Origin of the sequence: Rhodoplanes roseus (assembly GCF_003258865.1) — a bacterium.
In the GTDB taxonomy this organism is placed as follows: domain Bacteria; phylum Pseudomonadota; class Alphaproteobacteria; order Rhizobiales; family Xanthobacteraceae; genus Rhodoplanes; species Rhodoplanes roseus.
Genome location: NZ_NPEX01000010.1, coordinates 1 through 53,029, shown reverse-complemented (window position 1 = coordinate 53,029; position 53,029 = coordinate 1). Strand labels below are relative to the sequence as shown.

Genomic DNA, 53,029 nt, shown 5'->3' with positions numbered 1-53,029 from the left:
GTGCAGCCGCCGAGGCGGGGCCGGCATAGCGCGGAATCACCAGCCGGCGGCCGGGCTGCAGCACGGCAGGGCCGGCGAGGCCGTTCGCCTCGGCGATCACGTTGACGGGCACGCCGTAGCGCTTCGACAGCGAGCTCAGCGTATCGCCGGGTGCGACGGTTACGGGCGTGCCGCCTTCCCACTGCCAGCCGGGCGCCGTGGCGCTGGCGGCCGGCCGCGGCGGCGTCTGCAGGCGCGGCACCGCGCCGGTCACGTCGGCGGAGGCGACCTGGGTTCCGAGCGAGGCGGGCTGGTACGAGCCCATGCCGCGCCCGCCCCCGGCGACGCCGCCGCCGGCGACCGAGCCGTGATGGGAGGGCGGCGTGTAGGACGCATAGGACGGCGTGGGCTGGGGCGGCGGCAGCGGCTGCGCCGCGACGGGCTGCCCGAGCGGCCGCGAATCGACACGCCCGACCGGAGCGCCCTGCCCCGGCACCGAGCCGGTCGTCTCGTAGGACGGACGTCCGCCGCCCGAATAGGGATTCTGGAGAGGGCTCTCGGCCAACCGCGTGGAGTCGGTGCTGCAGTTCGCGACGCCGAAGCCGACCATGAGCAACACAAGCACCCGGGACACGCAGTACGGGCTCGACGACTCGACGATCGTACGCATCGGCTCACTCACTCTACGCGACGGACACCACACGGAGACGGGAGCGAGTTAAGCACCGGGCGAGTAAAGATTGATTTAACCCTCGGGGTTCCGCAAAGACGTTTCCTTTACGATTACAATGGAACTTTGCCCTGTCATGTCCGCATGTTGTCGACTGCAGAACCACAGCGGCCGATATCTGGCATGCCCCCATGTTCTTCTTTTGTTCTATTTAGGATTAACTGTCTCCGCAGCTTTCGCGTGCGTCCGCGTGACCCCTGCCGGGGTCACGCCTTGAGGCGGTAGCCGGTCCGGAAAATCCACGCGATGCCGACCACGCACAGGCCGAGGACGACCAGCGTCATCGCCAGGCTGACCCCGATATTCACGTCGGACGTTCCGAAGAAGCTCCAGCGGAAGCCGGAGATCAGGTACACGACCGGGTTGAGCAGCGCGAGCTTCTGCCACAGCGGCGGGAGGACCGAGACGGAATAGAAGGTGCCGCCCAGGAAGGTGAGCGGCGTGATCACAAGGAGCGGCACGAGCTGCAGCTTCTCGAATCCATCCGCCCAGATGCCGATGATGAAGCCGAGCAGGCTGAAGGTGACGGCGGTCAGCACCAGGAAGACGAGCATCCACACGGGATGCTCGATCTGCAACGGCACGAACAGCGCCGCGGTGGCGAGCACGATCAGCCCCAGGATGACCGACTTGGTGGCGGCGGCGCCGACATAACCGAGGACGATCTCGCCATAAGACACGGGCGCGGAGAGGAGCTCGTAGATGGTCCCGGTGAAGCGCGGGAAATAGATCCCGAAGGACGCATTGGCGACGCTCTGGGTCAGCAGCAGCAGCATGATCAGCCCGGGCACGATGAAGGCGCCGTACGGGACCCCGTCGATCTCGGTGATGCGCGAGCCGATCGCCGCCCCGAAGACGACGAAGTAGAGCGAGGTGGAGAGGACCGGCGAGACGATGCTCTGAAGCAGAGTCCGCCCGGCGCGGGCCATCTCGAAGACGTAGATGGCGCGCACGGCCCGCAGGTTCGAGATCATCGGCGCTGCCTCACCAGATCGACGAAAATGTCCTCCAGCGACCTCTGGGTCGTCTGCAGGTCGTGAAACTCGATTCCGGCCCGCGACAGATCCTGGAGGAAGCCGGTGATGCCGGTGCGATCGCCCTGGGTGTCGTAGGTGTAGACGAGCGTCGCGCCCTCCTCGGCCAGTGTCAGGTCGTAGGGCTGCAGGGCCTCGGGCACGGCGTGCAGCCGGCCGTTGAGCTGGAGGGCGAGCTGCTTGCGGCCGAGCTCGCGCATCAGCGTCGCCTTTTCCTCCACCAGCACGATCTCGCCCTTGTTGATGACGCCGATGCGATCGGCCATCTGCTCGGCTTCCTCGATGTAGTGGGTCGTCAGGATGATGGTGACGCCGGAGGCGCGCAGCGCCCGCACCACCTCCCACATGTCCTTGCGCAGCTCGACGTCGACGCCGGCGGTCGGCTCGTCGAGGAACAGGATCCGCGGCTCGTGCGACAGCGCCTTGGCGATCAGGACACGGCGCTTCATGCCGCCCGAGAGCGTCATGATCTTGCTGTCCTTCTTGCTCCACAGCGAGAGATCGCGCAGCACCTTCTCGATGTGCTCCGGGTTGCGCGGCTTGCCGAACAGGCCGCGGCTGAAGCTCACCGTGTCCCACACGGTCTCGAAGGCGTCGGTGGTCAGCTCCTGCGGCACCAGGCCGATCAGCCCGCGCGCGGCGCGGAAGTCGCTGACGATGTCGTGCCCGTCGACCGTGACGCTGCCGCTCGAGGCGCGCACGATCCCGCACACGATGCTGATCAGCGTCGTCTTGCCGGCACCGTTCGGTCCGAGCAGCGCGAAGATCTCGCCGCGCCTGATGTCGAGATCGATGGACTTCAGCGCCTGGAATCCGGACGCGTAGGTCTTGGACAGGCCCTGGATCGCAATGACGGGCGGCATGAAGGCGGGGGCTCCGGACGGTCGACGCGGGGGACACGGGCGGCAGCGCCGCCGGCGACATATCGGGCGCCGCGGCCCGGACGGCAACCCCGGACCTACCGCCGCCGGCCGCACCGTGGCCGGACGGCAACGCCGTCGCCCGGTTGCGGACGGGCCGCTACAGCTCGCGCGCCCGGCCCGGGAGCAGCGGCACGAAGCGCACCGCGATGAAGTTCTCCCGCACCAGACCGTGGGGCGCCTTGGTCAGGCGCACGATGATCTGGGCGCCGTCCTGCGGCCCGAGCGGAAGCACCATGATGCCGCCCTCGGCGAGCTGCTCGAGCAGGCCGCGCGGAATCGATTCGGCCGCCGCTGTGACGATGATGCGATCGTAGGGCGCCTGCTCGGGCACTCCCAGGAGCCCGTCGCCCACCACGACCTCGATGTTGTCGTAGCCGAGCGTCGCGAACCTCTGGCGCGCCGACTCGGCCAGCGTGCGGTAGCGCTCGACCGTCACCACCTTGGCGGCGATCCGCGACAGGACCGCGGCCTGGTAGCCGGAGCCGGTGCCGACCTCGAGCACCCGGTGCCCGGGCTCCAGCGCGAGCCTCTCGGTCATGTAGGCGACGATGAAGGGCTGACTGATGGTCTGTCCGCAGTCGATCGGCATCGCGTGGTCGACATAGGCCTGCTCGACGTCCTCGGGCCGCACGAAGGCCTCGCGCGGCACCTCGTCGATGGCGCGCAGGACGGCGGCGTCGGCGATGCCGCGGCGACGGAGATTGAGGAGGAACTCCATCCGGCCGACCCTCTGATCGGCAATCGTCGTCATGAGGTCGCGTTCCTCCGGTAAGGCCCGGTCCTCTCGGTTTCGTGTTCCCGACGAGAGGTGTCTCGCGGCGTCCATCCCCAATTTGCCCCATTCGGACCGTACCAACCAGAGGGTCGGCGCATAGCCCAGGCCGGCTACGATTTTTCGGCGTTCGCGAGGAACCAATCTCGCGCCAGCGGATTGGTTCAGGGGTTTGTTCGTTCGAGCCGCCGCCCGGTGCGTGAGGACGCGTCGACTGCAGCGTCGGGACTGTTGCGGCGGACGTTCGAACCAGATGTCTCCCGTGAGGGGCTGTCACGGTCCGGGTCGCTCCCGGATCAGCACGCTACCGGACGAGACGGGCAAAACAGGACGGAGCAGTAATGGACCAGGCTAACGGGGCCGCCGAGTCGAAGAACATCCTCGTCGTCGAGGACGAGATCATGATCCGGATGCTTCTCGAGGACATGCTCGGGGATCTCGGATACACCATCGCCGGGGCGGTGGGCCGGATCGATGACGCGGTCAAGCTAGCCAAGACCGGCGAGTTCGACATGGCGATCCTCGACGTGAATCTGAACGGCCAGACCGTGAGCCCGGTCGCCGAGATTCTCGAGGAGCGCGGCCTGCCCTTCGTGTTCGCCACCGGCTACGGCGAGCGCGGGCTGCCCGAGCGGTTCATGAACCGCCCCACCCTGCAGAAGCCGTTCCAGCAGGAGAATCTCAGCAAGATTCTGTCCCAGGCCTTCGATCGCGCCACGGCCTGACGACCCCTGCTCCGTCAACGCATCTGATCCGGGTCGGCCCATGGTCGACCCGGATTTTTTATGGGCGAGCGGTGAGTAGCGAATTGCGTGTGGGAGGTGGGAAGGAACGAAGGGTAGCGGACGGAGCCGCTACGCGCCCTTCCCGGAAAACACCTGCGCCAGCGTCGTCATGAACGGCTCGTCGGTCATGTCGAGCCGCAGCGGCGTGACGGTGATGCGCTTGTCGGCGAGGCCGGCCAGGTCGGTGCCGCGGGACGGCTCGGGCCGCGGGCCGCGGGCGAAGGCGATCCAGAAATACGGGTTGCCGCGGCCGTCCTGGCGCGGATCGATGCGCACCCATTCGAGGTCGCGCTTGCCCTGCGTCGCCACCGCGATGCCCTTGACGCCCTCCGGCGGACAGTCCGGGAAGTTCACGTTGACCAGGACGTTGCGTGGGATGCCGGTGGCCAGCACCTTGCGGATCAGATCCGGTCCGTGGCGCAGACCCGTGGCCCAGTGCGGTGCCTGCCGGCTCTCGGCGCCGTAAGACTGCGACAGCGCGATCGACGGGATGCCCAGGATCGTGCCCTCGATGGCGCCGGCGATCGTACCCGAATAGGTGACGTCCTCGGCGACATTCGAACCGCGGTTGACGCCGGACAGCACCAGGTCGGGTCGCTTGCCGTCGAGGATGTGGCGCACGCCCATGATGACGCAGTCGGTCGGCGTGCCCTTCACGGCGAAGCGCCGCTCCTCGATGGCGCGCAGGCGCAGCGGGTCGTTGAGCGACAGCGAATGCGAGACGCCGGACTGGTCGAACTCGGGGGCGACGATCCAGACGTCGTCCGAAAGGGCGCGGGCGATCTCGACGCAGACGTCGAGCCCCGGCGCGTGGATGCCGTCGTCGTTGGTGACCAGGATGCGCAAGGCTCTTTGTCTCTTTGTTGGTGAACAGCGAGTGGCGAATAGTCATCCGCCCTCACCCTGGGGTGCGAGCGAAGCGAGCCTCGAAGGGCGAGGGCGGCCCTTCGGTGGCCGCATGGTTCGAGGCTCGCCTTCGGCGAGCACCTCACCATGAGGGAAGACGCATGCGAGCCCGGCTTCTGTCCCTACTCGCTGTTCGCTACTCCCTACTCGCTCTCGATGACTTTCAGTCCGCCCATGTAGGGCTGCAGCACCTCGGGCACGGCGATCGAGCCGTCGGCCTGCTGATAGTTCTCCATCACGGCGATCATGGCGCGGCCGACGGCGACGCCCGAGCCGTTGAGCGTGTGGACGGGGCGCACGGCGCGTCCCTCGGTGGTGCGATAGCGCGCGCTCATGCGCCGCGCCTGGAAATCGCCGCACACCGAGCAGGACGAGATTTCCCTGAACATCCCCTGCCCCGGCAGCCACACCTCGATGTCGTAGGTCTTTTGAGACGCGAACCCCATGTCGCCGGTGCACAGGGTGACGACGCGGTAGTGCAGGCCGAGCCGGCGCAGCACCTCTTCCGCGCAGGCCAGCATGCGCTCGTGCTCCTCCAGACTCTTCTCCGGCGTGGTGATCGAGACCAGCTCGACCTTGTAGAACTGGTGCTGGCGGATCATGCCGCGGGTGTCGCGCCCCGCCGCTCCCGCTTCCGCCCGGAAACAGTACGTGCCAGCGGTGAGCCGCAGCGGCAGCTCGGCCTCGTCGAGAATCTGCTCGCGCACCAAGTTCGTGAGCGGCACTTCGGCTGTGGGAATCAGCCACATGCGCTGCTGGCGCGCCTCGGCCTCGCCGGACGCGTTGCGCAGGCTGGCGAGCCGTTCGCCGATCCAGTCGTGGGCGATATCACGCTCGACCAGCTCGGTCAGCGTGCGCTCGACCGCCCGGTTCTCCCGATCCTCCACGGTCGCCTCGCGATAAACCGCGAACTGGTCGTCCAGAAACTTCGGAAGCTGCGCCGTGCCGAACATGGCGTCGTCGCGCACCAGTAGCGGCGGCGACACCTCGGTGTAGCCGTGCTCGGTCGTATGCAGGTCGAGCATGAACTGGGCGAGCGCGCGCTCCAGCCGCGCGAGCTTGTTTTTCAAGACGACGAAGCGGGCGCCCGACAGGCGGGCGGCCGCCTCGAAGTCCATCTGCTTGAGCCCTTCGCCTAATTCAAAATGCTGGCGCGGCGTGAAGCCGAGCTTGGGCGGTGCGCCGAACCGGTGGTGCTCGACATTGCCGTGCTCGTCGGCGCCGTCCGGCACCTCGTCGAGCGGCGTGTTGGGGATCTTGGCGAGCGCCTGGTCGAGGGCCGCGGACGCCGCCTTCTCTTCGGCCTCCATGGCCGGGATCGCGCTCTTCAGGCCGGCGACCTCGTCCATCAGGGCCTTGGCGGCGGCCTCGTCCTTGCGCTTCTTGGCGTCGCCGATCTCCTTCGACGCGGTGTTGCGGCGCGCCTGCGCGGCCTCCAGCACCCCGATGGCGGCGCGGCGGCGCTCGTCCAGCACCAGGATCTCGTCGGTGAAGGGCTCGATGCCCCGGCGGGCCAGGCCGCGATCGAAGGCGGCGCGGTTCTCGCGGATCCATTTGATGTCGTACATGGAACTCGGCTCTGGGGATCGGTCGCAGAAAGAATCGATGGGCCCTTATAGCACCGTCGCGACGACCCGGACGCGACGCTGCGGAGGACGCCCGGCCGTGCCGGTGCGCGGCCGTGCGACGAGCCCCCGGGTCAGCCGGTCGGCGTCCCGGCCGGATCGGGCGGATCACCCGCCGCCTTGGCGTCCTTCTCGGCTTGCACCTTCTTCTCGACGATGCCGACCGCGATGATGGCGCCCTCGTAGAGGACCATCAGCGGAATCGCCAGGGAGAGCTGCGAGAGCACGTCGGGCGGGGTCAGCACGGCGGCGATCACGAAGGCGCCGACGATGAAGTAGCGCCGCTTGGACTTGAGCATCTCGGCCGTGACGATGCCGATCCGGCCGAGCAGCGTCAGGATCACCGGAAGCTGGAACGCCACCCCGAACGCGAGAATCAGGCTCATCAGCAGCGACAGATACTCGCCGACCTTGGGCAGCAGCGCGATCGATGCCGTTTCCGGGCCGCCGAGCTGCTGCATGCCGAGCGAGAAGCGCACGATCATCGGCATCACGACGAAATAGACGACCGCCGAGCCGAGCACGAAGAACACCGGGGTCGCCACCAGGTAAGGCAGGAAGGCCTGCCGCTCGTGGCGATACAGGCCGGGCGCCACGAACATGTAGATCTGGCTGGCGATCACCGGAAACGCCAGGAACACGGCGCCGAACATCGCGAGCTTGAGCTGGGTGACGAAGTACTCCAGCAGCGCCGTGTAGATGAACTTGGAGTTCTCCGGCCCGGCGATCCACACGAACGGCCACACCAGGACGTTGTAGATCTGCTTGGCGAAGGCGAAGCAGAGAATGAACATGATCGCGAAGGCGACGAGGGACTTGATCAGCCGCGAGCGCAGCTCGATCAGGTGGTCCATCAGCGGCGCCTTGGTCGCCTCGATGTCCTCGTGGGTCATGCCGGGCGGTCCTGAGACGGCGTGGCTTCGCCGGCGTTGCGTATCGGCGCCTCGGACACAGCGGCGGGCGCAGGCTCGGGCAGAGGATGGGGCTTGGGATCGGGCACAGGCACCGACGGCATCTCGGCCGGTACAGCGGCGGCCCCGGCGACCGGCTCCGGGCTGGCGGCCGCGACGGGGGCCTGCTCGGCGGCGGCCGGAGGCTCGACCGACGGGGTGGGCTCAGGAGACGTCACGGGCTCGGGCCCCGGCAGCGCCGCCACGGGCTCCGAAGCGCTCGCCTCGGTGGTCGTCGGCGCCGGGCTCGCGGGCTTCGGCGTCTCGGCCAGCGGATCGAAATTGGTGAAGCTGCGCGCGGTGTCGTTGAGCTCGTCGACCTGCTTCTTGAGGTCGGCCATCTCGGCCTCGCGCAGGGCCTCCTGGAACTGGCCCTGGAACTCGGCCGCCATGCGGCGAATCTTGGTCGTCCACTGCCCGACGGCGCGCAGAACGCCCGGCAGCTCCTTCGGCCCGATCGCGATCAGCGCGACCACACCGATGAGCAGGAGCTCACTCCACCCGATATCGAACATCATGGCTCCGACGGTCACGTGCCCGACGGACGTCCTCGCGGAGGAGATCCGTCGACGCGTGCCCCGCAATGGGCCGGCCGTGCGCCGGCGCGACGCCCAGCGGTTTGCCGCAGAACGACGGTGGGTTCAAGCGGCTCGGCAGGCGAGCCGCGAGATCGCCGGGATCGGCCCGGGACGACGACGCCGTTCAGCCGACCTTACGGCTCTCGGGCTGCGTCTGGGTCGCCTGTGCGGCCGGCGGCGCCTGGTGGTCGATGGTCCGCACCGGCTCGGCCGGCTTGGCGGGCTCCACCTTGGCGGTGTCCTCGTCGCTCATGCCCTTCTTGAAGGCTTTGATGCCCTGGGCGACGTCGCCCATCATCTCGGAGATCTTGCCGCGGCCGAACAGCAGCAAGACCACGCCGATGACGATGATCCAATGCCAGATGCTCATGGAACCCATCGGAATACCCTCCAACCGACGGGCCGCGCGTTTCGGGGGGCTCGCCTTCGGTTTTGTCGAGAAACTAGGCGGACGGTCCGCCAAAAACAAGGACCGCCCACGCGTCGATTGCGCACGCCCCGACATATGGTTGCCGGCCGGCGCGCCGCCGTGACGGAACGTCGGGCGGTGCCGCTCGGCTCAATCGCCCTCTTCGCGGGCCGGAGCCTCCGACGCGGGCTCGCCGGCCTCGCCCGGCTCGGCACTTTCCCCGGCCGGCGCGTCCTCGACTCGCGGCGCGAGCCCGAGGTCGAGCTCGACGGCATCGATCGGATCCTCGTCGTCGCGCAGCGCCGGATCGTCGGACGGGTTGGGCACGCCGAAGCCGGACGGGAGCTGGCCGTCGAACAGGCCGGCGCCCTTGAGCTCGTCGAGCCCCGGCAGGTCGCCGAGCGCCTCCAGGCCGAAATGCGAGAGGAACTGGTCGGTCGTCCCGTAGGTGAGCGGCCGGCCCGGTGCCTTGCGGCGGCCGCGCGGACGAATCCAGCCGGTCTCCAGCAGCACGTCGATGGTGCCCTTGGCGACCGCGACGCCGCGGATCTCCTCGATCTCGGCCCGGGTGACGGGCTGGTGATAGGCGATGATGGCCAGCGTCTCGACCGCGGCCCGCGACAGCTTCTTGGGCTCGGAGGCCTCGTGGGTGAGCAGCCAGGCGAGGTCGTTGGCGGTGCGGAACGTCCATTTGGTGCCGATGCGCACGAGGTTCACGCCGCGCGGCGCATATTCGAGCTGCAGCCGCTTGAGACCGGCATGGACGTCGGTGCCGGCCGGCAGGCGCTTGCCCAGCGCCTTCTCCTCGATGGGCTCGGAGGCGGCGAACAGCAGCGCCTCGATCAGCCGCAGCTCGTCGGGCCGGGTCTCGGGACCCTCGTCGTCCTCCACGAAGTCCGCCTCGACCACCGCCGCGGCGGGCTCGTCCGACTCGCTTTCGACTGTCACGACTTCGGCCGTCGCGACTTCGGCCGTCGTGGGGTCGGCCGTCTCGGCGTCCTCCGCCGCGTCCTCCTCGGAGGCGGCGAGACCGACGGCGGCGACATCGACCTCGTCGCTCTCCTCACGCTCGGCCGCGACCTCGGCCTCGTCGACCTCGTCCGGTTCGACGACCTCGGACTCGATCTCGTCCGACTCGATCTCACCCGACTCGGCGTCCGCCCGGAATTCGTCGTCCACCCGGGATATGTCCACCGGCTCGGCCTCCGGGGACACGTGGTCCGTCGTCACGGCAGCCACCGCCGAATCCTCGGGCTCGCCCCCCGGCGCCGCAGGGGCCGCATCGACCTTTCCGCCCTTCCTGGACTTCCGGGCCGTGGTCTTCCGCTCGGCCGGGGCACGCGCCTCGTCCGCGGCCGGGATCGGCTCGCGGGTGTTCCCCTCGCCCGCTTCGTTGTCGGGGACCATGGTCGCCTCTTCGGCCAGTTTCGCAATCCGCCATCCGTCGCGGCTCATATCGGACATCCCCTGCTCATTGGACGGCCTCGCTCGCCGCGGACGGCGGCGGCGGCGGGTCGTCGTCGGGTACCGCCATGTGCTTGCGCACATAGATGGGCGCGAATGCGGTGGGCTGATGGACATCCATCACGCCCTCGCGCACCAGCTCCAGCAGGGCGGCAAGGCTGGAGGCATAGACGGTCGGCCGCATCGACGGCTCGACCGCGTAGGTGACCAGGAAGCCGTCGAGCACGCTCCAGTCCTCGGCGGCGGACGCGCCGAGCAGGCGCTGCAGCACCGTGCGGGCATCCGAGAGCGACCAGACGTTGCGCTTGCGCATGCGCACGTGGGAGAGCGCCTGGCGCTGCCGCTGCGTCGCATAGGCGGAGAGGAGGTCGTAGAGCGTCGCCGACCACTCGGGACGCTTGATCTCCTCGATCGGCTCGGGATCGCCCCGGCCGAACACCTCGCGGCCGAGCTGCGGCCGGCTCATCAGCTTGGCGGCGGCGTCGCGGATCGCCTCGAGGCGCTTCAGGCGCAGCGCCAGGGCGGCCGCCATGTCGGTGGCGCTGATGCCCTCCGGCTCGCTGCCCTCGGGCAGCAGCAGGCGCGACTTCAGGTAGGCGAGCCAGGCCGCCATCACGAGATAGTCGGCGGCGAGCTCGAGCCGCAGCCGCCGGGCCTCCTCGATGAAGACCAGATACTGCTCGGCCAGCGCCAGGATGGAGATCTTGTGGAGATCGACCTTCTGCTGGCGGGCGAGCGCGAGCAGGAGGTCGAGCGGACCTTCGAAGCCTTCGACGTCGACGATCAGGGCCGGCTCGCCGGCCGCCCGGTCGGGATCGACCACCTCGGCCGGATACTGGCCGGACGGATCGAGGCCGGCCGCCGCCGCGCCGGCCGGAGCCGCCGCGCCCTCCGCTGTAGCCGGCTCGGCCGCTGCAGCCGTCTCGGCCACTGCCGTTTCGGCCACTGCCGTCTCGTCGCCGGCTTCGGCCGCGCTCACGTCGGCCGCGACCGTCTCCTCGACGGCCGACGGCGAAGCATCCGCCTGCTGCGCGGAGCCGGAGGCGTCGGGGTCGGGCACCTCGGTGCCGGATTGCTCGGGGCCGGAGTCGTCGGTCATGGGGCCTGTGTTCACCCTGCGGCTGCAGACGCGGCAATCATACGGGAAAACGACGCCCTCGCCTCGGCGAGGTCCCGGGCGTCGGGTCTCGGGCGGCCGGCGAGCGCCGCCGCGCAGCGCGCCGCGGCCGCTCCGGACAGCGCCGGAGCCTCAGCGGCAACCTCTTCCATTTCCACGAGAATGCCGTTGCAATGCAAGGCCAGATCGCAGCCCGCCGCGAGCGCCCCGCGGGTCCGCTCGGCGATCGTTCCGGACAGCGCGCCCATCGAGAGGTCGTCGCTCATCAGGGCGCCCGCGAAGCCGATCGCACCGCGAATCACGTCGGCGATGACGGTCGGCGACAGCGTCGCCGGGCGCTCCGGATCGACGGCCGTGTACACCACATGCGCCGTCATCCCGAGCGGCAGGCCGGCCAGCCGCCGGAACGTCTCGAAGTCGGTGCGATCGAGCGTCTCGCGGCCGGCCTGGACCACCGGCAGGGCCTTGTGGCTGTCGCACGCCGCGCGCCCGTGCCCGGGCAGATGCTTGACCACCGGCAGCACGCCGCCGGCCAGGAGCCCCTCGGCGATCGCCCCGGCGACGGCCGCGACGGCCGCAGCCGTGACGCCGTAGGCGCGGTCGCCGATCACCGAGTCGCCCTCGGGCGCCGGCACGTCGGCGACCGGCAGGCAGTCGACCGTGATGCCGAGCGCGGCGAGGTCGGCGGCGATCAGCCGTGCGCCCAGTCGCGCGGCGGCCAAGCCCGTCTGCGGATCGCGGGCGAACTGCGCGCCGTACCAGGCACCGGCCGGATAGGCCGGCCAGTGCGGCGGCCCGAGGCGCTGCACCCGGCCGCCCTCCTGGTCGACCAGGACGGCCGCCTCGGCCCCCGCGGCATCCCGAAACTCGTCAACCAGCGCCGAGACTTGCGCCGGATCCGAAACATTCCGCTTGAACAGGATGAGGCCCCACGGCCGCGCCCCGCGCACGAACTGGCGCTCGGCGTCGGTCAGGCGAGTTCCGGCCACCCCGGTGATGAACGCACGAGCCGTCATGGCGCCGTTTATCCCGGTCCGCGGCGCCGAGGTCAAAGCACGCGCACCGCCGGGAGGCACTTATCCCCCGTCCGGCTCACCCGGGGGACGCGCGCGAGCCGTCCGGCGCGCGCAAGCCGCGCAGCCGGGCCGTTCGAGCGCTCAGTGTCTCGGGCGCTCAGTTGCGCTGGACGAGGCAGTTGCCGCCGGCGGACTTGAGGCTCTCGCACAGGGAGACCGCATCCTGGCGGCTGGCGAAGGGGCCGACCTGGCTGCCGTAATAGACGCCCTTGCTGCCCAGGTCCTTCTTCTTCACCAGGACCTGGCGGTCCGACAGGACCGACGGATACTTCGCCTGCATGGCGCGGAACGAGGCGCGGGCCTCCTCCGGCGTCTTCTGGGCGGAGAGCTGGACGACGTAGTTGCCGGTCTCGGCGGCGCTCGGCGTCGGGGTCGCCATGGCGGACCGGGCCGGCGCGGCGGCAGCCGGCGCAGGCGCGGCCTGCGGCGTGATCGCCATCGGGGCGGCCGCCGCCGGGGTCGCGGGACGCGCCGCGGCCGGACGGGCCGCTGCGGCCGGAGCGACCGGCGTCGCGGCGGGCGGCTTCGTGTTGCCTTCGCCGTCGGGCCGGATGGTGACGGTGCGGATCTTCTTCGGCTCGCCTGGTGTCGCGGACGGCACCGTGGCGGGCGCGCTCACGACCGGCGGCAGGTTCGAGGTGGCGTCGCCGCCGGCGGCCGTCGCGTCACGGATCGCGACCGGCTGCTCCTCGCGCGGGACCATCCGCTCGTTCTGACCACCACCGATGCGCTCGTAAATCTGCTTGTCGCCGCCCTGGACCGCCGAGGCGATCTTCTTGGGCGAGGTGTCGGCCCGGATCACCGGCGGGGCCGTGTCGCGCACGCCGCCGCCCTTGAGGGCACGGTAGCCGTAGGCGCCGGCCGTGCCGACCACGGCGAGCGCCATGATGGCCGCCGCGATGGCGACGCCGCTGCGGCGCGATCGCGGCCGCTCCCGAGAGCCGGCAGCGGCGGCATAGGGATCACCCGTGCCGGCCGCCGGATAGGGCTCGCGGGCGCGCTCGGGATCGTAATACTCGCCGGTCTCGAAGGCGCCGTCGGCGGCGGGCGCGTAACGCGGGTCGTACTCGCCCTCGCCCCGACCGAGCGCGAGCGGCTCGGTGCCGGTCGGGAACATCGGCTCGGTCGCCGTGTTGCGGACGTCCAACGGCCGGCCGCCGTGCGGGTCCACCGCATACGGCTCCGAGGCGTAAGGGTCCGCAGCGTAAGGATCGGCCGCGTAAGGATCGGGCTGGCTGCGTTGGCCGGCGTAAAGATCGAAGCCCGCTTCGGGGGCGGGGGCGGCCTGGGGCGGCGCGGCATCGCGCGCCCGCGGTGTTCGCCAGCCGCCGCTGGTCGCCCGTGGCTCCGGCGGCACGTCGGGAGCACGGCCGGCGGACAGCCAGGCCGGCGGATCGTTGCGGCGCTGGTCGGCGCCGGAGGGACGCGGCGGATCCGTGTAGCCGTCGTAGCGCTGGTCGGCATAGCGCTGATCGGGATCGGCCTGCGGTTCGGCGTAGCGCGGATCGTAGCGGGGATCGCTCGCGGCCGAATCGTAGCCGGACTGCCCGTAGCCGGATTGATCGAGACGAGGATCGGAATAGCCGGCTTCCGGCTCCGAATAGCGCGGCTCGGGCGCACGCGGCTCGGACACGCGCGGCTCGGGCGCACGCGGAGCCGCGACGGGCTCGCTGCGACGCGGCGTGATTGCGGCCGAGCGCTCGATCCGGCTCTCCACCCCGTCGCGCGTCACGCCTTCGCGCGCCCGCAGGGCGCGGCTGCTCGGCTCGTAGGAGACCGGATCGTTCTGGCCGATCAGGCGCGCGAGCTCGACCAACGGATCGGAAGCGGGATCCGGACGGGCCGCTCCCCGTGCCGCCGCCGCACCTGCCCCGTCGGTTCGACGATATCGGTCATCCGCCATGCCAGCCAGCCACCGGTCGCGGTGCCACTCAATACTGCGGACAGCGGCAGGATCACCGCTTGTCCGACGCGCTGGCGAGGGTCACCGCATCTCGTCAGGCGCTTCGACCCCGAGCAGACCAAGCCCCACGGAGAGCACCGAGCTCACACCCTGAACCAGCGCAAGACGGGCCAACGTCAGTTGTGGATCATCCTGGATAATGAAACGTAAATGTGGCGAGTCCTTGCCGCCGCGCGTGTACTGGGCGTGGAAGTCGCTCGCCAGTTCGTAAAGATAGAAGGCGACGCGGTGCGGCTCGTGGGCCGCGGCCGCAGCCTCGATCAGCCGCGGGAACTGGGCGACGGCGCGCATCAGCGCGATCTCGCCCGGATCGTCCAGCCGGTCGAGCGGGACCGCGGCGAGGAGCGCGGCACGCGCCGCCGCATCCGTCGGCAGCTCCGGCACCACGGCCTTGGCGTTGCGGAACACCGACTGTGCGCGGGCATGCCCGTACTGGACGTAGAAGACCGGGTTGTCGCGCGACTGCTCGATCACCTTGGCGAGGTCGAAGTCGAGCACAGCGTCGTTCTTGCGGTACAGCATCATGAACCGCACGGCGTCCTTGCCGACTTCATCCACCACTTCACGAAGCGTGACGAAGTCGCCGGCCCGCTTGGACATTTTGACAGGCTGTCCGGCCCGCAGCAACTTGACCAGCTGGACGATCTTGACGTCGAGCGCCGCCTTGCCGTCGCTCACCGCCTTCACGGCCGCCTGCATGCGCTTGATGTAGCCGCCGTGATCGGCGCCCCACACGTCGATCAGGTCGAGGAAGCCGCGGGCGACCTTGTTCTTGTGATAGGCGATGTCGGAGGCGAAATACGTGTAGGAGCCGTCCGACTTCTCCAGCGGCCGGTCGATGTCGTCGCCGAAACCGGTCGACCGGAACAGGGTCTGCTCGCGGTCCTCCCAGTCCTCCGGCGGGGCGCCCTTCGGTGGCGGCAGCCGGCCCTGGTAGACCTTCCCCTCGGCCCGCAGCGTGGCGATGGTGGCGCCGACCTGGTCCCCGTCGCCTTCGATCAGCGAGCGCTCGGAGAAGAACTCGTCGTGGCGCACGTTGAGCGCGGCGAGGTCGTCCCGGATCATCGCCATCATCATGTCGATGGCGATTCGCCTGACCTCGGGCAGCCACTCGGCCTCGGCCTTGTCGAGGAGGCTCGGGCCGCAGGCCTCGGCGAGGGCGCGGCCGACCGGCACCAGATAGTCGCCCGGATAGAGCCCTTCGGGGATCGGCCCGATGTCCTGGCCGAGCGCCTCGCGGTAGCGAAGGAAGGCCGAGCGGGCCAGCACGTCGACCTGGGCGCCGGCATCGTTGATGTAGTACTCGCGCGTCACCGGCCGGCCCGCGAAGGCCAGCAGGTTCGCCAGCGCGTCGCCGAACACGGCGCCGCGGCAGTGGCCGACATGCATGGGCCCGGTCGGGTTGGCCGAGACGTACTCCACGTTGACGGGCGAACCGGCGGCGGTACCCCGGGCATAGTCCGATCCCGCCGCGATGGCCGCCTGCAGCGCCTCGCGCCAGACCGCGGGCCGCAGCGTGAGATTGATGAAGCCGGGACCGGCGATATCGACCCGCAGAACCCACGCGTCGGCGCGCAGCTTTTCGGCGATCGCCTCGGCCAGGTCGCGCGGCTTCTGGCCGGCCTCCTTGGCCAGCACCATGGCGGCGTTGGTGGCGAGGTCGCCGTGGCTCGCATCGCGCGGCGGCTCGACCAGCACGCGGCTGCGGTCGATGCCGGCGGGCAACGATTCATCGGCCACGAGAGCCTCGAGGGCGGCCTGCACCCGGGCCAGGACGGCCGCGAAGACGTGGCTGGTTTCGCTCGTATTTTCAAGCATTTTGGTTCGATCCTGGGGGGCGGCGTCGCCGGCCGCGCACTAACGCAATTGCGGCGTCGAGTCAAAGAGCCTGCGGTGCTCGATCAGGGCATAGCGGTCGGTCATGCCGGCGATGAAGTCGGCGATGCGGCGCGCCCGGACGCCCGGCTGCTCGGGATGCTCGTGGCGCCACTCGGGTGGCAAGGCGTCGGGGTCGGCGACGTAACGCTCGAACAGGTCGGCGAGCACGCCCTCGGCGTCACCCATGACCGTCATGACCCGGGGATGCCGGTACATGCGGGTCCACAGGAACGCCTTGATGGCCTTGTCGGCGGTCGCCATGCTGGCCGAGAAGCCGACCAAGGGTGATTCGGCGGCCCGCACGTCCGCAACCGTCGCGGGTGCGTTGTCTTTTATCCGGCGCGTGGTCTCGGCGACCACGTCGACGATCATCAGTGTGATGAGGCGGCGGATCAGCTCGTGCGCCAGCCGCGCTTGATCGATATTCTTGTGCGCTGCAACAATGTCCCCCACAATGTGCGCAGCAATTTCGACCTCCGCGAGGTCGTCGAGGCCGAACAGTCCGGCCCGGAGCCCGTCATCGATGTCGTGGGCATCGTAAGCGATATCGTCCGCGATCGCCCCGACCTGGGCTTCGAGACTGGGAAAGCTCCACAAATCGAGATTGTGCAGCGCATCATAATCGCGAATCACCGGCGCAAGAGCTTGTGCTGCATCGCACAATTCGCCCTGCCCTCGCCGGCCGACCAGGGGACCATTGTGCTTCACCAGCCCCTCGAGCGTTTCCCACGAGAGGTTGAGTCCGTCGAAGTCGGGATAGCGCCGCTCCAGCCGGGTGACGACGGCGAGCGTCTGGGCGTTGTGGTCGAAGCCGCCGTGGGCGGCGAGGCAGCGGTCGAGCGCCCGCTCGCCGGCGTGGCCGAAGGGCGGATGGCCGAGATCGTGGGCGAGCGCGCAGGCTTCCGCTAGATCCTCGTCCAGGCCGAGCTGGCGGGCGATCGAGCGGGCCACCTGGGTGACCTCGAGCGTGTGGGTCAGCCGCGTCCGGAAGTGGTCCCCCTCGTGGTAGACGAAGACCTGGGTCTTGTGCGCGAGACGCCGGAACGCCGACGAATGGATCACCCGGTCGCAGTCCCGCCGGAAGGCGCTGCGACCCGGACTCGGGGGCTCCGGGTGGAGCCGCCCCCGGCTCGCCGAGGCGTCGGCCGCATAAGGCGCCCGCGCGCACGCTTCCTGAACCGCCATGAAGGCCTCGCCGCATTGACCCGCGCCTGGGCAGCACTTACCTTTTTTGCACCGGCACAGGCAACGTGAAGAGCCCAGCGATGACCGACGTCACCCTCACGGACAGCGCCGTCCGACGTATCGGCGAAATTCTGGCCGCGGAGGCCGACGGCGCGATGCTGCGGGTCAGCGTCGAGGGCGGCGGGTGCTCCGGATTCCAATACAAGTTCGATCTCGACCGGGTGCGCGCCGCCGACGACCTCGTGCTGGAGCGCGACGGCGCCACCGTGCTGATCGATCCGGTGTCGCTGCAATACATGTCCGGCGCCCAGATCGACTTCGTCGACGACCTGATCGGCGCAGCGTTCAAGATCAACAACCCGGTCGCCTCGGCGTCGTGCGGCTGCGGCACGAGCTTCTCGATCTGACCGTTCTCCCGGGCGCCCGGGCGCTGCCGCCGCTGACCTCCTCGGCTGCACTCAGGGGGGGGGCGCACGCATCTGGTGCGACAGTGCACTGCCGACACCGCAATGCTGAGGCGACGCCGTGACGTGTCGGAGCCGGCAATTATTTACCCCATCTTGGTACTCCCCAAGCTAGTGAGACGTCCGTAAACTCGTGGCGGCAGCATCCTGCAACCGGATGCGGCCACGAGGTGGATTCGGCCGATGCTCTCTCGGCGGATTTTCTGCTCTGCTCTCCTGGGCCCGATGCTGCTCGCCGGGGCCGGGACGACGCGCGCGACCGAAGCCCCGCCCGGGCCCACCCGGATCATCGTGCCCGCCGTGTCGAGCGGCGGCACCGACATTCTGGCGCGCCTGATCGCGCGCGAGCTCGCCGCCCGCTGGGGCGTACCGGTCACGGTCGAGAACATGCCGGGTGCCGCCGGCGGCGTCGCCGCCCGCAGAGTGATGCGGGCCGCGCCCGACGGCCGAACGCTCCTGATGGCGTCGACCGGAACCCTGATGGCCGCAGCCAGCGGAGCGGACGGCGGCCTCGCCGCCCAGTTCGACGTGACGGAGTACTTCGCCCCTGTCGTGCTGGTGGCGGCGCCGCCCTATGTCGTCACGCTCAATCCCGCCGTCCCGACCCGGACGGTCGGCGACCTGATCACCTTCGCCCGCGCCCGCCGGGCCGAGGGCCGGCCGCTGCGTTACGGGACGTCGGGCTCCGGCGCGGCGTCGCATCTCACTGCGGTGCTGTTCCAGAAGGAGGCGCAGGTCGAGTTCGCCCACGTGCCGCTGCTCGGCACCGGCGCGGCGATGCAGGAGCTTCTGGCCGGCCGGATCGACCTGCTCTTCGCGCCGCCTCAGACCGTTCGGGGCTCGGTCGACGTGGGATGGCTCGTCGCCGTCGCGACGACCGGCGCGACGCGCTCCCCGCTGTTTTCCGACGTGCCGACCGTGGCGGAATCAGGCGTACCCGGCTTCGAGTCGATCGGCTGGTTCGGACTGATCGCGCCGCACGGCACACCGTCGCCGATCGTCGGCCGGATCGCCTCCGACACCGCAGAGATTCTGCAGCAGCCGGAGCTGCTCGCCACGCTCGCGAATATCGGGACGGCGCTGCAGCCCTCGACGCCGGCGGCCTTCGCGCATTTCATCAACGAGGAGGTCGCGAAGTGGACGCACCTCCTGCGCGACGCCGGCGCAATGCGGATCGATGTCCTGCCGCGTTGAGCGGCCGCGGGCCTCGATCTCGTCGCCGGCTCAGCCGATGACGACCTTGTTGCGTCCGGTGTTCTTGGCGACGTAGAGGGCCCGGTCGGCAGTCGCGACCAGGTCGGCGGCCGATCCGTCGGTGTACTCCGCGACGACGGCGCCGAAGCTCGCCGTGACGGTCCGCACTGTTCCATGGAGGTCGAACGGCAGCGCGACAACGGCGCCGCGCAGGCGTTCCGCGGCCGACCGGATGGCATCGGGCCCGAGATGCGGCAGCACCAGCAGGAACTCCTCGCCGCCGTAACGTCCGATCAGGTCGCCCTCGCGCATGACCGAGCCGATCCGGCGGATGAACTCCTTCAGCGCATCGTCCCCGGCGGCGTGGCCACAGTCGTCGTTGATCTGCTTGAAGTGGTCGAGATCCGCCATGACGATGCCGACCGGCTCACGGCTCCGCTGCCCGGTCAGCAGCGCCTCGTCGAGCGCACACATGATGGCGCCGCGGTTGAGCGCCCCGGTGAGCGGATCCCGGATCGCCGCCTCGGCGAGCCTCCCGCGCTCTTCCTGGAGCTGGCGGTTGTGATCGACGATGTCCTGATAGAGGCGACTCTTCTCGATCAGGATCGAGACCTGTGCGGCGATCTGGCGGAAGATCGCCTGGTGGATCTCGCGATAGGTGTTCTTGTCGCGGCTGGTGAAGAACAGCACACCGACCGGTCGGGCCCCCACGATCAGCGGGCAGGTGAAGCTGGAGCGCCCGCCTTCCCGCACGATCCGCCGTGTCGAGTCCGACTCCGGATGCTCGGCCAGATACTGCTCGAGATCGTTGAGAATCCGCGGCTCGCCGCGCGTCAGGACGCTTTCCAGGCTGCTGCCCGCCAGCGGCTGCGAATAGCCGGCCGAGATCTGCACCGGGCCGAGCACGGAGCGCGCCCAGTGGGCCGCCAGATGACCGCCGTCCGGCGTGACGAAGGCGCAGCCGATGCGATCGTAGGGAATGAGGTCGACGAACCAGTCGAAGATCCGGTTCAGCACGTCGTCGAGCACCACGCCCTGATCGACCATGTGGACGACGTCGAACAGACGCTCGAACTCCTTCTCGCGGCGACTGATCTGATCGGCCAGAAGGTCGAGCTCGCGGGCCAGACCGGCGAGCGGCTCGGCGGCGTTCCCGGAGAGCGCGGTGACCTGCCCGCCACGCCGCAGCCGACGCACCCAGTCGGCGTATTCAACGACTCGCATCTCGACCGGGGTCGCAGGCGTATCGGCGAGCATCGGAGTCCTCTGACCGGAACGGCGGGAGCGCACCGAGGCGAAGATCGCGCGTGGACTCAACCTCGCGGACAAGCATTAAAGAAGCATTACTCCGCCGGGATTATAGCACCACCCGACCCTCCAGCGCCGGGACCGCCGGGTCGGCAGGCCGGAGCGATCCAGCCCGCCGGCCGACGCCCCACGCAGGTCAGTTCACCTTCATGCCGATCGACTTGGCGAAGGCCGCGTAGGTGCCGACCTCCTGCTTCACCTGGGCCTCGAACTGGGCCGGTGTGACCGGCATCGGCTCGACGCCGATATCCGTCAGACGGCCTTTGAGGCCGGGGTTGTCCAGCGCCTTGCGGAGCTCGCCGTGGAAGGCGGAGACGACGGCCGGGCTGGTCTTGGCGGGGGCGAAGAAGCCGATCCACACCGTGTAATCGGAGTTCGGAAAGCCGGCCTCGAGCGTCGTCGGCACGTCCGGCAGCGCGGCCGCGCGGGTCGGGCTGCTGACCGCCAGGGCCCGCAGACGGCCGGACTTGATGTGCGGCAGCGCGGTCGAGATCGGGCAGAAGTAATAGGTCACGCGGCCGGCGATCACCTCGGTCAGAGCCTCGGCGCCGCCCTTGAACGGGATGTGCACGGCCTCGTAGCCGGCGCTGGCGCGAAAGCGCTCGGCGCTGAGATGGACGGCCGAGCCGATGCCGACCGAGGCGAAGTTGAACGAGCCCGGATTGGCTTTCGCGGCGGCGACGAACTCCTGCACCGTCGTGTAGCCGGTCGACGGCGCGACGATCAGCACGTTGGGAACGCTGCCGATGACGCCGAGCGAGACGAAGTCCTTGACCACGTCGTAGCTGAGATTCGGGTAGAGCGCCGGCGTGATGGTGTGGGCCGAGGAATGGGCCAGCAGCGTGTACCCGTCCGGTTCGGCCTTGGCGACCTGGGCCGTGCCGATGGTGCCGCCGGCCCCGCCACGGTTTTCCACCACGAAGGGCTGCCCGGTCTGGGCCTGGAGCTGCTCCAGAACCACGCGCGGCACCACGTCGGTGGCGCTGCCGGGGCCGAACGGGATGATCACCCGGACGGTCTTCGACGGCCAGCCGTCCGCATGCGCTCCGAGCGTCGCGGCGAGGAGCCAGATCAGGGCGGTGGCGAGATGTGCGGCACGCATGATCGTCCTTTCGTGTCCGTGCTTTGGACAACCGAAGGGCAACTCGCGTGCCAAGCCTCGCCCGCCGCTCGACGGCAGCGCGCCTGGGCTGCTGTTCGGGCGCCGGCTACTCGGCCGCCACCGGCGGACGCTCGGTCTCCCGCACCGCCTCGAGCTGCGGCTCGAGCCGTTTCTTCAGGCGACGATCGATCCGGTCGAGATAGATGTAGATCACCGGCGTGATGAACAGCGTCAGAAGCTGCGAGAACATCAGGCCGCCGACCACGGCGACGCCGAGCGGCTGGCGCAGCTCGGCGCCCGCTCCGGTGCCGAGCGCGATGGGCAGCGCGCCGAAGATCGCCGCGAAGGTGGTCATCATGATGGGGCGGAAGCGCAAAAGACAGGCTTCACGCATCGCCGCCTCGGCGCTCAGGCCGACCCGTCTTCGCTCGACCGCGAAGTCGATCATCATGATGGCGTTCTTCTTGACGATGCCGACCAGCATCACGATGCCGATCATCGCGATGACCGACAGCTCCATGTTGAACGCCATCAGGATCAGCAGCGCCCCGACGCCGGCCGACGGCAGCCCCGAGATGATGGTGATCGGGTGGATGAAACTCTCGTACAGGATGCCGAGAACCACATAGGCGGCGAACACGGCGGCCAGCACCAGGACCCCCTGCCCGCGCAAGGAATCCTGGAACACCTGGGCGGAGCCCTGGAAGCCGGTCGCGATCGAGGCCGGCAGGGCGGACTCGCGCTCGATCTCGCGGATCGCGTCGACGGCCTGGCCGAGCGAGAAGCCGGGCGCCAGATTGAACGAGATGGTGACGGCCGGCTGCTGGCCCTGGTGGTTGACCTGCAACGGCCCGACCGTGCGCACGATGCGGGTGACGGCGGACAGCGGGATCGACGGGCCGTTGGCTGCCGTGTTGCCGGTGACGCCGCCGCCCGGGGTCAGCACGTTTCCGACCGCGCCCGAGACGTTGGTCTTCAAGAAGATGCGGTCGAGCCCGGAGGGATCCGCCTGGAACTCCGGCAGGCTCTCCAGGATCACCTGGTAGTCATTCGACGGCGTGTAGATGGTGGCGACCTGGCGGGTGCCGAAGGCGTTGAACAGCTCCTGCCGGACCTGGTCGACCGAGATGCCGTAGAAGGCGGCCCGCTCGCGGTCGATCTCCACCGTCATCTGCGGATTGCTGATGTAGAGGTCGGTGGTGACGTCCCTCACCCCCGGCAGCTCGGCGATCTTCTCGCGCAGCTGCGGCGCGGCGCGATAGAGCGCCTCGGTGTCGCTGGACTGCAGCGTGTACTGGTACTCGCTCTTGGAGATGCGGCCCGTGATGTTGATGTTCTGGACGTTCTGGAAATAGGTCGCCATGCCGATGACGGAGCCGGTCGCCCGGCGCAGCCGCTGGATCACGGCGGTGGCGTTCTCGTTGCGCTCCTTCTTGGGCTTGAGCGCGATGAACATGCGTCCGTAGTTCGGCGTCGGGTTGGGGCCGCCGACCCCGACGGTCGAGTTCACATAGGCGACCGCCGGATCGCTGCGCACGATCTCGGCGATCTTGCGCTGACGCTCCGACATGGCCTTGAAGGAGATGTCGGCCGGGCCTTCCACGGTGGCCGAGATGAAGCCGGTGTCCTCGATCGGGAAGAAGCCCTTCGGCACGATGACGTAGAGCCACACCGTGGCGACCATGGTGGCGGCGGTCGCCACCAGCACCAGCGGCTTGTGACGCAGCACGAGGTCGAGCGTGACCTCGTAGGCGCGCAGCATGCCGTTGAAGCCGCGCTCGAAGATGCGCAGCAGCAGGTTCTGCTTCTCGCCCTCGTGATGGGCGCGCAGGACGCGCGCGCACAGCATCGGCGTCAGCGTCAGCGACACGAAGCCGGAAATCAGGATCGCCACCGCGATGGTGACGGCGAACTCGCGGAACACGCGGCCGACCAGGCCACCCATCAACAGCACCGGGATGAAGACGGCGATCAGCGAGAAGGTGATCGAGACGATGGTGAAGCCGATCTCGCGCGCCCCCTTCAGCGCCGCCTCGAACGGTCGCATGCCGCCCTCGATGTGGCGGACGATGTTCTCCAGCATCACGATCGCGTCGTCGACCACGAAACCGACCGACAGGGTCAGGGCCAGCATGGTCATGTTGTTGATCGAGAAGCCGAGCGCGTACATCACCGCGAAGGTGCCGATCAGCGAGATCGGCACCGCGAGCGCCGGAATGACGGTCGCCGGGATGGTGCGCAGGAACAGGAAGATCACCAGCACGACGAGGCCGATGGCGATCGCCAGCGTCTCCTGCACGTCGTACACGGCCTCGCGGATCGAGGTGGACCGGTCGTTGAGGACCTCCATGCGGATCGCCGCCGGGATCTGCGCCCGGTAGCTCGGCAGCCGCTCCCGCACCGCGTCGACGACGGCCACGGTGTTGGCGGAGGGCTGACGCTGGATCGCCAGCACAATCGCGCGCTCGTTGTCGAAATAGCTCGCGATGCGGTCGTTCTCGACCGAGTCGACGACGCGCGCGACGTCCTCGAGCTTGACCGGCGTGCCGTTGCGAAAGGCGACCACGACCTTGCGGTATTCGGCCGCCTTGTTCATCGCCGCGGTCGCGGTCAGCGTGATGTTCTGCTCGACGCCCGAGATGGTGCCGACCGGCGTGTTGGAGTTCGTCTTGGCGACGACGTTGCGGATGTCCTCGAGCGAGATGTTGCGGGCCGCGGCGGCGATCGGATCGACCTGCACCCGCACGGCGAAACGCTGCGCGCCGTAGACGATCACCTGGGCGACGCCGGGGATCTGCGAGATCTGCTGAGCCAGCGTGATCTCGCCGTAGTCGTTGACGGTCGACAACGGCAAGGTCGAGGAGACGAGGCTGATATAGAGGATCGGGAAGTCGCCCGGATTGACTTTGCGAAAGCTCGGCGGTGTCGTCATCTCGATCGGCAGTCGTCGCTGCGCCACCGAGAGCGCCGTCTGCACGTCGAGCGCCGCGCCGTCGATGTCGCGGGCGAGGTCGAACTGGATGGTGATCTGCGTCGTCCCGAGCGACGACATCGACGTCATCGACGAGATGCCCGAGATGGTCGAGAGCTGCCGCTCGATCGGCGAGGCGACGGAGGCCGCCATCGTCTCGGGGCTGGCGCCCGGCAGCGTCGCCGTGATGGCGATGGTCGGATAATCCACGGTCGGCAGCGCCGCCACGGCGAGCAGCCGATAGGCGAAGATGCCGAACACGATCATCGACGCGGTGATCAGCGTCGTCAGCACCGGGCGGCGGATGCAGGTTTCCGAGATGCTCACGTCGGTCTCCGGGCGGGCCGCGCGCTGTGCGGCGGGGATGCGGTCACGCTTCGTCGAACACGTCTCCGGACGTCACGCGCCGGTCTTGCCCTGACGACCCTGGTCGCCCCGGACCGTCACCCGCACGCCGTCGGTGAGCTGCAGATGACCGTCGGTCACAACCGACTCGCCGCCGGACAGGCCGGTCTCGACGACCGCCTCGAGGCCGACGGTACGCAGCACCGTGACGGGCTGCACCTTGGCGACGCCGTCCTTCACCACGTAGACGAAGCTGCCCTGCTGGCTCACCTGCACGGCCGAGGACGGCACCGTGACGGTGTCCTCGACCTTGAGCGTGAGCTGCGCCGTGACCAGCGTGCCGGGCCACAGGACCTCGTCCTGGTTCGGCATCACGGCCCGGATGGTCGCCATGCCGGTGGAGGAGTCGACCGAGTTCTCGATCATGGCGACCTGGCCGCGGGCGCGGCGCTTGTCGCCCGGGACGATCGCCTCGACCGTCGAGTCCTCGTTGGTCATCGCCGCGCGGATCTGCGGCAGCACGCGCTGCGGCACCGTGAACGACACGTAGACGGGCGCCATCTGGTTGATCGTGGCGATCGGCGTCGCATCGGCGGTGCGCACCTGGTTGCCGAGCTTCACGTTCGCCTGGCTCATGCGGCCCGAGATCGGCGCCCGGATGGTCGTGAAGCCGAGCTGCACCTTGAGATTGTCGATGGTGGCCTGGCTGGTCAGGATCGCGGCGCGGTAGACGTCGGCCTGGGTCTTGGCGTTGTCGAGATTGGTCTGCGGCGTCGCGGCGCGGGCGACCAGCTCGGTGTAGCGCTTGAAGTCGCGCTCGGCGCCTTCCAGCTGCGCCTTGTCGCGGGCGAGCTGCCCCTCGGCCTGGCGGATCTGGGCTTCGAGGGCGCGGCTGTCGAGGGTGACGAGAAGGTCGCCCTTCTTCACCACGGCGCCGTCCTCGAAATGGATGGCCACGATCTCGCTGTCGATGCGGGTGCGCACCGCCACGCTGGCGAGAGGCGTGACGGAGCCGAGCGCCTCGATCACCACGGGCGCCTTCTTTCTGGTCGCCGTGCCGGTCACGACTGCAACGGCACGCGGCACCGCCGCGGCGCGGGCGGGCTGACCCGCCGCCTTGTCGCCGGTTCCGAACCACTGCACGGCGAACGCGCTGCCCGCGAGGGCGAGCACTGCCACCACCACCCAGAGAGCGCGACGTCGCATTATGAGGGGTCCGTCTTCAGGAGAACGTGCATCAGGGGAGGAGAGTGCATCGCAGCGTGTGACCACCGCAACCCAGCATGGTGCGCCTGCCGAAACAGGTGTCGAACCATCGGGGACTCGGGCAGCGACGGGGCCATGGGGGTCCTCGGACGAGTGGCCGGAGACGTCAGCAGTTTTGATACATAGCAATTAGCATACCGCAAATGGGCACGCACCAACCGGCCGGATGGTTGCGAAAATGTAATTGAACCGGGGCGGTCCAGGGGGACAATGTCCCACGCCCGGCGGAGAGGACAGATGCGGATCGCGACCTGGAACGTGAACTCGGTGAAGCAGCGGCTGGATCACCTGCTGTCCTGGCTGCAGGAGCGCAAGCCCGACATCGTCTGCCTGCAGGAGACCAAGTGCGTCGACGACACGTTCCCGCGCGAGCCGATCGAGGCCGCCGGCTACAATGTGAGGGTCCACGGCCAGAAGACCTTCAACGGCGTCGCCCTGCTGTCGCGGCGCCCCTTCGACGAGGTGACGCCGGGGCTGCCCGGCGACCCCGACGACGACCACGCCCGCTTCCTCGAAGGCGTCGTCTCGGCCGAGGGGGGCGGCGTGGTCCGGATCGCCTGCCTGTATCTGCCGAACGGCAACCCGGTCGGCACCGAGAAGTATCCGTACAAGCTGCGCTGGATGGATCGCCTCACCGCCTACGCCCGCGAGCGGCTCGCCCTGGAGGAGCCGTTCGTGATGGCGGGCGACTACAACGTGCTGCCGGCGCCCGAGGACGTCCCGAACCCGGAGGCGTGGAGCAAGGACGCGCTGTTCCTGCCCACGACCCGCGAAAAGTTCGCCGCCCTGAAGGGGCTCGGCTTCACCGACGCCATCCGGGCCGGCTCCGACGCGCCCGGGCTCTACACCTTCTGGGACTATCAGGCGGGCTGCTGGCAGAAGAACATGGGGCTGCGGATCGATCACCTGCTGCTGTCGCCCCAGGCCGCCGACCGCCTTTCGGCCGCCGGCATCGACAAGCATGTCCGCGGCTGGGACAAGCCGTCCGACCATGTCCCGGTCTGGTGCGACTTGGCCGTGGAGGCGGCGTGAGGTTTTTTGGACCCCACGCTCCTCGCCGAGTAGCCCAGCGGGTCGCTTCCGAATATACTCTTTCGACCTCGCAACCGGAGGGCGAGATGGGCGAAATCCTGGTCAGGAATCTCGACGACAGGCTGATCGAGCGGCTCGAGCGAAGGGCCGAGCTGAATGGCCGTTCGCTGGAGCAGGAGCTTCGCGAGTTGCTCAGCGCGGCCGCTCCGGAGGCACCGCTGACACCGGCCGAAAAGCTCGAGATCTCGCGGCGGCTGCTCGCGCAGTCGCCCGACCTCGGCGACTTCGACGTGTCGGCCGCGATCCGCTGTGGCCGCGACGACGAGGACCTTCCGTGACACTGGTTGTCGACGCCAGTGTCGCGGTGCGCTGGGCTTTCAAGACCAGTGACACCCCGGCTGCAAGATCCGTCCTCGGGGTCGATGAGCGGCTGATCGCCCCCGACCTGATCATCGCCGAGATCGCCAGCGCCGCATGGAAGCTGGTGCAGTTCGAGCGTTTCGACGCCGATCTCGCCCGTCGGGGGCTCGACGAGGCGGTACGGCTGGTCAACGAGATCGTCCCGTGCGCGACGCTCAAGGACCGTGCCTTCGCGATCGCCCTGGACCTGCGCCACCCGGTCTACGATTGCTTCTATCTGGCGCTCTGCGAGGTGCGTGGCTGTCGCTTGGCAAGCCTGGACGCGCGCCTCGCGCGCAAATGCGCCGCGACGCCCTATGCGGCGCTGCTCGCGCCGGTGACGTGAGGGCGGGGCGGCTCGCCCGCCCCTACTCCCGGCGGCCGCCGCGCAGCCAGCGCTCGATGTAGTCGAGCGCGGCGGCGCGCTCCTGGTCGGTCGCCGTCTTGAAGGCGGCCGCGTGCATGTCGTTGATCCAGGCCTCCTGCGGGGTGGCGGCGTCGCGGGCGAGCGTCAGCCACATCAGGCCGCGGGCCCCTTGGCGCGGCACCGCCTCGCCCTTGAACAGCATGGCGCCGAGCATCGCCTGGGCCTGGTACTGGCCCTTGTTGGCGGCGAGCTGCAGCCAGCGCGCGGCCTGGCGGGCGTCCTTCACGCCGCCGTGCCCTTCGAGATACATGCGGCCGAGATTGTACTGGGCGTCGGGGTCGCCGAAATACGAGGCCGCGTAGGTGAACATCTCGCGCGCCCGGTCCGGATCGGACTTCACGGTCGAGTTCGGGATCCCGTCGAGATAGTAGTTGCCGAGCGCCACGAAGGCATTGGCGACGAAGCGGGCGCGCGGGGTGCCAGGGCTCTCGTCGGCATGGGCGTCGGCGACCTCGCGGAAATACTCGAAGGCACGCACGTCGTCCTGCTTGACGCCGTCGCCCTCGGCATACATCCGGCCGAGCTTCCACTGGGCGATCGGATGGCCCGAGGCGGCGGCGTATTCGAGCGACGAGACGCCGCCCTTGGTGTCGCCGGCCCGCAGCGCCTGGGCGCCCGAGCGGAACGCCTCCACGGGCGTGAGGTTGCGCATCTCCGGCGGCGACTGCAGCCGGCCGGGCGCCATCATGGCGGCACCGCGCGGGAAGAGATCGACGCTCACGGCCGGTGAGATCTCGGCCGGGCCCCGCGACCCGTCGAACGCGACTGCGGTGCCCAGCCCGATGGCCAAGCCCGCAGCGACCAGCAATCCAACGCGACTAGACGTCCGCATAGCACTTCTTCTCGGCCACGGCGCCCGGATGGGTGAGCGCGCCGGTCCGTGCCGGCCCCACCTGCTGGGCGTATTTCCACAAGTAGCCCGACGTCGCCGTCGTCCGCTTCGGCTTGAAGGCCGCGCGGCGAGCGTCGAGCTCCGCCTTGGAGAGCTTCACGTTCAGTGTGCCGGCCTCGGCGTCGATCTCGATGATGTCGCCGTCCTGGATCAGGCCGATCGGGCCGCCGGCCGCCGCCTCCGGGCCGACATGGCCGACGCAGAAGCCGCGGGTGGCGCCGGAAAAGCGTCCGTCCGTGATCAGGGCGACCTTGCCGCCGGTGCCCTGGCCGTAGAGCGCGGCCGTGGTCGCCAGCATCTCCCGCATGCCGGGGCCGCCCTGCGGGCCCTCGTAGCGGATCACCAGCACGTCGCCTTCCTTGTAGCGGCGCTTGCGCACCGCCTCGAAGCAGGCCTCCTCGCCGTCGAAGCAGCGGGCCGGGCCGGTGAACGTGATGCTCTCCATCCCGGCGATCTTCACGATCGCGCCGTCCGGAGCGAGGTTGCCCTTGAGGCCGACCACGCCGCCGGTCGGCAGCAGCGGACGGTTGGCGGGACGAACGACGTCCTGCGCCTTGTTCCAGGACACCGAGGCGAGGTTCTGGGCCATGGTGCGGCCCGTCACGGTCATGCAGTCGCCGTGCAGGAAGCCGTGGTCGAGAAGCGTCTTGAGGATGAGTGGAATGCCGCCGACCTCGAACAGGTCCTTGGCGACATAACGGCCGCCCGGCTTCAGGTCTGCAATATACGGCGTACGCTTGAACACGTCGGACACGTCGAAAAGATCGAAGGCGATGCCGCACTCGCTGGCGATCGCGGGAAGATGAAGCGCAGCATTGGTCGAACCACCCGTGGCCGCAACAGCCGCTGCGGCGTTTTCGAGCGCTTCGCGGGTCACGATATCGCGAGGCCGGATGTTGCGGCGGATCAGCTCGACGATCTGCTCGCCGGCCGTCATGCAGAAGCGGTCGCGGATCTCGTAGGGCGCCGGCGCGCCGGCCGAGTACGGCAGCGCGAGGCCGATCGCCTCCGAGACGGTCGCCATCGTGTTGGCGGTGAACTGCGCCCCGCAGGCGCCGGCCGACGGGCAGGCGACCTGCTCCAGCTCGTCGAGGTCGCCGTCGGACAGATCTCCGACCGAGTGCCGGCCGACCGCCTCGAACACGTCCTGGATGGTGACCGGCTGGCCCTTGAAGCTGCCGGGCAGGATCGAGCCGCCGTAGATGAAGATCGACGGCACGTTCAGGCGGCACATCGCCATCATCATGCCGGGCAGCGACTTGTCGCAGCCGGCGATCCCGACCAGCGCGTCGTAGGCGTGGCCCCGGATGGTCAGCTCGACCGAGTCGGCGATCACCTCGCGGGACGGCAGCGAGGACTTCATGCCCTCGTGGCCCATGGCGATGCCGTCCGTCACCGTGATGGTGCAGAACTCACGCGGCGTGGCGCCACCGGCCGCGACGCCCTTCTTCACGGCCTGGGCCTGACGCATCAGCGCGATATTGCAGGGCGCGGCCTCGTTCCAGCAGCTCGCCACCCCGACGAAGGGCTGGTGGATCTGCTGCTTGGTGAGGCCCATGGCGTAGTAGTAGGACCGATGCGGCGCGCGCTCGGGACCTTCGGTCACGTGCCGGCTGGGCAGCCTGCTCTTGAGGTCCGTCCTGGCGTCCATCGCGAGTCATGTCCCCTGTCGAGACCATCGGTGATCTGCGCATCGGTGCGCCGAAGACTGCGATCTGGACCCATTCGAAATCGTGGAGGCGTGTGGCGGAAAATAGGCGTTTAGGGTTGACATCGCCTCGGTCACGGAAATGTTGATCCCCTGTTGCGGCAACGACACACGCTGTGGTCACGGATGCACAGACGGCCCGCTAAGCGCGACCGGCCGCAATCACGTTCCGAGCTGCCGAAAGTCCCCGTCGTCCCGGCTCAATATGCACGTCGCAGGTCGCCAGACCGTCAAACCGCTCGTGACGATGCGAGCGATCCCGTCGAGGATTCCTTCACCATGAGGCGCACGGCCCTGCCCCGCCTGGACCGCGACTTTTTCGCCCGCAGCGTTCATCGGGTGGCGCCCGAGCTGATCGGCGCCACCCTGCTGGTCGACGGCATCGGCGGCGTGGTCGTCGAGGTCGAGGCCTATCACCACACGGATCCGGCGGCGCACAGCTATGTCGGCCGCACCGAGCGCAACGCCGTGATGTTCGGCCCGCCCGGACATGCCTATGTCTACCGGTCCTACGGCATCCATTGGTGCGTGAACGCGGTCTGCGAGCCGGAGGGCTCGGCCAGCGCCGTTCTGATCCGCGCCATCGCGCCGACCGTGGGGATCGAGCTCATGCGGGAGCGGCGTGGGCTGGCCGAGGAGCGGCTGCTGTGCTCCGGCCCCGGCCGCCTGTGCCAGGCGCTCGGCATCACCCGGGCGCTCGACGGTGCCCCGCTCGACGCACCGCCCTTCGCGCTGCTGCCCCGCGCAGAAGAGCCCGAGATCGTCGCCGGCCCGCGAATCGGCATCACCAAGGCGGCCGACAAGCCGTGGCGCTACGGGCTGAAGGGCTCGCCCTTCCTCAGCCGGCCGTTCCGGCCGGCCGGGCCTCCGCCGCGAGCTCGGTGAGGCGGAAGGCCGGATCGAAGCCGAGTTCGGCGCGCGCCTTGTCGATCGCCACCTCGCCATCCTCCTCGGCGATGTTGTAGAGGCCCGGCGCCCCGCGCGAGATCGCCAGCCGGGCCGCCTCGGCGGCGGCATCGACATGCAGGGGTGCACCGGCGGGAGGCGTCTCGGCCCAGGTCCCGGGGCCGTAGAGCCGGCCGTAGCGCAGCACGAGGCCGTCGAAGCCCGGCATCTGGGTCACCAGCTCCTCGAGGGCGTGGACCCCGCGGGCCGTCACGGCTTGCGGGCCCCCTTCACGGGCGGCGAGCGGCGACGCCTCGGTGAACGGCCGCGGACCGTCGGCATAGGCGAAGGCGATGCTCTGGGCGATCAGGCGGGGCACCTTCGCGGCCTGCACGGCGGCCACCAGATTGCAGGTGCCCTCCACCCGGATGCGGGCGTTGCGGGCGAGCGCCTCGTTCAGCCCTTCGGCGTCGAGGAGGTCGGGCAGATCGGTGAGCTGGTGGATGACCACGTCCGGATGCGCCTGCGCCACCGCGGCCGCGAGCGCCGGGCCGTCGAACACGTCGACGACGGCCGGCCGGGCGCCGGCCCGCTGCAGCGCGACCGCCTTGTCGGGCAGCCGGGTCGTGCCGGTGACCTCGTGGCCGTCGCGGACCAGCATGGGAACGAGGCGGCGACCGATGACCCCGGTCGCGCCGGCGACGAAGATGCGCATGGCCCCTCCTGGCGTCGTCCCAGCTCCTGGCGTCCCAGCTCCTGGCGTCCCAGCTCCTGGCGTCCCAGCTCCTGGCGTCCCAGCTCCTGGCGTGCCGATCCGCTCGAACCGTAGACGCCATCGGGAAGCGCCGGAAGCGCGCCGAGGTTCCCTGCGCCGTCAGAGCGCGTCGCTGTCGGCCTCGCCGGTGCGGATGCGGACTGCCCGCTCGACCGTGGTGACGAAGACCTTGCCGTCGCCGATGTGGTCGGTGCGCGCCGCGCCCCGGATGGTCTCCAGGACCCGCTCGACCCGGTCGTCGTCGACCACGATGTCGACCCGGATCTTGGGCAGGAACGCCACCGTGTACTCGGCGCCGCGATAGACCTCCTTGTGGCCACGCTGGCGGCCGTAGCCCTTGACCTCGGTGACGGTCATGCCCTGCGCCCCGGCGGCCGACAGGGCGGCGCGGACGTCGTCGAGCTTGAAGGGTTTGATGATGGCGGTGACGAGCTTCATGACGGCACTCCAGAAATGATGGTCGGACGCCGAGCAGACGGGATCGGGTCCCGGCGCCCGAAAAGGGCGCGGCAGTCCGAAGGCGTGTCGAGGCCCGGAACGATACCGGTAATGCGCCGCGAAAACAGACGGAATTTCACGGATTTGCGGGATTTGCTGCCATGCACTGCCGGACCGGGATCGCAGAGGCGCGACACGGACAGCCAGCCCCTCATGGTGAGGAGCGATCCGAAGGATCGCGTCTCGAACCATGAGGCCACCCCGGGCAGCAGCCCTGGCCGCCGTCGTCCTCGAGACGCGCCCCTGCGGGGCGCCCCTCAGGATGGGGGCGGAGATGAGGACCAGAAGGATCGAAGCCCCTCAGCCGGCGTCCTTCAGGCGCTCCAGGGCTTCGAGGATCTTGGCCCGGCGGGCGACCGCCTCGTCGCGCTTCTCGCGCTCGCCCTCGACCACCTCCTCGGGCGCGCGGGCCAGGAAGTCGGCGTTGCCGAGCTTGTTGTCGACGCGGGCGATGTCGGCCTCGGCCTTGGCCTTCTCCTTGCCGAGCCGCGCCCGCTCGGCCGCGATGTCGATGACGCCGGCGAGCGGGATCGCGGCGACCTCGCCCCGCACGACGAGCTGGACGGCCCCCTTGGGAGCGGCGTCCGCACGGCTGATCCCCTTGAGCCGGGCCAGCCGCTCGATCACGTCGGTCCAGCGCTGCGCCCGCGCAAAGCTCGCCTCGGAGCCGGTCAGCACCAGCGGAAGCTGGGTCGCCGGCGGCACGTTCATCTCGGCCCGCACCGAGCGGATCGCCTGGACGAGGTCGATGACCCAGCCGATCTCGGCTTCGGCCTCGGGGTTCGATAGGCCGTCGGCCTGCGGCCAGGACGCGAGCGCCAAGAGGCCGTCGCGGGGCGCCCCGCCCTCGGCCGTCACGGCCCACAGCTCCTCGGTGACGAACGGCATGAACGGGTGCAGCAGCTTCAGGATCTCGTCGCGGACATGGGCCACCATGGCGCGCGTCTCGTCCTTGGCGGCACCGTCGGCGCCGAGCAGCACCGGCTTGGACAGCTCCAGGTACCAGTCGCAGTAGACGTTCCAGACGAAGCGATAGACCGCGCCCGCCGCCTCGTTGAACTTGTAGGCCTCGATCGCCTCGGTGGTCTCGGCGACGGCGCGGGCGAGCTCGTGGCCGATCCACTTGTTCAGCGTCTCCGTCACGCCGCGCGGGTCGAAGCCCGGCACCGTGGCGCAGCCGTTCATCTCGGCGAACCGGCTGGCGTTCCACAGCTTGGTCGCGAAGTTGCGGTAGCCCTCGACCCGCGCCTTGGCGAGCTTGATGTCGCGGCCCTGCGCCGCCATGGCGGCGAGCGTGAAGCGCAGTGCGTCGGCGCCGTACTGGTCGATCAGCTCCAAGGGGTCGATGACGTTGCCCTTGGACTTCGACATCTTCTGGCCGCGCTCGTCGCGGACCAGCGCGTGGATGTAGACGGTCTTGAACGGGACCTCGTCCATGAAGTGAAGTCCCATCATCATCATCCTGGCCACCCAGAAGAAAATGATGTCGAACCCGGTCACCAGCACGCTCGTCGGATAGTAGCGCGCGACCTCGGGGGTCTGGTCGGGCCAGCCGAGCGTCGAGAACGGCCACAGGGCCGACGAGAACCAGGTGTCGAGCACGTCCTCGTCGCGGATCAGGAACGGCGCCCGGCTGTCCGGATCGAGCGCCATGTCGTGGCCTTCCATCGGCGTGATGGCCTCGGTCTCGGCGTAGTAGGCCAGCGCCCGGGAGACGGCCTCCTCCTCGGTCTCGGCGACGAACACCTTGCCGTCCGGCCCGTACCAGGCCGGAATCTGGTGACCCCACCAGAGCTGGCGGGAGATGCACCACGGCTGGATGTTCTCCATCCACTCGAAATAGGTCTTCTCCCACGTCTTCGGGACGAACACGGTCGAGCCGTCGCGCACCGCCTCCATGGCGCGCACCGCCAGCGCCTTGGCGTTGACGTACCACTGGTCGGTGAGGAACGGCTCGATGACGACGCCCGAGCGGTCGCCGTGCGGCACCATGTGGGTGTGCGGCTCGATCGTCGCGAGCAGGCCTTCGGCCTCCAGCCGCTCGACGATCTTCTTGCGCGCCTCGACGCGGTCGAGCCCGTGCAGCGCCACGGTCTCCTGCAGCGCCGGCGTGACCGGCACACCTTCGAGGAAGTCGACGTTCTCGGCGAGGTCGAGCCGCCCTTCGGTGTCGAGCACGCTGATCAGCGCCAGGTGGTGCCGGCGGCCGACCTCGAAGTCGTTGAAGTCGTGCGCCGGCGTGATCTTGACCGCGCCCGTGCCCTTCTCCGGGTCCGAGTAGGTGTCGGCGACGATCGGGATGCGGCGGCCGACCAGCGGCAGGATCACGTGCTTGCCGACGAGGTGCGTGTAGCGCTCGTCGTCGGGATGCACCGCGACCGCGGTATCGCCCAGCATGGTCTCGGGCCGGGTGGTGGCGACCGTGATGGTCTCGTCGGTGCCCTCGACCGGATAGCGGATGTGCCAGAGATGGCCCTTCACCTCGACCTGCTGCACCTCGAGGTCCGAGATGGCGGTGAGGAGCTTGGGGTCCCAGTTGACCAGCCGCTTGTCCTTGTAGATGAGCTCCTGGTTGTACAGCTCGACGAACACCTTCAGGACGGCGCGCGACAGGCCCTCGTCCATGGTGAAGCGCTCGCGCGACCAGTCGCAGGAGGCGCCGAGCCGGCGAAGCTGGTTGACGATGGTGCCGCCCGACTCGGCCTTCCAGGCCCAGACCCGCTCCAGGAACGCCTCGCGGCCCATGTCACGGCGCGACGGCTCCTGCCGCTGCATGAGCTGCCGCTCGACCACCATCTGGGTGGCGATGCCGGCATGGTCGGTTCCGGGCTGCCACAGCACGTCCTTGCCGCGCATCCGCTCGAACCGGACGAGCACGTCCTGCAGCGTGTTGTTGAGCGCGTGCCCCATGTGGAGCGAGCCGGTGACGTTGGGCGGCGGAATGACGAGGCAATAGGGCGCCGCGCCCTGGCGCTCCGGCCGTCCGGCCCGGAACGCCTGCGCCGCCTCCCAGGCGGCCGAGATGCGGTCCTCGATGGCGGCGGGCTGATAGGTCTTTTCGATCATTTTTGCGAATTCTCGACGCGTCGGAGCATGATCCCGAAACGTGGGCACCGGTTTTCGGGGCAGATCATGCGTCACTCGGACAGGTGAAACGGGGCCACCAAACCCCCCGCACCCGCCGCTGTCAACGTCGGCGCAGTGCCGGTCCGGGTCGAACCTGCGCAGCCCGGGAGAGGAGCGGCGCGCCCGCAGCGGCGGCGCCCCTAGAGCCGCGATCCCGATCGTGTAAGCTTCGCGCTCACCAGGACCTCGACCGCCCACGTGCCCGCCCCGATCCCCTCCCCGTCGTCCGCGCCGTCGCCTGCCCCCCCGCCCGCATCGATGACGCGTCCGATCGTGATGCTGTCGCTCGCCGCGTTTGCGAGCCAGGCCCAGGTGCGGGCTGCCGACTCGGTGCTGCCGCAGATCGCGGCCGACTTCTCCGTCACGGTCGGGGCCGCGTCCGTCGTCGTGTCGTCCTATCTGCTGATGCACGGCACCATGCAGCTCGTCGTCGGGCCACTCGGCGACCGCTTCGGCAAGTACCGGATGATCACCGTGGCGGCGGCGCTCGCCTCGCTGCTGGTGCTCGCCTGCGCGCTCGCGACCTCACTCGGCGGGCTGACCCTGATCCGGCTCGGCTGCGGCCTGATGGCCGCCTGCGTCATTCCGCTCGGCATGGCTTACATCGGCGACACGGTGCCGTACGAGCGGCGCCAGCAGGTGCTCGGGCGCTATCTCTCGGGCCAGGTCATGGGGCAGCTCTTCGGCCAGGCGGCGGGCGGCATCATCGGCGATGCCCTGGGATGGCAGGCCGTGTTCCTGGTGCTGGGCGGCATCTTCATGCTGGCGGCGGTCGCGCTCGCCGCCGAGCTGCGCCGCAACCCGCTCACCCGGGCGACCAACCGCGACGGCGCCGACATCGGGCTGATCGGCGGCTACCGCATCGTGCTGAGCAACGCCTGGGCCCGCACCCTGATGCTGATCGTCTTCGTCGAGGGCGCGCTGATGTTCGGGGCGCTCGCTTATATCGGCGCCGACCTGCATGCGCGCTTCGGCCTGAGCTTCACCATGGTGGGCGTGGTGATCGGCACGTTCGGGCTCGGCGGGCTGATCTATGCGGCTTCGGTGAAGATCCTGGTCGGCCGGCTCGGCCAGACCGGGCTGGCCGTCGCGGGCGGCTGCACGCTCGGCCTCGCCTATGCGATCCTGGCGCTCGCGCCGGCCTGGTGGCTCGCACCGCTCGGCGTCACGCTGCTCGGCCTCGGCTTCTACATGCTGCACAACACCCTGCAGACCAACGCGACGCAGATGTCGCCGGAGGCGCGCGGCACCGGCGTGGCGCTGTTCTCGGCGTCGCTGTTCCTCGGACAGCCGGTCGGCGTGGCGCTGTTCGCGCCGATCATCGACCGTTTCGGTGCGCCGCCCGTGTTCGCGGTCGCGGCCGCGCTGCTGCCGCCGGTCGGGATTTGGGTCGCGATCCTGCTGCGGCGGCGGGCTGCCAGGGAGGCGTGAGCGGGGAGGCCTGACCGGGGAGCCTGATCGGGCGGCGCGCCGGGCGTCCGCCGGCGCCGTGGCGATCAGCGCTGGCCGCGCGAGACCCGCTCGATCTCGGCCCGCACCATCCGCTCGACCATTTGCGGAAGATTGTCGTCGAGCCACGACTTCAGCAGCGGACGCAGCATCTCGCGGACCAGATCCTCGAGCGTGCGGGCGTTCTGCACCAGCACGGTCTGGGCGAGCGAGTTGAAGGCCGAGTCGACGGCGGCCGAGGTGGACGCCGACAGGAGCGACCGGTCGAAATCGGAGTCGCGGTCGTGGGACACCGGCCGCCGTGCGTCCCAGCCCGACGACTCGCTGAACACGACCTCCGGCTCACCGTCGATCTTGCGGAAGCCGGGCGCCGCCGTGCGCATGTCCTCGGTGAGCTCGAGGATGTCCTCGGCCGGCGGCTTCGGAGCCGGCGCGGGTGGAGGTGGCGGCGGAGGCGGAGCGGCAGCGACGGGAGGCGCGGGCGGCGGCGGAGGCGGCGGTGCCGGCTCCTCCTCGGGCTCCGGCGTCGAATCGAAGGTCGCGAACAGCGCGTCGATGTCGTCCTGGCTGTTGGTCGCGTCCGGCGCCTTGACGGGCGCGGGCGGCGGAGCCGGTGCCGGCTTCGGGGCTTCGGCGGCAGGAGCCGGCGCAGCGGCCGCCGGCTTGGCCGAGCCGGGCTTGGAGGTGTCGTCGTCAGCAATGATTCTGCGGATCGACGCGAGGATTTCCTCCATCGACGGCTCTTGCGCCTTTGCCGGTTGGTTCATGCGATCCGTTCCCGTTGCCGGTCGCTCCGGTCGAGCCGACGATCAGACAGGGCGAATCATCGCCCCACAACTCGCTCGCAGTATGAAGAGGAGGCCCTCATGTGCAAGCAATCCAACGACATTACGCCCAGCTCGCTGCGGCGGCATAACGGCCGCGCGCGGCCGGACGATCAGCGACCGTCCGGCGTCCGCACACCGCCCCAGGTGTCGCGAACCTGATGATAGTGCGTGACCGGATCGTAGATCCCGGTCGGCAGCCCCAGAACGACCGGCGACAGACGCCCGACGGACGAGAGCAACGTATAGGACGCGACCACCCGGTCGCGCTGCGCCGTCACCAAGGCGACCCGCGCATTCACCAGTTCCTGCTGCGCATTGAGGACGTCGAGCGTGGTGCGCTGACCGACCCGCGCCTCCTCGCGCACGCCGTTGAGTGCGATCTCCGCGGCCGACACCTGCGCCTGAGTCGCCTCGATCTGAGCCTTGGCAGCGTCGAGCTGGCCCCAGGCCTGCGAGACATTGGACTGCGCCTGATCGCGTGCGGTCTCGAGGTCGAGGCGCTTCTGCCCGAGGGTCTCCTTCGCCGAACGGATCTGCGCATAGTTGGCGCCCCCCTGATAGATCGGCACCGAGAGCTGGCCGACCAGCGAGGCGTTGAGCTGGTTGTCGACGGTCGGGCTGACCGCCCAGCTCCGCTGCACGCTCGCCTGCGCCGTCAGGGTCGGAAGCAGGGTGCCCTCGTTGATCTTCACCTGAAGGGCCTGCACGTCGATGCCGAACATCGCGGCCGTGACGTTCGGGTTCTGGGCGCGGCCGCTGTCGATGGCACCCGGCAGCGTGCGCGGCGACAGGCGATCGACCGGGGTGGCCGCGGCGAGCTTGCCCGGCTCGACGCCGATCACCTGCCGGTACGTCGCCTTCGAGGCGGTGTAGTTCGATTCGGCCTGCGACACCTGCGACCGGCCGGCGGCGAGCCGCGACTCGCTCTGCGCCACGTCGGTGCGCGTGACCTCGCCGACCGCGAAGCGATCGCGGGTCTGGCGAAGCTGCTCCTGCAGCACCTCGACGTTGCGCCGCTGCAGGTCGAGAATCGCGGTGTCGCGCAGCAGGTTCATGTAGGCCGTGGCGGCGTTGAGCAGCACGTTCTGCTCGATCAGTCGCAGCGTCTCGCGCGCCGCCGAGACCTGGCCCTCGGCCTGGCGCACGCGATTTCCGGTCTGGAAGCCGTTGAACAGCGTCTGGGTGCCGGTGATGCCGACGGAGCGCTGCGTGAAGGAGTCTTCGACCGAATAGTGCGCGCCACCGCTTCGACCGTCGTACTTGGTGTATTGCTGCCCGACTTGCGCAGTCGCGGAGACGCTCGGCCGGTAGCCGGAGAGCGCGGTGGGGACGTTCTCGTCGGTGGCGCGGACGATGGCGCGCTGGGAGTTCAGCTGCGGATTGTTCTGATAGGCCTGGGCAAGGGCGCCCGGCAGCGTGTCGGCCACGGCGGGGACGGCGGTGCCGCCCATGGCCGCCGCGAATGCCGCTGCGGCCACCCGTCGCCGAAACATCATCGCTCCTGCCATGCTCAACCCCGACTTCGTGACGCCAGAAACGGTGGCGCCGACACGGCGCCAAGGTGACACCACCATAAAAACCAGCCGGGTCGCTGGAAACCCCAGCGGTGAAAAAGATGCGTAGTGGCGTATTCGCGCCACAGGCTGGAAACCAGCAAAAAAGTCTTAGAAAACAAACGCGGGGGGCTTGGAGAAGGCCGGCAGCACGGGCGCGGAGGCGTCGAAGACCGGGATACCGCTCGGCTCCCGGTTCACCGATCGGTAGAGAATCGCTTCGCCCGGCGCCTTGGTCCCGACGATCGCCACCAGACGGCCCCCTTCGGCCAGCTGCGACAGCAGCGCCCGTGGGACGGAATCGACCGTGCCGTTGACCAGGATCGCGTCATACGGCCCGCCGGACGGCCATCCCGCCTCGAGCGGGCCCGACACCACGCTGACATTGCCGATGCCGGCTGACGCGAGGAGCCGGGCTGCCGATTCGGCCAGCGCCGGCGTCTCCTCCAGGCCCACCACGGACGCCGCGAGGCGCGCCAGGATGGCGGTCGAGTAGCCGGTTCCACAGGCGAGATCGAGCACCCGGTCGGTCTCGGCGATCTCCAGCGCCTGAATCAGCCGCGCCAGCACCATCGGTTTGAGCAGGCAGCGGTCCGCCTTGCCGTGGGCCACCGGCGCCACCGCGAGGTCGCCGTCCATGTAAGCCATCGCAGCCTTGGCGGCGGGCACGTAGTGCTCACGCGGAACCGCGACGAGGGCATCGAGCAGGCGCGTATCGGTGACGCCGTTGGGGCGGATCTGGTTATCCACCATCTTGCGGCGTGCGGCAGCGAAATCCATGGGTCGGCTCCGCTTGCGTCCCCGGGCCGGACGCGGGTCGGCGGTGTTGTGGAACACAGGCCTCCAAAAGGCAAGGTACCCTGCCCGGCCGCCTCCATCCGCAAGGACGATCGCCGGGGCGCTCCGGTTCGGCCATGCTGATGCAGCACCGAGGAGACACCCGTGAGCTGGCTGACCCATGTCGTCGAGGCCTTGGAGCCGCTGATCCGCGCCTATGGGGCCGGCGCCGTGACCGTGATCATCCTGCTCGAATCCTTCGGAGCGCCCGTCCCCGGCGAGTCGCTCCTCCTGTTCGCCTCGGCGCTGGCCGGCCGCGGCGAGCTCTCCCTGCCCACCCTGATGATCGGCGCCTGGGTCGGCGCCGTGGTGGGCGACAATATCGGCTATCTGATCGGGCGATTCGGCGGCCGCGCCCTGGTGCTGCGCTTCGGCGGCCGGATCGGCCTGAATGCCGAGCGGCTCGCCTGGGTCGAGACGGTGTTCGCCCGCTGGGGTCCGCTGACGGTCGCGGGCGCCCGCTTCGTCGCCATCCTGCGGCAGCTCAACGGCATCGTGGCCGGGACGCTCGCCATGGACTGGCGGCGCTTCGTCGTCTTCAACGCGATCGGAGCGGCGCTGTGGGTCGGCGTGTGGATGACGATCGGCTACGTCGCCGGCGAGCACGCCGACGTCCTGCTCGCCGCGGCACGACGCTACTGGGCGGCCTTCACGCTCGTCGCCGCCGTCATCGGCCTGGTGGCCGCGATCTGGTGGATGCGCCGCCGCCGGGCCTGACCGCGGCTCCTCGGCGCCTCACCGCAGGAACGGATTGGTCGCCCGCTCGTGCCCGATCGTCGAGGTCGGGCCGTGGCCGCAGATGAAGGCCAGGTCGTCGCCGAGCGGCAGGAGCTTCTCGGTGATCGAGCGGATCAGCGTGTCGTAGTCGCCGCCCGGCAGGTCGGTGCGGCCGATCGAGCCGCGGAACAGCACGTCCCCGGTCAGCGCGAAGCCCTGGCTGCGGTCGACGAAGGCCACACTGCCGGGCGAATGGCCCGGGCAGTGGAGGATCTCCAGCGTCAGCTCGCCGACCGACACCGTGTCGCCCTCCTCCAGCCAGCGGTCCGGCACCACGTTGCGGGCCGGAATGCCGTAGCTGCTGCCCGACTCGACCAGCCGTTCGAGCAGGAACGCGTCGTCGCGATGCGGCCCGGTGATCGGCACGCCGAGCCGCTCCTTCAGCTCGGCGGCGCCCCCGGCGTGGTCGATATGCCCGTGGGTGAGCCAGATCTGCTCGACCGTGACCCCGGCCGTGGCGATCGCTTCGGCGATCGAATCGAGGTCGCCGCCCGGATCGACGACCGCGCCCCGCTTGGTCGTCTCGCACCACAGCAGCGTGCAGTTCTGCTGGAACGGCGTGACGGGAACGATGGCGGCGCGGGCGCGGGTCATGAATGGTCCTCGATCAGCGTCTGCGGCGCCGCGGCGCGGTCGACGAGCCAGGTGACCGGCCCAGTCGACCGGACCCGTGCCGCCGGCAGGTCGTCGCCCGCGAGCAGGCGCGACAGGGCCGGACGCTTGTCCTGTCCGGAGACGATGAACAGCAAGGCGCGGCTCGAGGCAAGCGCCGGCAGCGTCAGGCTGACCCGCGGCACCAGCGGCGGATGCCCGGCATCGTCGACGCCGACCACCCAGCGCTCGCTCTCCTCGATCTGCGGCTTGCCCGGAAACAGCGAGGCGACATGGCCGTCCGGACCCATGCCGAGCAGCACGAGGTCGAACAGCGGCCGCGCCGGATCGAGCCGGCCGACGCCGTAATGCGCCACCAGGGTCGTCTCGTACTCGCGCGCCGCGGCGTCCGGATCGGTCGCGGCGGTCGGCATCGCATGGACGCGACCGGCCGGGACGCCGAGCGGATCCAGCAGCGTCGCCCGGGCCTGCGCGACGTTGCTGAGCGCGTGGTCGGGCGGCACGAAACGATCGTCGCCGAAGAACCAGTCGATGCGTCCGACCGGGATGCGCCGACGCAGCGGCGGCGCCGCGAGCGCCCGGTACACGGGCGTGACGGTGGAGCCGCCCGTCAGGCAGACGGCGGCCCGCGGACCGACCGCTTCGAGCACCGCCGCGATCCGCTCGGCGGCCGCCGCGACCAAAGCCTCGTGATCGTCGAGGACGACGAACTCGCGCAGTCCCATGCCGGCCTCAGCAGATCGGGCGCCAGCGGCGGCCGTGGTCGCCGATCAGGCGATGCGCCTCCTCCGGACCGTCGCTTCCGGCCTTGTAGAAGGCGAGCCCGTCGGTGCCGGCCTGCGTCCAGGCGTCCAGGAACGGCTGCACGGCGCGCCAGCCCGCCTCGACGCCGTCGGCCCGTTGGAACAGGATCGCATCGCCGATCATGCAGTCGTAGATCAGCGTCTCGTAGCCGGTCGACGGGGCCGCCTCGAAGTAGTCCTTGTACTGGAACGTCATGTCGACGCCGTCGATGGCGACCGACGGACCCGGGACCTTGGCGTTGAACTGCAGCGAGATCTCCTCGTCGGGCGCGATCTTGATGGCGAGGAAGTTCTCGGCCAGATGCTCGACCGGCATGTGGCGGAACATCGACAGCGGCGCCTGCTTGAACTTGATGGCGATCTCGCTGCGCCTGGCGCACAGCGCCTTGCCGGTGCGCAGGAAGAACGGCACGCCGGCCCAGCGCCAGTTGTCGATCGACAGGCCGAGTGCCACGTAGGTCTCGGTGGCGCTGTCGGGCGCGACGTCGCGGGTCACCCGATAGTCCGGCACCTGCTCGCGGCCGGCCGGACCGGCCAGATACTGAGCCCGCACCGAGCGCCGCAGCGCCTCCTCCACCGTGTCGGTCTGGATCTCGTCCAGCACGGCGGCCTTGGCGCTGCGCACGGCGCGCGCATCGAAGCGCGACGGCGGCTCCATGGCGACCAGCGACAGGAGCTGGAACAGATGGTTCGGCACCATGTCGCGCAGTGCGCCGGTCGCGTCGTAGAACTTTCCGCGGCGGCCGACCGGCAACGTCTCCGCCACCGTGATCTGCACCTGGTCGATGTGATCGCGGTTCCAGATCGGCTCGAACAGGCCGTTGGCGAACCGCATCACCATGATGTTCTGCACCGTCTCCTTGCCGAGATAGTGGTCGATGCGGAAGATCTGGTGCTCCTCGAACACGGCGAGGAGCTCCTTGTTGAGCGCCTGCGCCGACGCCAAGTCGGTGCCGAACGGCTTCTCGACGATCAGGCGCCGCCACGCCCCGTTCTCCTCGCGGGCGAGGCCGGTGCGGCCGAGTGCCCGCGCGATCGGCGTGAAGGCGGTCGGCGGCGTGGCGAGATAATAGAGGCGGTTGCCGCGGGTGCCGCGGCGCTGCTCGATGGCGACCAGACGCTCGCTCAGGCGGTCGAAGGACGCGTCGTCCTCCGGGCCGCCCTGGACGTAGCTGACGCATTCGAGCAGGCGCTCGACCACCTCGGGCTCGACCTTGCGGGTCCCGAACTGCTCGAGCGCCTTGCGCAGGCCGTCGCGGAAGGCCTCGGTCGACATCTCGGCGCGGGCGACGCCGACGATCGAGAAGGCGTCGGGCAGAAGCCCGGTCGCCGCGAGATTGTAGAGGGCCGGCACGAGCAGCCGGTGGGTCAGGTCGCCTGACGCACCGAACACGACGAAGCAGCACGGGTCCGCCGGGGGAACGTTCCGCGCGCCGTTCTTTGCCGTCATGCCTCGACCTTCGAGCCGGACGCCTTCGGCTCGATGTGACCGCCGAAGCCCGCCCGCATGGCGGAGAGGATTTTTTCGCCGAACGTGTGGTCGCGCCGCGAGCGGAAGCGCGCATAGAGCGCCGCCGAGAGCACGTCGGCCGGCACCGCCTCGTCGACCGCCGCCATGATGGTCCAGCGCCCCTCGCCGGAGTCCTCCACGTAGCCCGTGTAGTCGCCGAGCTCGGCGTCCCGCGTCAGTGCGGAGGCGGTGAGATCGAGCAGCCATGACGTGATCACGCTGCCGCGTCGCCACGTCTCGGCGATGTCGGTGAGATCGAAGTTGAAGCGCTCCTCCTTGGGCAGCGCCTCGCTGTTGGCGTTCTTGAGGATGTCGAAGCCTTCGGCATAGGCCTGCATCAGGCCGTACTCGATGCCGTTGTGGATCATCTTGACGAAGTGCCCGGCCCCGCTCGGCCCGGCATGCAGGTAACCGCGCTCCGGCCGCGTGTCGCGGGTGCCCCGGCCCGGCGTGGCCGGAACGTCGGCATCGCCCGGTGCGAGCGTCGCGAAGATCGGGTCGAGGCGCTTCACCACGTCCTTCTCGCCGCCGATCATCATGCAGTAGCCGCGCTCGAGCCCCCACACGCCGCCGGACGTGCCGACATCGACGTAATGCAGGCCGCGCTGCTTCAGCCAGCGGGCGCGGCGGACGTCGTCCTTCCAGAACGAGTTGCCGCCGTCGATGACGATGTCGCCGGCGGACAGCAGACCCGACAGGGTCTCGATGGTGCTTTCGGTGATGGCCCCGGCCGGGAGCATCACCCAGACCACGCGCGGCGCCTCCAGCTTGCGGAGCAGATCCTCGATATCGGTGGCGCCCACCGCGCCGTCGGTCACCAGCGCCGAGACGGCGCGCTCGTCACGATCCCAGACGGCCGCCGTATGGCCGTCGCGCATGAGGCGGCGCACGATGTTGCCGCCCATCCGTCCGAGCCCGATCATTCCGATCTGCATTTTTGGTTCTCCTTCAGCTCAGGGCGTGATCCACGGCGGCCGCGAGCGCCGCGAGGCCGGCCGTGACGTCGGTCTTGATGTGGATCCGCAGCGCCCGGCGACCGCGCTCCGACAGCACGCCGAAGTCGCCGCGCGCCTGCGCGGCCTTGACGATGCCGAAGCTGGCGCTCTGGCCCGGGATCGCCAGATCCGGATGATCATCGGCCGTGATCTGCAGCACGACGCCGGTGTCTGGGCCGCCCTTGTAGGCCTGCCCGGTCGAGTGCAGGAACCGCGGGCCGAAGCCGACGCAGGTCGCCACCTTGCGGTGCGCCCGCACCGAGAGGCGCATCGCCTGCAGCGTGCCGATATGGGCCGGGTTGCGCGCCACATAGGCGAGCAGCGCGACATAGTCGCCGGCCTTCACACGGGCAAGGTGCGCCTTCAGCCAGCTCGCCGGATCGGCCCCTGCCCCGGCCGCCCGCAGCGCCTCGGCGTTCTTCGGATCGGTGAAGACGTCGAACGACTCGCTCGTCGCCACCGGCGTCTCGGCCGGCAGCTTGCCGGTCGCCTCGAAGGCCGCGGTGAGCTCGCGCGTCTTGATCTTGCTCGCCTCGACGTCGGGCTGATCGAACGGATTGATCCCGAGCACGGCGCCGGCCACCGCCGTGGCGATCTCGAAGCGGAAGAACTCCTGGGCGATGCCGGCGCGGTCGCGCAGCACGATGCGCACCACCGGATGGCCGGCCTGTTCGAGGGCCGCGATCTCGGCGTCGTGCGTCGCCGATGCGTCGGAGGCGAGGCGCAGATCGACGAAGACGCGGTCGCTGCCGTAGAGCACCGGCGAGGCGAGCGGCTCGCCGTCGACCGGGATGATCGCCTTGCCGTTCTTGCCGGTCGACTCGGCGACGAGCTGCTCGGCCCAGGCGCCGAAGTCGGCGAGCGCCGGCGACGACAGCATGGTCAGCTTGTCGCGGCCGGCCTTGGCGGCGAGACCGAGCACCAGGCCGAGCCGCACGCCCGGATTGGCGGCCGGCGGCACGTCGGGTCCGCAGGCGTGCACCATCACGTCGGCCGAGGTGAGGAACTGCTTCAGGTCGATGCCTGCGGCGGCGGCAGGCACCAGGCCGAACGGCGACAGCACCGAGTAGCGTCCGCCGATCGTCGGCTCGCCGTGGAAGATCTTTCGGAAGCCGTCGCGCTGCGCGACCTTCTCGAGCGACGAGCCTGGATCCGTCACCGCGACCACGTGGCTGCCGGCCGCATCGCCGACCGTCTGCCGCAGGCGGTCGAGGAAATAGGCGAGCATCACGTTGGGCTCGGTGGTCGAGCCCGACTTGCTCGACACGATGACCAGCGTGGTGGCGAGCGTCACGGCCGCCTCGGTGGCGCGGACCTGCGCCGGATCGGTCGAATCGAGGATGCGCAGCTTCGGCCAGCCCGGCTGCTGCCCGAAGGTCTCGGCCAGCACCTCGGGGCCGAGGCTCGATCCGCCCATGCCGAGCAGCAGGACGTCGGTGAAGCCGGACGCCTTCACGTCGGCCGCGAAGGCCTGGTACTCGGCGAGCTTGGACCAGCCGTGCGCCGTGCTGCCGAGCCAGCCGAGCCACTTGGCCTCGTCGGCGCCGGTCCACACGCCGGCATCGCGCGCCCACAGACGGCGGATCAGGCCCTTGGCGCGCCACGTCTCGGTCTCGGCCGAGACCGCCTCGGCGAGCGCGCGGTGCGCCGTGATGGTCTGGCTGTCCATGCGGTCACCCAGGACTTGGGCCCGCTTGGTCGCGACGGCGGCCAGAAGCTTGTCGGCCGCATCGGCAAAGAGTTGCACGCCTTCGGTCACGAGGCGGTCGGTGATCTCGTCGAGGGAGATGCCGGATCTCGCGAGCTGGGTCAGCGCCGCCGCGGCCTCGTCGACGCTGCGCTCCAGCGTCGACGCCGCGGTGCCGTGCTCGCGGAATGCATCGAGGGTCGCCGGCGGCACCGTGTTGACGGTGTCGGGACCGATCAGCTCGTCGACATAGAGGACGTCGCTGTAGGACTTGTTCTTGGTGCCGGTGGAGGCCCACAGCAGCCGCTGCGGCCGCGCGCCCTTGGCGGCGAGCGCCTTCCATCGATCGCCCGCGATCAGCGCCTTGTAGCTGCGATAGGCGAGCTTGGCATTGGCGATGGCGATCTCGCCCAGCAGCTCCTCCAGCCGGGAGCGCTCCTCGGGATCGTTGACGGTCGCGGCCTTCTCCTCGATCAGCGCGTCCACGGCGCTGTCGATGCGGCTGACGAAGAAGCTGGCGACACTCGCCACCTTGGAGACGTCGCCGCCCTGGGCCGCGAACGCCTCGAGGCCGGCGATGTAGGCCTCCGCGACCTCCTCGTAGACGCGGCGCGCGAACAGCAGCGTCACGTTGACGTTGATGCCCTCACTGATCAGCGTCTGCACGGCCGGGACGCCCGGCGCGGTGCCGGGCACCTTCACCATGAGATTGGGCCGGCCGACGTCGCGCCACAGCCGCCGCGCCTCGACGACGGTCGCCTCGGTGTCGAGCGCCAGATAGGGCGACACTTCGAGGCTGACGAAGCCGTCGGCGCCGCCGGTCGCGTCGTAGACCGGGCGCAGCACGTCGGCCGCCTTCTGGATGTCCTCGATGGCGAGCCGTTCGTAGAGGTCGACGACGCTGCGGTCACCCTCCTGCAGGGCCGCCCGGATGGCGTCGTCGTACTCGCTCGATCCGCCGATCGCCTTCTCGAAGATCGACGGGTTGGAGGTGACGCCGCGCACTCCGTCTTCCGCGACCAGCCGAGCGAGGTCACCTTTCTCGACGAAGCCGCGGGCGACGAAGTCGAGCCACACGGCCTGGCCCTGGGCCTGCAGCGCTTTCAGAGGAGTCATAGTCCTGATCCAGAGGTTCGGGTGGCCGGCCGGACGATCGGACCGCGGGCGGATGGTTGTCCGCCGGCACCGACGACCGGCTCGGAGTCGGGGTGATCTTAGACCTTCGGGCGGCGCCCACAACGACCCGGGACGACGTTTTCGTCAGCGAGAAAGCCGTCCAGCTCCGGCTCGTGTCTTGTCGAAAGCCGCCGGGACCTCCACCGTGCCCACGGCCATCGCGGTACCGCAGGTCAGGGCTTGAGGACGACGGCTTCGAGCGCCCGGGCCAGCATCTCCGACCGAAACGGCTTTTGCACGACCGGCATGTGGGCCCAGGCGGGCGCGAGCCCGTCGACGCCGTAACCGGTGGTGAAGACGAACGGAATGCCGCGCTCGCGCAACCGCTCCGCGACCGGATAGACCTCGACACCGTCGAGATTGACGTCGAGCACGGCGACGTCCGGGCGGTCCTCGTCCAGGGCCGACAGCGCGTCCTCGATGCAGGCGACGTTGCGAACCACCCGACAGCCGAGCTCGCGCAAAATGTCCTCGATCAGGAACGAAATGATGGCCTCGTCCTCGACGATGAGAACGTTCAGACGATCGAAATTCGGCAGATTGGAGTCTGCGTTTTCGTCCGACATCAGCCCGGCGTCGAGGACAATGGAATATCCATTGTACATCGCAGCCCGGACACAGCGTAGTCAAGCTCGGCGGACCCGCGCAACTGTCGCGCGAGGCCGTTGCGGACCAGACGCGAGCCGAACCCGGCGCGGGTCGGCGGCACGACCGGCGGGCCGCCGTGCTCCTGCCAGACGAGATGGACCACCGGCACGCCGGCGCGCTCGACCACCGACCAGCTCACCGACACACGCCCTGCGGACGCCGACAGCGCGCCGTATTTCACGGCGTTCGCAGCGAGCTCGTGAAACACCAGGGAGAGCGTGAGCGACGCCTGCGCCCCGAGCCGGATGGTGTCGCCCGCGATCGTCAGCCGGGCCGGATCGCCGCCGCAGCTCGGATCCACGGCACTGCCGACGATGGTGGCGAGGTCGATCGGCTCCCAGCGGCCACGGGTGAGCTGGTCGTGCGCGCGGCTGAGCGCCACGAGCCGGCCCTCGAAATCGTCCTGCGCCTCCTTCGGCAGTCCGCATTTGCGGATCGTGTGATCGGCGAAGGACTGCACGGTCGCGAGGGTGTTCTTGACCCGGTGGTTGAGCTCGTTGAGCAGGGTCCGCTGCTGATGGTCGGCGCGCTTGCGCTCGGTGATGTCCTGAAAGCAGCCGACCGCCCCCAGCACGGCACCGTCCTGGTCGGTGATCGGCTCGACATTCGCGAGGACGATGGCGCGGCCGCCATCGGAGCGCTCGAGCACGATCTCGCGATCACGCACCGGCTGGCCGGTGCGCATGAAGTCGCCGACCGGTGTGTCGAGCAGACCGAGGTGATGGTGACCGGTGTCCCGCACCGGGCGCGGCGGCCAGGCCGAGGGAGAGTCGTCGGTGACGACGGGAGAGCGGCCCCACATCTCGGCGGCGCGGCGGTTGCAGTGAACGATCGCCCCGACGTCGTCGCAGAGATAGGCGGCGACCGGCAGCGCGTCGAGCATGTCCTTCCAACCACTCAATTTTACGGAAGCGGAACAGGATCTCGAGCCGCCGGCGACGGCAGCAGACGTCAACACGGCATCCATGGGCTGACCTTCACGGGGCGCAATCCGAGCGACAGTACGATCGCGCCACCAACGCGCCACCTGCAGAATGGTTCCACCCCCTCCAGCACCACTCCCCGCGGATTAATCTCATTCGGCGGGAACGATGCGCGGGCCGGCCGGCCGCTCCGACGGCGGTGCGCCGAGATCGCCGTCGGCGTCGCGGCCGATCTCGCTGCGCCACGGCCGCCACCACTCGAGCCCCACCAAGACCGCGACCAGCACGGTCGCCAGCGCCAGCGCGCCGGTCCAGTACGGGACGCCGAGAAGATCGGCGAACGTGATCTTGCCCTGCCCCTGGCCCAGAAAGGTCGTCTTCAGCCACGGCTCCGCACAGGAGAACGCCACCGCGCCGGCGAGGCCACCGATCAGCGTGAAGATCGCGTCGCGATAGCCGGCGCCGATCTGGGCGAGCGTCGTGCCCGGGCAGGCGCCGGCAAGGGCGATGCCTGTGCCGAGGATGAGGCCGCCGACCACGTCGGCGGCGTAGAGCGCCGCCTTGGGCTGGAGCTTGACGATGCCGAGACCGTTGATGACGGCCAGCACCACGGCGCCGCTGGCGACCGCGGCGAGGAACATCTTTAGCATGATGAAGGTGCGCATCTGCATCTGCCCGACGATGATGCCGGGCTCGAAGACGCGGCCCTTCTCCAGCAGGAAGCCGAACACGATGCCCATGGCGAGACCGACCGGGACGGCGACGAACAGCGACACGGAAAGCTCCTTCTCTCGGATCGTCTTTTTCTCGGATCGTCCGGACGGATCAGATGCGCCGCATCAGCAGCATCGCCGTGGCGATGCCGCCGGCGAACATGGCGGCGACCGCCACGGTGGAGCCGACGCCGAGCTGGGCGACGCCGGAGAGCCCGTGGCCCGAGGTGCAGCCGTCGGCCAGGCGGGCGCCGAACAGCATCAGGAAACCGGCCACGAAGGCGACGGCGTAGCGCACGCCGCGCGACGGCGTGCCGAGCGCCCGCGCCCAGATCGGCGACACGCCGCGGCGCAGCGAGCCGGACAGGAAGGCCGACGCGAAGGCGCCGATGGCGACGCCGACGACGAGCGCGACTTGCCACCAGTTCTTGGCCGTCGCGGTGACGTGCTTGGCGACGTAGTCGATGCTCAGGATCGACGGATCAATCCAGCCGGCGACGGTGCCGCCGACCGTGACGAAGGACGACGAGGCGCCGAGCGCGGTGTCGATCAGCAGGAAGGCCGGGATCTGCAGGAGGCCGATGAGCACACCGGCGACATAGGGCGACCAGGCGCGGTCGGTGAGCGAGATCATGAACGCCTCCGGGGGTATCGAGACGCAGGCCGTGCGCCGCCCGGACATATAATCATATTCGCATCTATAATATCAACAGCCGCTGCGCCGGGGAGGGCTCCCGAACGGCGGCGGCCGGACGATCCGAGGCGGTGGCGTCAGGGCGACCGCGGCAGCCGCCCCCCGAGCCCTTCACCGAGCCGCCCGGTCGGCGAGCGGTCGAGGCGCAGGTGCGGCGCGGCCGAATCCCGTGTCTCGGTCGAGACGCGAAGGTTCCCCACCGCGAGCGTCACTCGCGCCACCGTGGCGTCGTCGGCGCCCTCGTCGGGTCCGGTCGTGTCCGTTCTGGAGTCCCGCATCGTCAGCCCACGCATGATCATCGCCCCGCGCGCGCATCGGCGATGCGCACGCCCCCTAGTCGCAAATTGTCTGGAAGCCGACGCGGGTCACGCCCCACAACGTCTCGACACACCCGAGGATCGGCAACGACCACGCTATCGGGCCGTTACCGGTTCGTTAATCCGTTCGAACGCGATTCGTAAGACTACACAACGCGGCTGCATGATCCCCTATTACCCGCGCTGATGGCCCTGACCGGCGAGGGTGGACACCGGCGATACCCACGCGAGCGCCACGCAGGTCCGCCGGTGGCGACGATCAGTCCTCGTCCGGCGCATCCTCGATCGGATCGTATCGAGTGGCGTCGAAGCCCAGCAGGTTGAACGACTGGACCATGTGGGGCGGCAGCGGCGCCGTCACGTCGATGACGCCCTGACGCGGATGGGGGATCACGAGGCGGCGCGCCATCAGATGCAGCCGATTCTGAATTCCTCCCGGCAACTGCCAGTTCTCGATGGAGAAATACTTCGGATCCCCGACGATCGGATGGCCGATATGCGCCATGTGGGCGCGCAGCTGATGGGTGCGTCCGGTGACCGGCTTGAGCGACAGCCAGGCGAGCTGGTGCGCCGCCGTCTCGACCACGGCGTAGTAGGTGACGGCGTGGGTCGCGCCCTCCTCGCCGTGCTTGGCGATCCGCATGTAGCTCTCGTCCTCGCGCTCCTCCTTGGCCAGGAAGGTCGAGATGCGCCCCTGCCGCGGCTTCGGCACGCCGGCGACCAGCGCCCAGTAGACCTTGCGGGCCTCCCGCGACCGAAAGCTCTTGGCGAGCGTCGAGGCGGCGAAGCGGGTCTTGGCGACCAGGAGGCAGCCGGCCGTGTCCTTGTCGAGCCGGTGGACCAGGCGGGGCCGCTGGCCACGGGCATCGCGCAGGACCTCCAGCATGCCGTCGACGTGCCGGGTGGTGCCGGAGCCGCCCTGCACGGCGAGGCCCATCGGCTTGTTGAAGACGATGACGTCGGCGTCCTCGAACAAGATGATGGACTTGAGGAACGCGAGCGTCTTCTGGTCGGCCTCGGACCCGCCGGCGGTTTTCGGAGCATCGACCCGCAGCGGCGGCACGCGGACCGCCTGCCCCGCCTCGAGCCGGTCCTTGGTGTCGACCCGCTTGCCGTTCACCCGCACCTCGCCCTTGCGAACGATGCGCTGGATGTGACTGAAGGAGAGGCCCGGGAACCGTGCCTCGAAGAAGCGGTCGACCCGCATGCCGTTCTCGTCGTCCGTCACCGTGACGGTCTGGACGGCGGTCGGCGGCGGTGCCGCCTTGTCCGCCTCGACCTCCGGCTCGCGCTCGGGTGCCGCGGAAGCCGGCCGCCGCGGGCGGTCGCTGCCGCCGCGACCCGGCCGCGCCGGTCCGGACCGCGGTCCGTCCCCCTGCGCACGCTCGCCGCGCACCCGGTCCTCGCGAACCGGAGCATCGCCGAACGCCTCCTCACGGATCGGCTCCTCGCCGTCGACGACGCGGCGCTGCTTGCCGGTCTTGACGAAGCGCCGGTCGGGCGCCCGCTCGTCCTTGTTGCGGCCGGTGCGGGGGCGATCGTCGCGGCGGAACTCGCCGTAGACGCGCGTGCCCTCGTCGCGATCGCGCCGCGCCGCGCGGCCCTCGCCGGCGGCCCGCTTACCGCCGACGCCGGCTCCGCTGGGCCGCTTCGCCCCGAACGCGCCCTTGGGCTTGGCGCCGGGCTTGCCGGTGAACTTGCCTGCGAACTTGCTGCCGCCCGGGCCCTTGGCCGGAGCGCCG

Annotated in this window: 48 protein-coding genes; 10 read left to right on the top strand and 38 right to left on the bottom strand. The window is 69.7% G+C overall.

Translation table 11 applies throughout. The annotated features are described in order from the left end of the window. The 4 genes from CH341_RS02885 to CH341_RS02870 form a co-directional block, all read right to left on the bottom strand. The coding region (locus CH341_RS02885) for a LysM peptidoglycan-binding domain-containing protein (protein ID WP_146604353.1) at positions 1 to 649 on the bottom strand (649 nt) is incomplete at its 3' end. Positions 650 to 915: 266 nt separating this feature from the next. Beyond that, on the bottom strand, positions 916 to 1,683 hold the full coding sequence (locus CH341_RS02880) for an ABC transporter permease (RefSeq protein WP_111417522.1): 768 nt from the start codon (positions 1,681 to 1,683) through the stop codon (positions 916 to 918). After that, complete coding sequence (locus tag CH341_RS02875; protein ID WP_111417521.1) at positions 1,680 to 2,606, bottom strand: ABC transporter ATP-binding protein; 927 nt, start codon at positions 2,604 to 2,606, stop codon at positions 1,680 to 1,682. The genes CH341_RS02880 and CH341_RS02875 overlap by 4 nt, the downstream gene beginning before the upstream one ends. A 157-nt stretch (positions 2,607 to 2,763) precedes the next feature. Further along, entirely contained in the window at positions 2,764 to 3,417 is a 654-nt protein-coding gene (locus CH341_RS02870) for a protein-L-isoaspartate(D-aspartate) O-methyltransferase (RefSeq protein ID WP_111417520.1), read from the bottom strand. A 362-nt stretch (positions 3,418 to 3,779) separates the two neighbouring features. Here CH341_RS02870 and CH341_RS02865 point away from each other — a divergent pair, with 362 nt between their 5' ends. Next, a complete protein-coding gene (locus CH341_RS02865; protein ID WP_111417519.1) occupies positions 3,780 to 4,163 on the top strand; it encodes a response regulator in 384 nt (127 codons plus the stop codon). A gap of 129 nt (positions 4,164 to 4,292) precedes the next feature. On the opposite strand, the gene surE is transcribed toward CH341_RS02865, so the two are convergent. From surE to CH341_RS02805, 11 genes are all read right to left on the bottom strand, one after another. Then, the gene (gene surE / locus CH341_RS02860; RefSeq protein WP_111417518.1) at positions 4,293 to 5,069 is read right to left on the bottom strand and encodes a 5'/3'-nucleotidase SurE; all 777 of its coding nucleotides are present in this window, start codon (positions 5,067 to 5,069) and stop codon (positions 4,293 to 4,295) included. A 203-nt stretch (positions 5,070 to 5,272) separates the two neighbouring features. Further along, on the bottom strand, positions 5,273 to 6,697 hold the full coding sequence (serS, locus tag CH341_RS02855) for a serine--tRNA ligase (RefSeq protein WP_111417517.1): 1,425 nt from the start codon (positions 6,695 to 6,697) through the stop codon (positions 5,273 to 5,275). Between the two features lie 131 nt (positions 6,698 to 6,828). Next, the gene (gene tatC / locus CH341_RS02850; protein ID WP_111417516.1) at positions 6,829 to 7,647 is read right to left on the bottom strand and encodes a twin-arginine translocase subunit TatC; all 819 of its coding nucleotides are present in this window, start codon (positions 7,645 to 7,647) and stop codon (positions 6,829 to 6,831) included. Then, positions 7,644 to 8,219 carry a Sec-independent protein translocase protein TatB gene (gene tatB / locus CH341_RS02845; RefSeq protein WP_111417528.1) on the bottom strand — a complete coding sequence of 192 codons (576 nt, stop codon included), beginning with the start codon at positions 8,217 to 8,219 and terminating at the stop codon, positions 7,644 to 7,646. The genes tatC and tatB overlap by 4 nt, the downstream gene beginning before the upstream one ends. Positions 8,220 to 8,406: 187 nt before the next feature. Then, positions 8,407 to 8,661, bottom strand: a complete 255-nt coding sequence (locus tag CH341_RS02840) for a twin-arginine translocase TatA/TatE family subunit (RefSeq protein ID WP_111417515.1) — start codon at positions 8,659 to 8,661, stop codon at positions 8,407 to 8,409. Between the two features lie 180 nt (positions 8,662 to 8,841). After that, a complete protein-coding gene (scpB, locus tag CH341_RS36285; protein WP_210208162.1) occupies positions 8,842 to 10,098 on the bottom strand; it encodes an SMC-Scp complex subunit ScpB in 1,257 nt (418 codons plus the stop codon). 64 nt (positions 10,099 to 10,162) lie between these two features. After that, entirely contained in the window at positions 10,163 to 10,978 is an 816-nt protein-coding gene (locus CH341_RS02825) for a segregation and condensation protein A (protein WP_111417526.1), read from the bottom strand. Positions 10,979 to 11,265: 287 nt separating this feature from the next. Further along, positions 11,266 to 12,288 (bottom strand): beta-N-acetylhexosaminidase, encoded by a 1,023-nt coding sequence (nagZ, locus tag CH341_RS02820; protein ID WP_111417514.1) that lies wholly within the window; start codon positions 12,286 to 12,288, stop codon positions 11,266 to 11,268. 157 nt (positions 12,289 to 12,445) lie between these two features. Next, the gene (locus CH341_RS02815; RefSeq protein WP_111417513.1) at positions 12,446 to 14,164 is read right to left on the bottom strand and encodes an SPOR domain-containing protein; all 1,719 of its coding nucleotides are present in this window, start codon (positions 14,162 to 14,164) and stop codon (positions 12,446 to 12,448) included. A gap of 168 nt (positions 14,165 to 14,332) precedes the next feature. Further along, positions 14,333 to 16,129 carry an arginine--tRNA ligase gene (gene argS, locus CH341_RS02810; RefSeq protein WP_111417512.1) on the bottom strand — a complete coding sequence of 599 codons (1,797 nt, stop codon included), beginning with the start codon at positions 16,127 to 16,129 and terminating at the stop codon, positions 14,333 to 14,335. Between the two features lie 39 nt (positions 16,130 to 16,168). Then, positions 16,169 to 17,374: a deoxyguanosinetriphosphate triphosphohydrolase gene (locus CH341_RS02805; protein WP_111417511.1), complete on the bottom strand. Its 1,206-nt coding sequence runs from the start codon at positions 17,372 to 17,374 to the stop codon at positions 16,169 to 16,171. 80 nt (positions 17,375 to 17,454) lie between these two features. Here CH341_RS02805 and erpA point away from each other — a divergent pair, with 80 nt between their 5' ends. Then, the gene (gene erpA / locus CH341_RS02800) at positions 17,455 to 17,781 is read left to right on the top strand and encodes an iron-sulfur cluster insertion protein ErpA (RefSeq protein ID WP_111417510.1); all 327 of its coding nucleotides are present in this window, start codon (positions 17,455 to 17,457) and stop codon (positions 17,779 to 17,781) included. Positions 17,782 to 18,021: 240 nt separating this feature from the next. Beyond that, on the top strand, positions 18,022 to 19,032 hold the full coding sequence (locus tag CH341_RS02795; RefSeq protein WP_111417509.1) for a Bug family tripartite tricarboxylate transporter substrate binding protein: 1,011 nt from the start codon (positions 18,022 to 18,024) through the stop codon (positions 19,030 to 19,032). A gap of 30 nt (positions 19,033 to 19,062) precedes the next feature. Here CH341_RS02795 and CH341_RS02790 read toward each other — a convergent pair whose 3' ends face one another. From CH341_RS02790 to CH341_RS02775, 4 genes are all read right to left on the bottom strand, one after another. After that, positions 19,063 to 20,289: a sensor domain-containing diguanylate cyclase gene (locus CH341_RS02790; RefSeq protein WP_111417508.1), complete on the bottom strand. Its 1,227-nt coding sequence runs from the start codon at positions 20,287 to 20,289 to the stop codon at positions 19,063 to 19,065. Positions 20,290 to 20,476: 187 nt separating this feature from the next. Beyond that, positions 20,477 to 21,442 carry a Bug family tripartite tricarboxylate transporter substrate binding protein gene (locus CH341_RS02785; RefSeq protein WP_111417507.1) on the bottom strand — a complete coding sequence of 322 codons (966 nt, stop codon included), beginning with the start codon at positions 21,440 to 21,442 and terminating at the stop codon, positions 20,477 to 20,479. Positions 21,443 to 21,548: 106 nt separating this feature from the next. Continuing rightward, a complete protein-coding gene (locus tag CH341_RS02780; RefSeq protein ID WP_111417506.1) occupies positions 21,549 to 24,740 on the bottom strand; it encodes an efflux RND transporter permease subunit in 3,192 nt (1,063 codons plus the stop codon). Positions 24,741 to 24,812: 72 nt separating this feature from the next. Then, a complete protein-coding gene (locus CH341_RS02775) occupies positions 24,813 to 25,964 on the bottom strand; it encodes an efflux RND transporter periplasmic adaptor subunit (protein WP_111417505.1) in 1,152 nt (383 codons plus the stop codon). A 297-nt stretch (positions 25,965 to 26,261) separates the two neighbouring features. Here CH341_RS02775 and xth point away from each other — a divergent pair, with 297 nt between their 5' ends. The 3 genes from xth to CH341_RS34020 all read left to right on the top strand — a co-directional run bounded on the left by xth (position 26,262) and on the right by CH341_RS34020 (position 27,801). After that, complete coding sequence (xth, locus tag CH341_RS02770; protein ID WP_111417504.1) at positions 26,262 to 27,056, top strand: exodeoxyribonuclease III; 795 nt, start codon at positions 26,262 to 26,264, stop codon at positions 27,054 to 27,056. 86 nt (positions 27,057 to 27,142) lie between these two features. After that, entirely contained in the window at positions 27,143 to 27,394 is a 252-nt protein-coding gene (locus CH341_RS34025) for a FitA-like ribbon-helix-helix domain-containing protein (RefSeq protein WP_170149441.1), read from the top strand. After that, positions 27,391 to 27,801 carry a type II toxin-antitoxin system VapC family toxin gene (locus CH341_RS34020; RefSeq protein WP_170149440.1) on the top strand — a complete coding sequence of 137 codons (411 nt, stop codon included), beginning with the start codon at positions 27,391 to 27,393 and terminating at the stop codon, positions 27,799 to 27,801. Before CH341_RS34025 ends, CH341_RS34020 begins: the two co-directional genes overlap by 4 nt. A gap of 22 nt (positions 27,802 to 27,823) precedes the next feature. On the opposite strand, the gene CH341_RS02760 is transcribed toward CH341_RS34020, so the two are convergent. Together CH341_RS02760 and ilvD are read right to left on the bottom strand one after the other, a co-directional pair. Then, on the bottom strand, positions 27,824 to 28,714 hold the full coding sequence (locus CH341_RS02760; RefSeq protein ID WP_111417502.1) for a tetratricopeptide repeat protein: 891 nt from the start codon (positions 28,712 to 28,714) through the stop codon (positions 27,824 to 27,826). Then, positions 28,701 to 30,425: a dihydroxy-acid dehydratase gene (gene ilvD / locus CH341_RS02755; protein ID WP_111417501.1), complete on the bottom strand. Its 1,725-nt coding sequence runs from the start codon at positions 30,423 to 30,425 to the stop codon at positions 28,701 to 28,703. Before ilvD ends, CH341_RS02760 begins: the two co-directional genes overlap by 14 nt. A 336-nt stretch (positions 30,426 to 30,761) precedes the next feature. On the opposite strand from ilvD, the gene CH341_RS02750 reads away from it, so the two are divergent. After that, positions 30,762 to 31,367 (top strand): DNA-3-methyladenine glycosylase, encoded by a 606-nt coding sequence (locus CH341_RS02750; protein ID WP_111417500.1) that lies wholly within the window; start codon positions 30,762 to 30,764, stop codon positions 31,365 to 31,367. On the opposite strand, the gene CH341_RS02745 is transcribed toward CH341_RS02750, so the two are convergent. The 3 genes from CH341_RS02745 to CH341_RS02735 all read right to left on the bottom strand — a co-directional run bounded on the left by CH341_RS02745 (position 31,321) and on the right by CH341_RS02735 (position 35,706). Beyond that, positions 31,321 to 32,082 (bottom strand): NAD-dependent epimerase/dehydratase family protein, encoded by a 762-nt coding sequence (locus CH341_RS02745; RefSeq protein ID WP_111417499.1) that lies wholly within the window; start codon positions 32,080 to 32,082, stop codon positions 31,321 to 31,323. The two genes, CH341_RS02750 and CH341_RS02745, sit on opposite strands and share 47 nt — an antisense overlap. Before the next feature lie 159 nt (positions 32,083 to 32,241). Next, positions 32,242 to 32,580 (bottom strand): P-II family nitrogen regulator, encoded by a 339-nt coding sequence (locus CH341_RS02740; RefSeq protein ID WP_111417498.1) that lies wholly within the window; start codon positions 32,578 to 32,580, stop codon positions 32,242 to 32,244. A 360-nt stretch (positions 32,581 to 32,940) separates the two neighbouring features. Then, positions 32,941 to 35,706: a valine--tRNA ligase gene (locus CH341_RS02735; RefSeq protein ID WP_111417497.1), complete on the bottom strand. Its 2,766-nt coding sequence runs from the start codon at positions 35,704 to 35,706 to the stop codon at positions 32,941 to 32,943. Between the two features lie 318 nt (positions 35,707 to 36,024). Here CH341_RS02735 and CH341_RS02730 point away from each other — a divergent pair, with 318 nt between their 5' ends. Next, on the top strand, positions 36,025 to 37,197 hold the full coding sequence (locus tag CH341_RS02730; protein ID WP_111417496.1) for an MFS transporter: 1,173 nt from the start codon (positions 36,025 to 36,027) through the stop codon (positions 37,195 to 37,197). A gap of 65 nt (positions 37,198 to 37,262) precedes the next feature. Here CH341_RS02730 and CH341_RS02725 read toward each other — a convergent pair whose 3' ends face one another. Together CH341_RS02725 and CH341_RS02720 are read right to left on the bottom strand one after the other, a co-directional pair. After that, positions 37,263 to 37,982: a PopZ family protein gene (locus CH341_RS02725; RefSeq protein ID WP_111417495.1), complete on the bottom strand. Its 720-nt coding sequence runs from the start codon at positions 37,980 to 37,982 to the stop codon at positions 37,263 to 37,265. A 170-nt stretch (positions 37,983 to 38,152) separates the two neighbouring features. Beyond that, the gene (locus CH341_RS02720) at positions 38,153 to 39,550 is read right to left on the bottom strand and encodes a TolC family outer membrane protein (RefSeq protein WP_425376140.1); all 1,398 of its coding nucleotides are present in this window, start codon (positions 39,548 to 39,550) and stop codon (positions 38,153 to 38,155) included. Between CH341_RS02720 and CH341_RS34015 the strand changes: the two genes are divergently transcribed. Then, positions 39,492 to 39,665, top strand: a complete 174-nt coding sequence (locus CH341_RS34015) for a hypothetical protein (RefSeq protein WP_170149438.1) — start codon at positions 39,492 to 39,494, stop codon at positions 39,663 to 39,665. The two genes, CH341_RS02720 and CH341_RS34015, sit on opposite strands and share 59 nt — an antisense overlap. 41 nt (positions 39,666 to 39,706) lie before the next feature. Here CH341_RS34015 and CH341_RS02715 read toward each other — a convergent pair whose 3' ends face one another. Next, positions 39,707 to 40,375 (bottom strand): protein-L-isoaspartate O-methyltransferase family protein, encoded by a 669-nt coding sequence (locus CH341_RS02715; RefSeq protein ID WP_111417493.1) that lies wholly within the window; start codon positions 40,373 to 40,375, stop codon positions 39,707 to 39,709. Between the two features lie 162 nt (positions 40,376 to 40,537). On the opposite strand from CH341_RS02715, the gene CH341_RS02710 reads away from it, so the two are divergent. Continuing rightward, positions 40,538 to 41,149, top strand: coding sequence for a DedA family protein (locus tag CH341_RS02710; RefSeq protein ID WP_111417492.1), 612 nt, complete (start codon positions 40,538 to 40,540; stop codon positions 41,147 to 41,149). An 18-nt stretch (positions 41,150 to 41,167) separates the two neighbouring features. Here the strand turns inward: CH341_RS02710 and CH341_RS02705 are convergent, their stop codons facing one another. The 11 genes from CH341_RS02705 to CH341_RS02655 all read right to left on the bottom strand — a co-directional run bounded on the left by CH341_RS02705 (position 41,168) and on the right by CH341_RS02655 (position 52,728). Next, positions 41,168 to 41,803, bottom strand: a complete 636-nt coding sequence (locus CH341_RS02705; protein WP_111417491.1) for an MBL fold metallo-hydrolase — start codon at positions 41,801 to 41,803, stop codon at positions 41,168 to 41,170. Continuing rightward, positions 41,800 to 42,546 (bottom strand): 6-phosphogluconolactonase, encoded by a 747-nt coding sequence (gene pgl / locus CH341_RS02700; protein ID WP_111417490.1) that lies wholly within the window; start codon positions 42,544 to 42,546, stop codon positions 41,800 to 41,802. Before pgl ends, CH341_RS02705 begins: the two co-directional genes overlap by 4 nt. A 7-nt stretch (positions 42,547 to 42,553) precedes the next feature. Further along, the gene (zwf, locus tag CH341_RS02695) at positions 42,554 to 44,074 is read right to left on the bottom strand and encodes a glucose-6-phosphate dehydrogenase (protein WP_111417489.1); all 1,521 of its coding nucleotides are present in this window, start codon (positions 44,072 to 44,074) and stop codon (positions 42,554 to 42,556) included. Then, a complete protein-coding gene (gene gnd, locus CH341_RS02690; protein WP_111417488.1) occupies positions 44,071 to 45,069 on the bottom strand; it encodes a phosphogluconate dehydrogenase (NAD(+)-dependent, decarboxylating) in 999 nt (332 codons plus the stop codon). Before gnd ends, zwf begins: the two co-directional genes overlap by 4 nt. A gap of 13 nt (positions 45,070 to 45,082) precedes the next feature. Continuing rightward, a complete protein-coding gene (locus CH341_RS02685) occupies positions 45,083 to 47,932 on the bottom strand; it encodes a bifunctional transaldolase/phosoglucose isomerase (RefSeq protein ID WP_111417487.1) in 2,850 nt (949 codons plus the stop codon). A 233-nt stretch (positions 47,933 to 48,165) separates the two neighbouring features. Next, positions 48,166 to 48,558: a response regulator gene (locus CH341_RS02680; RefSeq protein ID WP_111417486.1), complete on the bottom strand. Its 393-nt coding sequence runs from the start codon at positions 48,556 to 48,558 to the stop codon at positions 48,166 to 48,168. Then, positions 48,558 to 49,523, bottom strand: a complete 966-nt coding sequence (locus CH341_RS02675; protein ID WP_170149439.1) for an HWE histidine kinase domain-containing protein — start codon at positions 49,521 to 49,523, stop codon at positions 48,558 to 48,560. The genes CH341_RS02680 and CH341_RS02675 overlap by 1 nt, the downstream gene beginning before the upstream one ends. Before the next feature lie 192 nt (positions 49,524 to 49,715). Then, positions 49,716 to 50,339, bottom strand: coding sequence for a YeeE/YedE thiosulfate transporter family protein (locus CH341_RS02670; RefSeq protein ID WP_245430836.1), 624 nt, complete (start codon positions 50,337 to 50,339; stop codon positions 49,716 to 49,718). A 49-nt stretch (positions 50,340 to 50,388) separates the two neighbouring features. Then, entirely contained in the window at positions 50,389 to 50,910 is a 522-nt protein-coding gene (locus CH341_RS02665; RefSeq protein ID WP_210208161.1) for a YeeE/YedE thiosulfate transporter family protein, read from the bottom strand. A gap of 137 nt (positions 50,911 to 51,047) precedes the next feature. Then, on the bottom strand, positions 51,048 to 51,263 hold the full coding sequence (locus tag CH341_RS02660) for a hypothetical protein (protein WP_146604352.1): 216 nt from the start codon (positions 51,261 to 51,263) through the stop codon (positions 51,048 to 51,050). 283 nt (positions 51,264 to 51,546) lie between these two features. Beyond that, the gene (locus CH341_RS02655; protein WP_111417523.1) at positions 51,547 to 52,728 is read right to left on the bottom strand and encodes an RluA family pseudouridine synthase; all 1,182 of its coding nucleotides are present in this window, start codon (positions 52,726 to 52,728) and stop codon (positions 51,547 to 51,549) included. Positions 52,729 to 53,029 lie beyond the last annotated feature (301 nt).

Excerpts from the sequence above, each read along its gene's own strand:
- CH341_RS02880 (WP_111417522.1), bottom strand. The coding sequence starts at position 1,683 with ATGATCTCGAACCTGCGGGCCGTGCGCGCCATCTACGTCTTCGAGATG.
- CH341_RS02875 (WP_111417521.1), bottom strand. The coding sequence starts at position 2,606 with ATGCCGCCCGTCATTGCGATCCAGGGCCTGTCCAAGACCTACGCGTCC.
- CH341_RS02870 (WP_111417520.1), bottom strand. The coding sequence starts at position 3,417 with ATGACGACGATTGCCGATCAGAGGGTCGGCCGGATGGAGTTCCTCCTC.
- CH341_RS02865 (WP_111417519.1), top strand. The coding sequence starts at position 3,780 with ATGGACCAGGCTAACGGGGCCGCCGAGTCGAAGAACATCCTCGTCGTC.
- serS (WP_111417517.1), bottom strand. The coding sequence starts at position 6,697 with ATGTACGACATCAAATGGATCCGCGAGAACCGCGCCGCCTTCGATCGC.
- tatC (WP_111417516.1), bottom strand. The coding sequence starts at position 7,647 with ATGACCCACGAGGACATCGAGGCGACCAAGGCGCCGCTGATGGACCAC.
- tatB (WP_111417528.1), bottom strand. The coding sequence starts at position 8,219 with ATGTTCGATATCGGGTGGAGTGAGCTCCTGCTCATCGGTGTGGTCGCG.
- CH341_RS02840 (WP_111417515.1), bottom strand. The coding sequence starts at position 8,661 with ATGGGTTCCATGAGCATCTGGCATTGGATCATCGTCATCGGCGTGGTC.
- scpB (WP_210208162.1), bottom strand. The coding sequence starts at position 10,098 with ATGGTCCCCGACAACGAAGCGGGCGAGGGGAACACCCGCGAGCCGATC.
- nagZ (WP_111417514.1), bottom strand. The coding sequence starts at position 12,288 with ATGACGGCTCGTGCGTTCATCACCGGGGTGGCCGGAACTCGCCTGACC.
- argS (WP_111417512.1), bottom strand. The coding sequence starts at position 16,129 with ATGCTTGAAAATACGAGCGAAACCAGCCACGTCTTCGCGGCCGTCCTG.
- CH341_RS02805 (WP_111417511.1), bottom strand. The coding sequence starts at position 17,374 with ATGGCGGTTCAGGAAGCGTGCGCGCGGGCGCCTTATGCGGCCGACGCC.
- erpA (WP_111417510.1), top strand. The coding sequence starts at position 17,455 with ATGACCGACGTCACCCTCACGGACAGCGCCGTCCGACGTATCGGCGAA.
- CH341_RS02795 (WP_111417509.1), top strand. The coding sequence starts at position 18,022 with ATGCTCTCTCGGCGGATTTTCTGCTCTGCTCTCCTGGGCCCGATGCTG.
- CH341_RS02790 (WP_111417508.1), bottom strand. The coding sequence starts at position 20,289 with ATGCTCGCCGATACGCCTGCGACCCCGGTCGAGATGCGAGTCGTTGAA.
- CH341_RS02785 (WP_111417507.1), bottom strand. The coding sequence starts at position 21,442 with ATGCGTGCCGCACATCTCGCCACCGCCCTGATCTGGCTCCTCGCCGCG.
- CH341_RS02775 (WP_111417505.1), bottom strand. The coding sequence starts at position 25,964 with ATGCGACGTCGCGCTCTCTGGGTGGTGGTGGCAGTGCTCGCCCTCGCG.
- xth (WP_111417504.1), top strand. The coding sequence starts at position 26,262 with ATGCGGATCGCGACCTGGAACGTGAACTCGGTGAAGCAGCGGCTGGAT.
- CH341_RS34025 (WP_170149441.1), top strand. The coding sequence starts at position 27,143 with ATGGGCGAAATCCTGGTCAGGAATCTCGACGACAGGCTGATCGAGCGG.
- CH341_RS02760 (WP_111417502.1), bottom strand. The coding sequence starts at position 28,714 with ATGCGGACGTCTAGTCGCGTTGGATTGCTGGTCGCTGCGGGCTTGGCC.
- ilvD (WP_111417501.1), bottom strand. The coding sequence starts at position 30,425 with ATGGACGCCAGGACGGACCTCAAGAGCAGGCTGCCCAGCCGGCACGTG.
- CH341_RS02750 (WP_111417500.1), top strand. The coding sequence starts at position 30,762 with ATGAGGCGCACGGCCCTGCCCCGCCTGGACCGCGACTTTTTCGCCCGC.
- CH341_RS02745 (WP_111417499.1), bottom strand. The coding sequence starts at position 32,082 with ATGCGCATCTTCGTCGCCGGCGCGACCGGGGTCATCGGTCGCCGCCTC.
- CH341_RS02740 (WP_111417498.1), bottom strand. The coding sequence starts at position 32,580 with ATGAAGCTCGTCACCGCCATCATCAAACCCTTCAAGCTCGACGACGTC.
- CH341_RS02735 (WP_111417497.1), bottom strand. The coding sequence starts at position 35,706 with ATGATCGAAAAGACCTATCAGCCCGCCGCCATCGAGGACCGCATCTCG.
- CH341_RS02730 (WP_111417496.1), top strand. The coding sequence starts at position 36,025 with ATGACGCGTCCGATCGTGATGCTGTCGCTCGCCGCGTTTGCGAGCCAG.
- CH341_RS02725 (WP_111417495.1), bottom strand. The coding sequence starts at position 37,982 with ATGAACCAACCGGCAAAGGCGCAAGAGCCGTCGATGGAGGAAATCCTC.
- CH341_RS34015 (WP_170149438.1), top strand. The coding sequence starts at position 39,492 with ATGGCCGCCGCGAATGCCGCTGCGGCCACCCGTCGCCGAAACATCATC.
- CH341_RS02720 (WP_425376140.1), bottom strand. The coding sequence starts at position 39,550 with ATGGCAGGAGCGATGATGTTTCGGCGACGGGTGGCCGCAGCGGCATTC.
- CH341_RS02715 (WP_111417493.1), bottom strand. The coding sequence starts at position 40,375 with ATGGATTTCGCTGCCGCACGCCGCAAGATGGTGGATAACCAGATCCGC.
- CH341_RS02705 (WP_111417491.1), bottom strand. The coding sequence starts at position 41,803 with ATGACCCGCGCCCGCGCCGCCATCGTTCCCGTCACGCCGTTCCAGCAG.
- pgl (WP_111417490.1), bottom strand. The coding sequence starts at position 42,546 with ATGGGACTGCGCGAGTTCGTCGTCCTCGACGATCACGAGGCTTTGGTC.
- zwf (WP_111417489.1), bottom strand. The coding sequence starts at position 44,074 with ATGACGGCAAAGAACGGCGCGCGGAACGTTCCCCCGGCGGACCCGTGC.
- gnd (WP_111417488.1), bottom strand. The coding sequence starts at position 45,069 with ATGCAGATCGGAATGATCGGGCTCGGACGGATGGGCGGCAACATCGTG.
- CH341_RS02685 (WP_111417487.1), bottom strand. The coding sequence starts at position 47,932 with ATGACTCCTCTGAAAGCGCTGCAGGCCCAGGGCCAGGCCGTGTGGCTC.
- CH341_RS02680 (WP_111417486.1), bottom strand. The coding sequence starts at position 48,558 with ATGTCGGACGAAAACGCAGACTCCAATCTGCCGAATTTCGATCGTCTG.
- CH341_RS02675 (WP_170149439.1), bottom strand. The coding sequence starts at position 49,523 with ATGCTCGACGCGCTGCCGGTCGCCGCCTATCTCTGCGACGACGTCGGG.
- CH341_RS02665 (WP_210208161.1), bottom strand. The coding sequence starts at position 50,910 with ATGATCTCGCTCACCGACCGCGCCTGGTCGCCCTATGTCGCCGGTGTG.
- CH341_RS02660 (WP_146604352.1), bottom strand. The coding sequence starts at position 51,263 with ATGCGTGGGCTGACGATGCGGGACTCCAGAACGGACACGACCGGACCC.